Source organism: Trinickia dabaoshanensis, assembly GCF_002879885.1.
GTDB lineage: Bacteria > Pseudomonadota > Gammaproteobacteria > Burkholderiales > Burkholderiaceae > Trinickia > Trinickia dabaoshanensis.
Map to the genome: position 1 here is coordinate 1 of NZ_PNYA01000035.1, position 57671 is coordinate 57671.

General features: G+C 61.8%; 49 protein-coding genes (1 of these 49 running past the window's edge). 22 read left to right on the forward strand and 27 right to left on the reverse strand.

Features of this window, described 5'->3' with window-relative positions; translation table 11 throughout:
• Positions 1–197 precede the first annotated feature (197 nt).
• The 8 genes from C0Z18_RS28365 to C0Z18_RS28400 are packed head-to-tail and all read left to right on the forward strand — an operon-like array spanning position 198 to position 8507.
• On the forward strand, positions 198–2534 hold the full coding sequence (locus C0Z18_RS28365) for a bifunctional salicylyl-CoA 5-hydroxylase/oxidoreductase (RefSeq protein WP_102648768.1): 2337 nt from the start codon (positions 198–200) through the stop codon (positions 2532–2534).
• Complete coding sequence (locus tag C0Z18_RS28370; RefSeq protein ID WP_102648769.1) at positions 2531–3316, forward strand: SDR family NAD(P)-dependent oxidoreductase; 786 nt, start codon at positions 2531–2533, stop codon at positions 3314–3316. Before C0Z18_RS28365 ends, C0Z18_RS28370 begins: the two co-directional genes overlap by 4 nt.
• Positions 3313–3846, forward strand: coding sequence for a MarR family winged helix-turn-helix transcriptional regulator (locus C0Z18_RS28375; protein ID WP_233217530.1), 534 nt, complete (start codon positions 3313–3315; stop codon positions 3844–3846). The genes C0Z18_RS28370 and C0Z18_RS28375 overlap by 4 nt, the downstream gene beginning before the upstream one ends.
• A gap of 37 nt (positions 3847–3883) precedes the next feature.
• A complete protein-coding gene (locus tag C0Z18_RS28380; protein WP_102648770.1) occupies positions 3884–4741 on the forward strand; it encodes an enoyl-CoA hydratase family protein in 858 nt (285 codons plus the stop codon).
• A gap of 2 nt (positions 4742–4743) precedes the next feature.
• On the forward strand, positions 4744–6000 hold the full coding sequence (locus C0Z18_RS28385) for an acyl-CoA dehydrogenase family protein (protein WP_102648771.1): 1257 nt from the start codon (positions 4744–4746) through the stop codon (positions 5998–6000).
• Positions 5997–6464: an acyl-CoA thioesterase gene (locus C0Z18_RS28390; protein WP_102648772.1), complete on the forward strand. Its 468-nt coding sequence runs from the start codon at positions 5997–5999 to the stop codon at positions 6462–6464. The genes C0Z18_RS28385 and C0Z18_RS28390 overlap by 4 nt, the downstream gene beginning before the upstream one ends.
• The gene (locus C0Z18_RS28395; RefSeq protein ID WP_102648773.1) at positions 6461–6856 is read left to right on the forward strand and encodes a RidA family protein; all 396 of its coding nucleotides are present in this window, start codon (positions 6461–6463) and stop codon (positions 6854–6856) included. Before C0Z18_RS28390 ends, C0Z18_RS28395 begins: the two co-directional genes overlap by 4 nt.
• A 13-nt stretch (positions 6857–6869) precedes the next feature.
• Positions 6870–8507: an AMP-binding protein gene (locus C0Z18_RS28400; RefSeq protein ID WP_102648774.1), complete on the forward strand. Its 1638-nt coding sequence runs from the start codon at positions 6870–6872 to the stop codon at positions 8505–8507.
• Between the two features lie 16 nt (positions 8508–8523).
• Here the strand turns inward: C0Z18_RS28400 and C0Z18_RS28405 are convergent, their stop codons facing one another.
• The 7 genes from C0Z18_RS28405 to C0Z18_RS28435 all read right to left on the reverse strand — a co-directional run bounded on the left by C0Z18_RS28405 (position 8524) and on the right by C0Z18_RS28435 (position 16391).
• The gene (locus C0Z18_RS28405; protein WP_102648775.1) at positions 8524–9255 is read right to left on the reverse strand and encodes a LytR/AlgR family response regulator transcription factor; all 732 of its coding nucleotides are present in this window, start codon (positions 9253–9255) and stop codon (positions 8524–8526) included.
• 7 nt (positions 9256–9262) lie between these two features.
• Entirely contained in the window at positions 9263–10369 is a 1107-nt protein-coding gene (locus C0Z18_RS28410; protein ID WP_102648827.1) for a sensor histidine kinase, read from the reverse strand.
• A 166-nt stretch (positions 10370–10535) separates the two neighbouring features.
• The gene (locus tag C0Z18_RS28415; RefSeq protein ID WP_102648776.1) at positions 10536–11714 is read right to left on the reverse strand and encodes an ABC transporter permease; all 1179 of its coding nucleotides are present in this window, start codon (positions 11712–11714) and stop codon (positions 10536–10538) included.
• Positions 11711–12856 carry an ABC transporter permease gene (locus C0Z18_RS28420; protein ID WP_102648777.1) on the reverse strand — a complete coding sequence of 382 codons (1146 nt, stop codon included), beginning with the start codon at positions 12854–12856 and terminating at the stop codon, positions 11711–11713. The genes C0Z18_RS28415 and C0Z18_RS28420 overlap by 4 nt, the downstream gene beginning before the upstream one ends.
• Before the next feature lie 4 nt (positions 12857–12860).
• The gene (locus C0Z18_RS28425) at positions 12861–13556 is read right to left on the reverse strand and encodes an ABC transporter ATP-binding protein (RefSeq protein ID WP_102648778.1); all 696 of its coding nucleotides are present in this window, start codon (positions 13554–13556) and stop codon (positions 12861–12863) included.
• A 62-nt stretch (positions 13557–13618) separates the two neighbouring features.
• Positions 13619–14881, reverse strand: a complete 1263-nt coding sequence (locus tag C0Z18_RS28430) for an efflux RND transporter periplasmic adaptor subunit (RefSeq protein ID WP_102648779.1) — start codon at positions 14879–14881, stop codon at positions 13619–13621.
• Between the two features lie 58 nt (positions 14882–14939).
• The gene (locus tag C0Z18_RS28435; protein ID WP_102648828.1) at positions 14940–16391 is read right to left on the reverse strand and encodes an efflux transporter outer membrane subunit; all 1452 of its coding nucleotides are present in this window, start codon (positions 16389–16391) and stop codon (positions 14940–14942) included.
• A 429-nt stretch (positions 16392–16820) separates the two neighbouring features.
• Here C0Z18_RS28435 and C0Z18_RS28440 point away from each other — a divergent pair, with 429 nt between their 5' ends.
• Positions 16821–17339, forward strand: a complete 519-nt coding sequence (locus tag C0Z18_RS28440) for a DUF6622 family protein (RefSeq protein ID WP_102648829.1) — start codon at positions 16821–16823, stop codon at positions 17337–17339.
• Positions 17340–17536: 197 nt separating this feature from the next.
• Positions 17537–21256, forward strand: a complete 3720-nt coding sequence (locus C0Z18_RS28445) for a CheR family methyltransferase (protein ID WP_102648780.1) — start codon at positions 17537–17539, stop codon at positions 21254–21256.
• A gap of 51 nt (positions 21257–21307) precedes the next feature.
• Here C0Z18_RS28445 and C0Z18_RS28450 read toward each other — a convergent pair whose 3' ends face one another.
• The 17 genes from C0Z18_RS28450 to C0Z18_RS28530 form a co-directional block, all read right to left on the reverse strand.
• Positions 21308–21703 (reverse strand): type II toxin-antitoxin system VapC family toxin, encoded by a 396-nt coding sequence (locus C0Z18_RS28450; RefSeq protein ID WP_102648781.1) that lies wholly within the window; start codon positions 21701–21703, stop codon positions 21308–21310.
• Positions 21700–21936: a type II toxin-antitoxin system Phd/YefM family antitoxin gene (locus C0Z18_RS28455; protein ID WP_102648782.1), complete on the reverse strand. Its 237-nt coding sequence runs from the start codon at positions 21934–21936 to the stop codon at positions 21700–21702. The genes C0Z18_RS28450 and C0Z18_RS28455 overlap by 4 nt, the downstream gene beginning before the upstream one ends.
• A gap of 176 nt (positions 21937–22112) precedes the next feature.
• Positions 22113–22715 (reverse strand): helix-turn-helix domain-containing protein, encoded by a 603-nt coding sequence (locus C0Z18_RS28460; RefSeq protein ID WP_102648830.1) that lies wholly within the window; start codon positions 22713–22715, stop codon positions 22113–22115.
• Positions 22716–22723: 8 nt separating this feature from the next.
• Positions 22724–25888, reverse strand: a complete 3165-nt coding sequence (locus C0Z18_RS28465; RefSeq protein WP_102648831.1) for a multidrug efflux RND transporter permease subunit — start codon at positions 25886–25888, stop codon at positions 22724–22726.
• Between the two features lie 103 nt (positions 25889–25991).
• Complete coding sequence (locus C0Z18_RS28470; RefSeq protein ID WP_102648783.1) at positions 25992–27329, reverse strand: TldD/PmbA family protein; 1338 nt, start codon at positions 27327–27329, stop codon at positions 25992–25994.
• Positions 27326–28762 (reverse strand): TldD/PmbA family protein, encoded by a 1437-nt coding sequence (locus C0Z18_RS28475; RefSeq protein WP_102648784.1) that lies wholly within the window; start codon positions 28760–28762, stop codon positions 27326–27328. Before C0Z18_RS28475 ends, C0Z18_RS28470 begins: the two co-directional genes overlap by 4 nt.
• Positions 28759–30396: an ABC transporter ATP-binding protein gene (locus C0Z18_RS28480; RefSeq protein ID WP_102648785.1), complete on the reverse strand. Its 1638-nt coding sequence runs from the start codon at positions 30394–30396 to the stop codon at positions 28759–28761. The genes C0Z18_RS28475 and C0Z18_RS28480 overlap by 4 nt, the downstream gene beginning before the upstream one ends.
• Positions 30396–31505, reverse strand: a complete 1110-nt coding sequence (locus C0Z18_RS28485) for an ABC transporter permease (protein WP_102648786.1) — start codon at positions 31503–31505, stop codon at positions 30396–30398. Before C0Z18_RS28485 ends, C0Z18_RS28480 begins: the two co-directional genes overlap by 1 nt.
• Positions 31459–32514, reverse strand: coding sequence for a microcin C ABC transporter permease YejB (locus C0Z18_RS28490; protein ID WP_102648787.1), 1056 nt, complete (start codon positions 32512–32514; stop codon positions 31459–31461). Before C0Z18_RS28490 ends, C0Z18_RS28485 begins: the two co-directional genes overlap by 47 nt.
• Before the next feature lie 24 nt (positions 32515–32538).
• A complete protein-coding gene (locus C0Z18_RS28495) occupies positions 32539–34386 on the reverse strand; it encodes an extracellular solute-binding protein (RefSeq protein WP_233217532.1) in 1848 nt (615 codons plus the stop codon).
• Between the two features lie 137 nt (positions 34387–34523).
• A complete protein-coding gene (locus C0Z18_RS28500; protein WP_102648789.1) occupies positions 34524–35729 on the reverse strand; it encodes a tetratricopeptide repeat protein in 1206 nt (401 codons plus the stop codon).
• A gap of 10 nt (positions 35730–35739) precedes the next feature.
• Positions 35740–36171, reverse strand: a complete 432-nt coding sequence (locus C0Z18_RS28505; RefSeq protein ID WP_102648790.1) for an ExbD/TolR family protein — start codon at positions 36169–36171, stop codon at positions 35740–35742.
• 63 nt (positions 36172–36234) lie between these two features.
• A complete protein-coding gene (locus C0Z18_RS28510) occupies positions 36235–36657 on the reverse strand; it encodes an ExbD/TolR family protein (protein WP_102648791.1) in 423 nt (140 codons plus the stop codon).
• Positions 36658–36685: 28 nt separating this feature from the next.
• A complete protein-coding gene (locus C0Z18_RS28515; RefSeq protein WP_102648792.1) occupies positions 36686–37594 on the reverse strand; it encodes a MotA/TolQ/ExbB proton channel family protein in 909 nt (302 codons plus the stop codon).
• A gap of 94 nt (positions 37595–37688) precedes the next feature.
• Positions 37689–38384 carry an energy transducer TonB gene (locus C0Z18_RS28520; RefSeq protein WP_102648793.1) on the reverse strand — a complete coding sequence of 232 codons (696 nt, stop codon included), beginning with the start codon at positions 38382–38384 and terminating at the stop codon, positions 37689–37691.
• 221 nt (positions 38385–38605) lie between these two features.
• Positions 38606–41335 (reverse strand): TonB-dependent receptor, encoded by a 2730-nt coding sequence (locus C0Z18_RS28525; RefSeq protein WP_102648794.1) that lies wholly within the window; start codon positions 41333–41335, stop codon positions 38606–38608.
• 355 nt (positions 41336–41690) lie between these two features.
• On the reverse strand, positions 41691–42266 hold the full coding sequence (locus tag C0Z18_RS28530) for a helix-turn-helix domain-containing protein (protein WP_102648795.1): 576 nt from the start codon (positions 42264–42266) through the stop codon (positions 41691–41693).
• Between the two features lie 630 nt (positions 42267–42896).
• Here C0Z18_RS28530 and C0Z18_RS28535 point away from each other — a divergent pair.
• The 9 genes from C0Z18_RS28535 (at position 42897) to C0Z18_RS28575 (ending at position 50397) form a co-directional block, all read left to right on the forward strand.
• A complete protein-coding gene (locus tag C0Z18_RS28535) occupies positions 42897–43646 on the forward strand; it encodes a DNA/RNA non-specific endonuclease (protein WP_102648796.1) in 750 nt (249 codons plus the stop codon).
• Positions 43639–43905: a hypothetical protein gene (locus C0Z18_RS28540; protein ID WP_102648797.1), complete on the forward strand. Its 267-nt coding sequence runs from the start codon at positions 43639–43641 to the stop codon at positions 43903–43905. The genes C0Z18_RS28535 and C0Z18_RS28540 overlap by 8 nt, the downstream gene beginning before the upstream one ends.
• Positions 43906–44364: 459 nt before the next feature.
• Entirely contained in the window at positions 44365–45732 is a 1368-nt protein-coding gene (locus C0Z18_RS28545; RefSeq protein WP_102648798.1) for an MFS transporter, read from the forward strand.
• A 37-nt stretch (positions 45733–45769) separates the two neighbouring features.
• A complete protein-coding gene (locus tag C0Z18_RS28550) occupies positions 45770–46789 on the forward strand; it encodes a radical SAM protein (RefSeq protein ID WP_102648799.1) in 1020 nt (339 codons plus the stop codon).
• A 185-nt stretch (positions 46790–46974) separates the two neighbouring features.
• A complete protein-coding gene (locus C0Z18_RS28555; protein WP_102648800.1) occupies positions 46975–47160 on the forward strand; it encodes a hypothetical protein in 186 nt (61 codons plus the stop codon).
• Between the two features lie 151 nt (positions 47161–47311).
• Complete coding sequence (locus C0Z18_RS28560; protein WP_146014121.1) at positions 47312–48358, forward strand: M29 family metallopeptidase; 1047 nt, start codon at positions 47312–47314, stop codon at positions 48356–48358.
• A 63-nt stretch (positions 48359–48421) separates the two neighbouring features.
• Complete coding sequence (locus C0Z18_RS28565) at positions 48422–48991, forward strand: flavoprotein (RefSeq protein ID WP_102648802.1); 570 nt, start codon at positions 48422–48424, stop codon at positions 48989–48991.
• Positions 48992–49098: 107 nt separating this feature from the next.
• Positions 49099–49638, forward strand: coding sequence for an Mpo1 family 2-hydroxy fatty acid dioxygenase (locus C0Z18_RS28570; RefSeq protein WP_102648803.1), 540 nt, complete (start codon positions 49099–49101; stop codon positions 49636–49638).
• 150 nt (positions 49639–49788) lie between these two features.
• Positions 49789–50397 (forward strand): TonB-dependent receptor domain-containing protein, encoded by a 609-nt coding sequence (locus C0Z18_RS28575; RefSeq protein WP_102648804.1) that lies wholly within the window; start codon positions 49789–49791, stop codon positions 50395–50397.
• 12 nt (positions 50398–50409) lie between these two features.
• On the opposite strand, the gene rarD is transcribed toward C0Z18_RS28575, so the two are convergent.
• Together rarD and C0Z18_RS28585 are read right to left on the reverse strand one after the other, a co-directional pair.
• Positions 50410–51309 (reverse strand): EamA family transporter RarD, encoded by a 900-nt coding sequence (gene rarD / locus C0Z18_RS28580; RefSeq protein ID WP_102648805.1) that lies wholly within the window; start codon positions 51307–51309, stop codon positions 50410–50412.
• 46 nt (positions 51310–51355) lie between these two features.
• The gene (locus tag C0Z18_RS28585; protein ID WP_102648806.1) at positions 51356–51652 is read right to left on the reverse strand and encodes an acylphosphatase; all 297 of its coding nucleotides are present in this window, start codon (positions 51650–51652) and stop codon (positions 51356–51358) included.
• A gap of 222 nt (positions 51653–51874) precedes the next feature.
• On the opposite strand from C0Z18_RS28585, the gene C0Z18_RS28590 reads away from it, so the two are divergent.
• From C0Z18_RS28590 to C0Z18_RS28600, 3 genes are all read left to right on the forward strand, one after another.
• Positions 51875–54982 carry a sensor domain-containing protein gene (locus tag C0Z18_RS28590; protein WP_158244323.1) on the forward strand — a complete coding sequence of 1036 codons (3108 nt, stop codon included), beginning with the start codon at positions 51875–51877 and terminating at the stop codon, positions 54980–54982.
• Between the two features lie 64 nt (positions 54983–55046).
• Positions 55047–56057 (forward strand): hopanoid-associated sugar epimerase, encoded by a 1011-nt coding sequence (gene hpnA / locus C0Z18_RS28595; protein ID WP_102648808.1) that lies wholly within the window; start codon positions 55047–55049, stop codon positions 56055–56057.
• Positions 56058–56158: 101 nt separating this feature from the next.
• Positions 56159–56656 (forward strand): hypothetical protein, encoded by a 498-nt coding sequence (locus tag C0Z18_RS28600; RefSeq protein WP_102648809.1) that lies wholly within the window; start codon positions 56159–56161, stop codon positions 56654–56656.
• Positions 56657–56666: 10 nt separating this feature from the next.
• On the opposite strand, the gene C0Z18_RS28605 is transcribed toward C0Z18_RS28600, so the two are convergent.
• Positions 56667–57671, reverse strand: the 3' portion of a protein-coding gene (locus C0Z18_RS28605; RefSeq protein WP_102648810.1) for a glycosyltransferase. It continues 177 nt past the right edge of the window; only the last 1005 of its 1182 coding nucleotides appear in the window; its start codon lies off the right edge, out of view; it ends in the stop codon at positions 56667–56669.

Genomic DNA, 57671 nt, shown 5'->3' on the forward strand with positions numbered 1-57671 from the left:
GTCCCTCCCGTCGTCGGCTCCCCGTCCGCAGTGCGACTCGCTCCCCATCTGTCCCTTTGACGGACTTTATTCTTCCATGACTGACTTTATTACACCGGATCACAGATATCACTGCCGTTCGCCCGTCCCGCCCGCCATTACTTGACACCTAAACTATTTACCCCTAAATTTCCCTCATCGACACGCGAGGAGGGAACATGCGCATCGTCTGCATCGGGGGCGGGCCGGCCGGCCTTTACTTCGGCTTATTGATGAAACTGCGCAACCCGGCGCACGAAGTCTCCGTCATCGAGCGCAACCGCCCGTACGACACGTTCGGCTGGGGTGTCGTCTTCTCCGATCAAACGCTCGAAAACCTGCGCGCCGCCGATGGCCCCAGCGCCGAAATGATCCTCGATGCGTTCAATCACTGGGACGACATCGACGTCCACTTCGGCGGCCGCACGATCCGCTCGTCCGGTCACGGCTTTTGTGGTATCGGCCGCAAACGTCTGCTCAATATTCTTCAAGCTCGCTGCGAAGCGCTCGGCGTGAAGCTCGTCTTCGAAACGAACGTCACCAACGACGACGATTACGATGCCGATCTGATCATCGCCTGCGACGGCGCCAACAGCCCCATCCGCCAAAAGTACGCCGCCACCTATCGCCCCGACATCGACACCCGCGATTGCCGTTTCGTTTGGCTCGGCACGCACAAGCTCTTCGACGCATTCACCTTCGCGTTCGAAAAAACCGAGTGGGGCTGGTTCCAAGCGCACGCCTATCGATTCGACGAAGACACGTCCACGTTCATCGTCGAAGCCCCCGAGCGCGTATGGCGCGCCGCCGGGCTCGACGAGATGAGCAAGGAAGACGGCATCGCCTTCTGCGAACGGCTCTTCGCAAAATATCTAGACGGCCACGCCTTGATGTCGAACGCCGCGCACTTGCGCGGCTCGGCGCAATGGATTCGATTCCCGCGTGTGGTCAACCAGGAATGGGTTCATTACAAGCCGCGCGGGAAAGACGGCACCACCCCCGTCGTATTGATGGGCGACGCCGCCCATACAGCGCACTTCTCGATCGGCTCGGGCACGAAGCTAGCGCTCGAAGACGCCATTGCCCTCGCAGACAGCATCGACGCACATCCGAACGACCTACACGCGGCATTGACGCATTACACGCAAACGCGCAGTGTCGATGTGCTTCGCATTCAAAACGCGGCGCGCAATTCAACGGAATGGTTCGAACACGTCGACCGCTACGCTTCGTTCGAGCCCGAGCAATTCGCCTACTCGCTACTTACACGCTCGCAACGGATCTCGCATGAGAACCTGCGTGAACGCGATCCCCGCTATGTCCGTTCGTTCGAGCAATGGCTCGCCGAGAAGGCCGGCGAGCAGCGCGTACTCGACGACGCCCATTCGATCCCTCCGATGTTCACGCCGTTCTCCGTGCGTGATGTCACGCTCAAAAATCGCGTGGTCGTTTCGCCGATGGCCCAATACTCGGCCATCGACGGCACCGTCGGCGACTATCACCTGACGCACCTCGGCGCCCGGGCGATGGGAGGCGCCGGCCTCGTCATGACGGAGATGACCTGTGTATCGCCGCAAGCGCGCATCACACCGGGCTGTCCCGGCATGTACAGCGCCGAGCATCTGCACGCCTGGCGGCGAATCGTCGAATTCGTCCACCTGATGAGCGATGCCAAGATCGGGATGCAACTCGGCCACGCCGGGGCGAAAGCATCGACGCGCGTGGCCTGGGAAGGCATCGACCAACCCTTGCCCGACGGCAATTGGCCAATCGTCTCGGCATCGCCCCAACAATATCTGACCGGCGTCAGCCAATGGTCGAGCGCGGCGACGTGCGATGAATTGCGCGAAATCGAAGCGCAATTCGTACGGGCCACGGAGCTGGCGAACGAAGCCGGTTTCGATTGGCTCGAGCTGCACTGCGCACACGGGTATCTTCTCTCGAGCTTCATCTCCCCGCTCACGAATCACCGCACCGACGAATACGGCGGCAGCCTCGAAAACCGTCTGCGCTATCCGCTCGAAGTATTCGAAGCGATCCGTCATGTGTGGCCGCAAGGCAAGCCGATTTCCGTGCGCATCTCCGCGCACGACTGGGTTGAAGGCGGCACGACGCCCGACGATGCCGTCGAAATCGCCCGTGCCTTCAAAGCGGCGGGGGCCGATATGATCGACGTCTCGTCCGGCCAAGTCAGCAAAGCTGAAAAACCCGTCTACGGCCGCATGTTCCAAACGCCGTTCGCCGATCGCGTTCGAAACGAGGCCGGCATTTCGACGATCGCGGTAGGCGCCATCTCCGAAGCCGATCACGTCAACAGCATCATCGCGGCGGGCCGCGCCGATCTATGCGCCATCGCCAGGCCGCATCTGGCAAACCCGGCCTGGACGCTGACCGAAGCAGCCAAGATCGGCTACTTCGACGTCACGTGGCCGAAGCAATACAAAGCCGCCAAAGGCCAATTGGAACGTAACTTCGAGCGCGAGCGAGCGACACAACCGGCGGGGGCATCCCGATGACCACCCGCACGAATGCGCTAAACGATATGCACGCCGTCGTCACGGGCGGCGGCAGCGGCATCGGCGCCGCGATTGCGCGCGCCCTCGTCGATGCGGGAGCTCGCGTCACGCTCATCGGTCGAGATCCCGCCAAGCTCGAAGCACAACGTCTAGCACTCGGCCCATCGCATGCCGTTCATTGCGTCACGGCCGACATCACGCAACCCGATGCCGTCGAAAACGCGTTTGCCTCGGCGCGCGACGCGCTAGGGCCGGTCGATATCCTCGTCAACAACGCGGGCCAAGCGCAAGCCGCGCCGTTCGGCAAGACCGATCTCGGTCTGTGGCAACGCATGCTCGACGTCAATCTAACGGGCACGTTTCTCTGCACGCAAGCCGCCCTACCCGCGATGATCGAACGCGGCTTCGGCCGCATCGTTAACGTCGCGAGCACGGCCGGGCAAATCGGGTACGCCTACGTCGCGGCCTATTGCGCGGCCAAACACGGCGTCATCGGTTTGACGCGCGCACTGGCGCTCGAAACGGCAACGACCGGCGTCACAGTCAATGCGGTCTGCCCCGGCTATACGGAAACGCCTTTGCTGCAAACATCGCTCGATCAGGTCGTCGCCAAAACCGGCCGCTCGACCGACGATGCCAGAGCGGCACTCCAACGCACCAACCCGCAACGACGATTCATCGAACCCGACGAAGTGGCGCATGCCGTCTTATGGCTCGTGATGCCCGAGTCGGGCTCGATGACGGGCCAATCCATATCGATTTCCGGTGGAGAAGTAATGTGAGCGATACCGTCCAAGCATCGACGAAAAAGCGCGCCGCGTCGCGCGCCGAGAACGTCGTCGATCTAGAAATGAGCACGGGTGCTGAGAGTCATATGAGTCTGCGCCTCTGGCTGCGTCTTTTGACGACGACCAATCTCGTGCAAACCGAATTGCGCCGCAGGCTACGCGCCGAATTCGACACCACATTGCCGCGCTTCGATTTCATGGCGCAACTCGAGCGCCACCCCGAAGGGCTGAAGATGAGCGAGATTTCGCGGCGCCTCATGGTGACGGGCGGCAACGTGACTGGACTGACCGATCAACTCGAAAAAGAAGGGCTTGTCTCGCGCGATGCAGATCCGAACGATCGCCGGGCTTTCACGGTCAAGCTCACCCCCGCGGGTCGCGCGCTCTTCGACAAGATGGCGCAAGCACACGAACGCTGGGTGATCGAGTTGTTCGGCGGCCTGTCGATCGACGATAAATCGAAAATGCATCAACGCCTCGGCAAGCTCAAGGCACATCTGCTCGATAGCATCAAGAGTAGCTAAAGCCGCCCGCGATGCAAACGAATAGGAGAAACGAATCATGACGGACGCCGCATTCACCGCCGACGCGCTGCTGGCCGGCAATCGCACGACGCTCGCCTCGTATTCGGCGCGTCACTTCGGTTGGCGGCTCGAGGATGGCGTCGGCACGATCGTATTGAATCGCCCCGAACGCAAGAACCCGTTGACGTTCGAATCGTATGCGGAATTGCGCGATCTGTTTCGTCAACTCGCTTATGCCACCGACGTCAAAGCAGTCGTGATCCACGGCGCCGGAGAGAACTTCTGCTCGGGTGGCGACGTGCACGAGATCATCGGTCCGCTCATCGGTCTGCCCATGCCGCAATTGCTGATGTTCACGCGGATGACGGGCGACCTCGTCAAGGCGATGCGTCACTGTCCGCAGCCGATCGTTGCCGCCGTGGATGGCGTCTGTGCAGGCGCAGGGGCGATCGTCGCCATGGCCTCCGACATGCGGCTCGGCACGTCGCGCAGCAAACTCGCTTTCCTCTTCACGCGCGTGGGTCTCGCTGGCTGCGACATGGGCGCCTGCTCGATTCTTCCTCGCATCATCGGTCAAGGCCGCGCCTCGGAGTTGTTGTTCACCGGCCGCGCCGCCAGCGGCGACGAAGGCTACGCCTGGGGCTTTTACAACCGCTTATGTGCCCCGGATAGCCTGCTTGCCGATGCCAACGAACTCGCGCGGTCGATCGCGGCCGGGCCGACGTTCGCCCACGGCGTGACGAAGACGATGCTGCATCAAGAGTGGAGCATGAGCGTGGACGAGGCCATCGAATCCGAAGCGCAAGCACAGGCCATTTGCATGGCGACGCGCGACTTCGAACGCGCCTATCAGGCATTTGCCGCTAAAACGCGTCCCACGTTCCAGGGGGACTAAACATGACGAACATCCAACGGCGCGACATGCTCGATTGGCCGTTCTTCGACGAAAGGCATCGCACGCTCGCACGTGAACTCGATGCTTGGTGCGACGCGAATCGAGCCACGCTCGAACATGCCGATCCGGTCACGTCAGGGCCGCAAGGCCACGCGAGCCTCGACGATCAGTGCCGGCGGCTCGTGCGCGCGCTCGGTGACGGCGGTTGGCTACGTTACGGCGTAGGCGGCACCGCATACGGTGGTCACGGCGATGCGATCGACACGCGCGCCGTGTGTCTCCTGCGCGAAACCCTTTCGCAACGCTCCGGCCTCGCCGATTTCGCGCTTGCGATGCAGGGGCTCGGCTCGGGCGCGATCTCGCTGGCGGGCACAGAGCAGCAGAAGCAACGCTATTTGCCGCGTGTCGCAAGCGGGCAAGCCATCGCCGCATTCGCCCTGTCGGAACCCGACGCGGGCTCCGACGTCGCGGCGCTCTCGCTTGCAGCCCGCGAAGACGGCGACGCCTACGTGCTCGACGGCGAAAAAACCTGGATTTCGAACGGCGGCATCGCCGACTTCTACGTCGTTTTTGCTCGCACAGGCGAGGCGTCCGGCGCGCGCGGCATCAGCGCATTCGTCGTCGATGCCGATACACCGGGATTCACGATTGCCGAGCGCATCGATGTCATCGCACCGCATCCCCTCGCACGATTGCGCTTCGAAGGCGCGCGCGTGCCGAAATCGCAGCGGCTCGGCGCCGCGGGCGAGGGATTCAAACTCGCCATGCGCACACTCGATATCTTCCGTACCTCCGTGGCCGCCGCATCGCTCGGCTTCGCGCGCCATGCCATGCAAGAAGCGCTCGAACGTGCTTCGACGCGGCGCATGTTCGGGCAAACGCTCGGCGATTTCCAACTGACGCAAGCCAAACTCGGCGAAATGGCGCTCACGATCGATTCGGCCGCCCTGCTCGTCTATCGCGCCGCTTGGATGCGCGATCAAGGCAAACGCGTCACGCGCGAGGCCGCCATGGCGAAGTGGCATGCGAGCGAAGGCGCGCAACGCGTCATCGATGCGGCAGTTCAACTCTGGGGCGGCCAAGGCGTCTGCAGCGGCACGGCCGTCGAAACGCTCTATCGCGAGATTCGCGCGCTGCGCATCTATGAAGGCGCCACCGAAGTGCAGCAACTCATCGTCGGACGCGACCTACTGAAGGAACATGCCGACAACGCCGGTAAATCGGCAGACGGCCAGCAAACGGCGAAGGGGACTCGATGAGTGAAGACGCTCCGATCCTATTCGAGCGTCCGGTACGCATCCGGTTCGCCCACTGCGACCCGGCGGGCATCGTTTTCTTTCCGCAGTACCTGACGCTCACCAACGGACTCGTCGAAGACTGGTTCACCGACGGGCTCGGCATCGACTACGCGCACATGATCGGCGAGCGCCGGATCGGGTTGCCCATCGTGAAGCTCGAATGCGAGTTCTCGCGACCGAGCCGGATGGGCGAGACGATTTCGCTCGGTTTATCGCTGGCGAAGATCGGAGCTCGCTCCCTGTCCATTCGCACCGTTGGAGAGGGACGCGACGGCGTGCGCTTCGCGGCGACGCAGGTGCTCGTCACGACTTCGCTTGCAACGGGCGAATCGATCGATATCCCCGGCGACATCCGTACGGCGCTCATGCAAGCGGCTGCGGCGGCATCCTCATCCACGATGGCAGACAAGGGCCTCTCGATATGAAACGACCACTTTTACCGGCCGGTTGGCCCAAGCCCCGCGGCTACGCCAACGGTGTAAGCGCCCATGGCACGCAAGTGTTCATCGCCGGCCAAATCGGCTGGGATGAATCGGGGCAGTTCCGTTCGGATCATTTTGCCGATCAAGCACGCCAGGCGCTCTCGAACATCGTCGCCGTGTTGAAGGAAGCGGGCGCCCGCCCGGAGCATCTCGTCCGCATGACGTGGTACGTAACGGATAAGCGCGAATACCTCGCCGCATCGCGAGACATCGGCCAAGCGTTCCGCGAGCTCATCGGCGATTACGACATCGCGATGAGCGCCGTGCAAGTCGCGGCGCTCATCGAAGACCGAGCGAAAGTAGAGATCGAAGCCACCGCCGTCATACCGGACTGACTCGGAGGGAGTCATGCAACCGTCTGCCCATGTCGATACGTTTGCGCGAGACAATCTGCCGCCGCAAGATCAATGGCCCGTCTTGCTGCTAGATTGCCCCGATGTCTCCTATCCCGATCGATTGAACTGCGCGACGGCGTTGCTCGACGATACGATCGCCGCCGGACACGGCAATCGGGTGGCGATCTGGTCGGAGGTGGACGACAAGCCGCAAGGCACGACCTACGACGCGCTGCGCGAGATGGTCGATCGTTGGGCGTACGTGCTGACGCAAGACATGGGGCTCGTGCCCGGCAACCGCATCTTGCTGCGCGGACCCAATACGTTGCAAATGGCTGCCGCCTTTCTTGCGAGTTTGAAGGCAGGTCTCGTCGTCGTGCCGACGATGCCGCTGCTGCGCGCGAAAGAACTGAAGCAAATCATCGATAAGGCAAAGATCGGCGCGGCGCTCTGCGATGCGCGGCTGCTCGATGAGTTGAACCGGTGCCGCGATAAGGACGATTCGTCGTTTTGTGCCGATCTCGCCGACGTGCGCGTGTTTCATAGCGATGCGCCCGACGGCGTCGAAGCCCTCGCCGCGGCGAAGCCCGCCCGGTTCGCCGCCTGCGATACCGCCGCCGATGACGTCTGTCTAATCGCCTTTACGAGCGGCACGACCGGCGCACCCAAGGGGTGTATGCATTTTCATCGCGACGTGTTGGCGATGTGCGATCTATTCCCGCGCCATATCCTGAAGCCGACGCACGCCGATGTCTTCTGCGGCACGCCGCCGCTCGCCTTCACGTTCGGACTCGGCGGGCTGCTTTGCTTCCCGATGCGCGTGGGCGCATCCACCGTGCTCATCGAGAAGTTGACGCCCGAAACGCTCCTGCGCACCGTGGAGCGCTTTCGTGCGACGACGATGTTCACGGCGCCGACGTTCTACCGCCAGATGGCACCGCTTGCGGCGCGTTACGACATCGCGAGTCTGCGCAAAACCGTGTCGGCCGGAGAAGCGCTGCCCGATTCGACGCGCGAGCTATGGCGAAACACGACCGGACTCGAGATGATCGACGGAATCGGCGGCACGGAGATGATCCATATCTTCATTTCGTCGGCGGGAGAGAACGTGCGGCCGCATGCGATCGGCCAGCCCGTGCCCGGGTATGTCGTACAGGTCGTCGACGACGAGATGCGTCCCGTGCCGATCGGCACCGTCGGCAAGCTCGCGGTTCGGGGGCCGACAGGATGCCGCTATCTCGCCGATGAGCGGCAAAAGAAGTTCGTGCGCGAGGGGTGGAATCTGCCGGGAGACGCCGTCTATGTCGATGCGGACGGCTATGTCTTTTATCAAGCGCGCGCCGACGACATGATCGTCTCGGCCGGTTACAACATCTCCGGGCCCGAGGTGGAAAGCACGCTGATGCAGCACGAAGCGGTGGCCGAATGCGGCGTCATCGGCGTGCCCGACGAGGAGCGCGGGCAAGTAGTGAAGGCCTTCGTCGTCGTCAAACCCGGATACGAGGCAAACGAGGCGCTAGCCGAGCAGTTGCAGGCGTTCGTGAAGCAAACCGTCGCGCCTTATAAATACCCACGCATCGTGCAATTCATCGACGCGCTGCCCCGCACGGAAACGGGCAAACTCAAACGCTTCGCGCTACGCAGCATGTAGTCGAACGTCGAGCCGGTTACATCTGCTTGAACAGCGCGGCGTACGCCCGGCTCACGGGCAACACCGCGTCATGGCCGAGCAGATGGATCCGCATGCGGCCAAGCAGGTCTCGCTCCACGCGATCGATCGCCGCGTACGAAACGATCACGCCTCGATGCACCTGGGCGAATCGATCGCTGTCCAAACGCGGCAGCAACTCCTTGAGCGGCGTGCGGATCAAATGACGTTGATCGGCCGTGACCGCCTCGGTGTATTTGTCGGTTGCTTGGAAGAATAGAACGTCGTCGATCGAGACGAGTTTAGTGGCGTCTTTCACGCCCACGGTCAACCAACGGATCGGTGTTGCGTCTCTTTGAATACAGGCGGCCACGGCTGCGGCATCTTCCTGCGTCGGCGCACCCTGCCGCTGCAAGCGCGCGATGCAACGCATCAGGCGATCGTCCGTCACCGGCTTGAGCAAGTAGTCGATCGCCGACGTTTCGAAGGCTTCCACCGCGTGCGCATCGTAGGCGGTGACGAACACCACGCGCACGTCGCTCGCCAATTGAGCGACCTTGAGCCCGTCGATGCCCGGCATGCGAATGTCGAGGAATGCGAAGTCGGGCCGCTTCTCGTTCAACTGCGCTAGCGTCTGCACGCCATCGCGCGGCATGGCCACGATTTGCAACTCGGGCCAAAAGCGCGTGAGCCGCGACGCGAGTTCGGCGGACAGATTCGGTTCGTCGTCGGCGATGAGGGCGGAAGGCATAACGGCTTTAGCAGACAGGAATGGACAAGCGCGCCGTCACGCCCCGCGCGGCACCGGCGTTCGCCATCACGGATACACCGGCGCGCGCGCCGTACATCGAGGCAAGACGCGCGCGGACGTTCGCGAGCCCCACGCCGCCATGCAACTTCGCGGTGTGGCCGAGACCCACACCGGTATCGATTGCTTCGAGCACGAGCATGTCGCCTTCGCGGCGGCCGACGACGCGGATATCTCCGCCTTCGATCGACGGTTCGATGCCGTGCAGCAATGCGTTTTCGACGAGGGGCTGCAACAGCAACGGAGCGAGCGGCAACGCGCGCAGCGGTTCGGGCACGTCGATCGTGAAACGCAAGCGCTCGCCCAGGCGAATGGCGGCAATATTGAGCAGCGCTTCGACGAGTTCGAGTTCGTCGGCCAGCGTGGAGGCGGTGCTTCGAGTACGGGTCAAACTCGCTCGAAGATAGCGATTGAGACTACCGAGCATCGACGCCGCGCGCTTCGGATCGCGCTCGATCAAGCTTTGCACGTTAGCTAACGTGTTGAACAGAAAATGCGGCTCGATTTGCGCTTGCAAGAGCGCGAGACGCGCCGCCGTTTCCGATTGCCGCAATTCGGCCGCCTCGCGGCGCTGCGTCTCGAGCGTGGCACGCATGCGCATCGCTTGTGCCGAGACGGTAAAGAAAGCGCAGGCCACCCCGGTCACCACGAACGAGGTGCCGTAATTGAGCCAGGCACCCATATCGGTATGGCCGATCAGATGCGGCATGCCGCCGATAGTGGCGGCCGTGAATTCCACGCCGACGACGACGCTGGCGGGCGCGATCAGCAGCACCTTCAGGACCGGGCCGAGCCGCGGCGAGCCGAATCGATTCAACAACGTGCTGAAAAGCGCCGCGGCAAGGCCGATCGTGATCCCAACGACCAGGTTCGGCAATAACGGCTGACTACGATGCGCGGCCCAAAATCCCAACCCAACGATGCAACTGAATACGACAACCCAAACGATCGATGCTCGATTCCCAAGGACCGGTGCGTCGGGGCGTGCGCCCGCGCCCGGGCGTAACCGGGAGTCGGTGCCGTTCGATGTAATCGGGGTGTGCTGCTCGCTGTGCATGGTGTGGCCTAAGGGCGGCTCGAACGATTCGCGCCGGCTGTGCACACACTGTATCGCGGCACGTGCGCCGCAGGCAAAGCCCGCGACGAGCGGCATCGGTGGGCGACGAACGGTCGAAAAGCGCTCACGACCCGCATCCCTCGCCTACGCCGCCCGCGCGCGGACGTCAGCTCGCCCGCAACGCTGTAGCGATCGGCTGACGCGCCGCCCGAATCGCCGGCAGCAAACCGCCGAGCATGCCGATGGTACAAGCGACGAAGACGCCCGAGACCAACAGCGATGCGGTGACCGTCAAATGAAACACGACTTGCGAGAACCCCGCACCCAGCGTGTTGACCGTATTGCCGTCGAAAAAAGCCCAGGCCGCAACCGATCCGATCACACTGCCCACGATGGCGAGCAGCAACGATTCGATCAGCACCGAAATCACGATCGGCGTCCCGCCAAATCCGATCGCTCTCAGCGTCGCGATTTCGCGGATGCGCGTGGAAACCGCCGTATACATCGTGTTGAGCGCCCCGAAGCAGGCCCCCAGCGCCATGATCCCGCCAACGAAATAAGCCAGCAGGTTCAACAGCTTCGACAGATTGCGCGACTGCACCGCGTAGTAATCCGCTTCGCGCTGCACGCCGACTTTCAGCGACGGGTCGGTCGTTAAGGCACCCTTGAATCGATCGAACGCGGCGGCCGAATCGAGCATCGCCGTCACGGATTGAAAGCCGTTTCGGCGATAAGCGGATAGCACTGTTTCGACGTCGCCTTGCAGTTCGGATTCATGCGCGTCGCCGCCGCTTTCGAAGATGCCGACCACCGTCCACTCCGAATTGCGGAACGCAATATGGCTCCCCAGCTCGAGCCCCTTGAACTGCGCCAAGGCCGACTTGCCGACGATCAGCTCGCGCACCGCAGGGCGAAACATCCGGCCCGCGATCAAATGCATCTCGGGCCGGAGCTTCATCGCATTCGGGCCGACGCCGCGCAGCGTGACGTTCGCATCGGCGTTGTCCTTCTTTTGCGGCAACGCGACGATCACCACGGCATCGGCCGAAGCGATCGGGCGACCGGCCTCGTCCTTACGCACACCGGGCGCATCCATGATCGTCTGCGCATCTTGGCGGTCGATCGTACTTTCGAGTTCGGCCTGCGAGCCGGCCCGGAGCACGATCGCCCGGTCGGCCCGCGCGGTGCCTTTGAGCGTGCGCTGAAAACCCGCCGCCATCGCCAGCACCGACACCATGACGGCCACCGTCACGGCAATGCCGATCACGATGACCCATGCGGTACTGAGCCGCTGCGGCAAGCTGCGCAGGTTCATCGACGTGACTGCAACGATTTGCTTGATCATGAGCGCAGCGCCTCCACGATAACGAGCCGCTTGGCGCGCCAAGCGGGAACGATGCCGGTTGCCACGGCCAGCAATGCGGACATGAGCACGCCTTCCGCAATCACGGTCACGGGCAGCTTCACCACGCCGAGCGTATTGCGCAGCACCGGGAACAGCAGATCGGCGACCCCGAGCCCGAGCAGCGCCGCCGCTATGCACAGCGTCAGCGATTGCACGAGGACGAGCACGAGCATGCGGGTATCGCTGAAGCCCAGCGTCTTGAGCACGGCCAATTCCGGCACTTGCTCGCGCACGGCTTGCATGACCGTACTGCCAACCGCGAACAGCAAAGCGAAGAACACGGCGAACAAGATGTACGTGACGATGAGGTTGATGTCACCGATTTGCTTCATGAACGACTGCTGAAATTCCTTTTCGGTCTGCGTCTTCGTTTCATCGGACGAATTGGCGAAATGGTCGTCGATCTCCTTGGCCACCTGCGCCGACTGCGACGGGTCTTTCACGACGACGATGTACCAGCCCACCGTCCCCTTCGCGAAGCTGCGCGCTTCGTCGAAATACTTGTAGTTGAAGAACATGGCGTCTTCACGCGAGCTATCGGACGGGTCCTGATAAATACCCACGATCGTGAAGTCCCAATCCGAGTTGCCGTCGGCCGCCTTCACCCAGATCGTCGAATGCAGCGGGATGCGATCGCCGATCTTCCAGCCGTATTTCTTCGCGAGGTTCGCCCCCACGACAGCGCCGTCGCGCGTATGTTCGAGCGCCGCAAGTTGGTCCTTCGGCAATAGATACTCTGGATGCGCCGGAAACTCGCGCTCGGGCTCGACGGGAAACGCCGCGATGAAGTTCTTCGGATCTTGGTAATACGGCCCGAACCACGATTCGTGCGATACGCGCTCTACGCCGGGCAGCGCTTCGATCTGCTGCATGTAGGCGTACGGCAAGCTTTCCGTGATCGAGATTCGGTTCGTGACCACGAGCCGATTGACGTTCGAGCGCTCGATCGTTTCCTTGAACGCCGAATTCACGCCTTGCAGCATGCCGAACAGCAAGAACGCGATCATGATCGACAAGAGCGTGAGCGAGGTGCGCACCTTCTTGCGCCAGAGCATCGCCCATATGAGCGGAATGAATTTCATCGCACTACGCCTCCGTGCTTTGCCGCTCTTCGACAAAGCGGCCCTTGTCGAGATGCAGCGTGTGCGTCGCGTAATCGGCGGCCTTTTGATCGTGCGTCACCATGACGATCGTCTTGCCGTACTCGCGATTGAGCAATTGCAGCAGGTGCAGGATTTCGTCCGCCGTGGCACGGTCGAGGTCGCCCGTCGGCTCGTCGCACACCAGCAGTTTCGGGTCGGACACGAGCGCGCGCGCAATCGCCACGCGCTGCGCCTGCCCGCCCGAGAGCTCGGACGGCTTGTGCTTGGCCCGGTCCTCCAACCCGACGATGCTCAGCGCCGCATGCACGCGCTTGAACCGCTCGCTTTTGCCGAGCGAAGTCAGCAAGAGCGGAAGCTCGACGTTGCGCTCGGCCGTGAGCATCGGCATCAGGTTGTAGAACTGGAAAACGAAGCCGACATTGTTCGAGCGCCAGCGCGCGAGCGCGCCGCCCTTAAGTTGGTCGATCCGCTCTCCCGCGACGATGAGTTCGCCGCTCGTCGGATGATCGATGCCGCCGATCAGATTGAGCACGGTCGTCTTGCCCGAACCCGAGGGACCCATGAGCGCGACGAAATCGCCGTCGGCCACTTGCAAGTCGAGATGGTGCAGCACTTCCACCGTTTGCTTGCCGCGGACGTACGTCTTGACGATGTTCTTGAGGGAAACCATAGCAGTCATTTGCTTCACTCCTCGGTGGCACTCGATGTGGGGCCAAGTGCCTGTGATCGTTTAAAGGTCGATCAGCGATCGACGACCTTGACGTGCGAGCCGTCGGAGAGCTTCGTCAAATCGCCCACGGCGACGTGCTCTCCGGGCGCGACGCCGGCGATGACGGTTTGCGTATCGGCGCTGCGCGCGCCGAGCTTGACCTCGCGCCGCTCCACCGTCTCGTCGTGCAGCACATACACGATGCCGGTGGCCGCACCCGCGGCGGCTTGCACGGCGTCCAGCGGCAGTGCGACGCCGCCGCTGGCCCGCGACCCGTTCGCGCCGTTCGAGCCCCCTTGGGGATGGTTCAAGAACGATACGCGCGCGCCCATTTCGGGCAAGATGCGCGGGTCGCGCGATTTGAAACCCACGCGCACTTTGACGGTCGCCTTGCTGCGATCGGCCGTTGGCACCACCGCGATGACATACGCCGGAATCGCCCAATCAGGATAGGCGTTCAGTTTCAGCGTGGCGGGTGCACCCGCCTGCACGCGGCTGATGAAGTTTTCGCTGACATCCACCTCGACTTCGAGGGAATCCATGTCCACGAGCGTGCAGATACCGGTGCGCGTGAAGCCCCCGCCCGCCGACAGCGGCGAGACGATTTCACCAGGCTGAGCGTTCTTCGTCGTCACGACCCCCGTAAACGGCGCCCGCACGATCGTATCGTCGAGGTCGCGCTGCGCGATTTGGAGCGCCGCGCGCCGCACCGCTAAATTGCCTTGCGCGACGGCCACGTCCGTTTGCTTCTGATCGTAATTGGCCTTGCTTTGCTCCAAAGCGGTCGTGCTGATCACGGAGGCCGCGGCCAGCTTGCGATCGCGTTCGTAGATCGGCGTGATGTCGATTGCGGCCTGCTTGGCTTGCGTCAACGTACTTTCAGCCTGCGTCACCGCAGCCTTCGCTTGCAGCAGCGCGGCCGATGCGTTCGTGTTGTCCAGCGTGGCGATGACGTCGCCCTCCTTCACGTGGACGCCCTCCTCGATGAACAACTGTTCGAGCTTGCCGGTGATCTTCGCGGAAACGGTCGCTTGGCGACGCGCCACCACATAACCCGATGCGTCGAGGATCGACGTCCCGGCTTCCGCACCGGCCCCGGTCGCCAGCGGCTTCGCGACCGCCGTCCGTACGGCCGGCACGGCCGCATGCAGCCAAAAATACGCCCCTGCCGCGAGCGCGATCGCAAGTCCGAGCAGGCCGCCGATCCACCACCAGCGATGGGACGCCGCCGCTTGCGTGGGCCGTTGATCCCGCTCGATCCGCAACTGCCGCAACAATTCCGATTTGTCCGTCATCTAATCGACTTCCGCGGTTTGAATGGGTGAAATTGAGTCAACGTTCCGGTGCGAGTCTTCATGGGGCCGCGGAAACGGCCTGCCCCGCCTGCTTCCAATCGCCGCCCAACGCGAGAAACAGGGCCGCCGTGTCTTGATAGCGAGCGGCGAGCGCCTGCACGTAAGCGACACGCGAGCGTTGATACTGCTGCTGCGCGACGAGCAATTCGAGGTGATTCGCACCGCCCAGGCCGTAGCGCTGCTCGATCAGGTGCAAGCTATCCGCCGCCGCCGTTTGCGCGCGGTATTGGGCGGCGAGCGTTTGCGCATCGGTATCGAGCGCGCGCAACGTATCGGCCACGTTTTTGAACGCGAGCAGCACGGTTTGCCGGTACTGCGCCAGCGATTGATCGTAGGTTGCGATGGCGGCGCGGCGTTTCGCGTTCAATGCGCCCCCTTGAAACAACGGCTGGGTGACGTTGCCGGCCAACGAGAAGACGTTGCTCGTGAAGAGCGACCGGAACGATACGGCCGAATCGCCGAAGTTTCCGGTCAGACCGATATGCGGCAGCATGTTCGCCGTCGCCACGCCGATTTGCGCGCTGGCTTGATGCAGCAGCGCCTGCGCGCGTCTGACGTCGGGCCGCTGACGCACGATTTCCGAGGGCATCATCAGGGGAATATCGAGCGGCAATTGCAGCGACGCCAGATCGAATTGCGCTTCGTCGTACTCGCTCGGCGCCTTGCCCAGATAGACGGCCAGTTGACTGCGCGCCGCCGAGAGCTGCTGCACGAGCGGCGGTAAGGTGGCCTGCACCGAGGCCAAATTCGATTCCGCCGACGACACATCCGAACGCGCCGCACCGCCCAGCTCGAACTCTTGGCGGCTCAAGTCCACTTCGTGTTGCGCCGAAGCGATGAGCTCGCGCGTCGCATCGATTTGCGCACGGAGCGAAGCTTCGAGCACGGCGGCCGTGACGACATTGGCCGCCAGTGTTTGGTACGTCGCCTCCAGCTCTTCGCGCTGCGCTTCGCGCGCCGCTTCTTGCGCTTCGAGACCGCGCCGGACACCGCCGAAGACATCGAAGTCGTATGACAAACTGACCGATGCGTTATACAGCGTAAATAGAAAGCTCCCGGCTTGCGGAAAACCTTGTGCCGCCCCGTTCAACTTTTCTCGTGTAACGCCGGCGCTGCCGCTGATCGTCGGGAACAACGCGCCGCGTTGCACATTCACTTGTTCCTGCGCAATTCTGAGCGCGGCTTGCGCCGATGCGATCGTCGGACTATTGGCGAATGCGTCCGCTACGAGTCGATCGAGTCGATCCGATCCATACGCCGTCCACCACCGCGACGGCAATTGCGCCGCGGGGTCGAAACGCTGAGCCGCGCCGCCCGCCACCGGGGTGGCTTGCGTTTGCGCCGGCAGGGGCGGTTGCGTGATGACCGTGGCGGCCGGCGCGGCGGGGGCCTTGAAATCAGGACCTACGGCACATCCACCGCAGGTCAGCAGGCCCGCGAGCGAGACCATCCCCGCCGCCAAGCCGAAGGGCGACCTTTTCGGTCCGCGCACAAGCATCGATCGGAGCAGTTGGCCACGCTCGTTTTTTTTCATATTCCGAATGGGGGCTGTTTTACAGCTATCGGGCAATCAAATGCGGGACAGAGTATAACGCCCGCTTTCGAGCAACGATAGTCGCATTCGATAATCGATCCGCTCTAATGGATTAACGGTTCACATCGGATTTTTTCGTTTCGGGCCGGCCTTGCTACGAAACTCGGTGGTGCTCGATACGTCCGCCGAGCAAGCAGGAGCGCTCATCGCCATAAAACGCCATCCATCCCGGCGCAATGCCATTCGTCGCATGCCCCGCACGCCCGCCGGCGCATAAATACACTGCGGCATGTCTCTCGCGCATTGCATCGCAAGCGCGTCAATTCATGGATGGAGCGACTCGTCATGTTTCACATTCCGGCTCAGGTCTATATATTGTTTTGCGCGCTCGTCTATCTTGGCGTGCGGCGCTGCTTTGCGCGCACCGTCCGGCCCGAACGTACGCTCGTCTTTCCGCTCGCCTTCGTCGTCCTGGGCGCGGCCAGCCTGCAGCGTCTCTTTCCGGCTCCCCATCCGACCGCTCAAGCGCTGGCCCTCGCTGCGATCGTGCTCAGTGCCGGAATCGGCTGGTTACACGCGAGCCGCTGGCGCCTGCAATTCGAGCACACCGGCGCGCGGCTCCAAGTGAGGTTGCCGGGCGATCCCACGCTGCTCGTCACGTTGCTCCTGTCGTTCTTTATCAAGTTCGCACAGCATTACGCGCTGGCCGTTCACGCGGCTTGGAGCACGACGAACACGTTCGAAATCCTTTCCTTCGCCGCGTGGGGCGCGCTCGCCGGGATGCCGCTCGGGCGTTCCGTGAACGTACTGGTGCGAGCCATGCGTGCGAGACAAAGGGACATGGCAGCGCCGACATGGGAGTGAAAATTGCTTCCCCCGGAGCGAAACTTCACGTGCGATATGCGAGGCCGCGTATGATATGTGCTTGAACCCAATTGAAACCCAAGAAGGCCGCACGCGGCGTCGCCCATGCCGGAGGGCAGGCTAGCCGGTCGCGAATCGAACGGTCGGTCGCGAACGAGCCGGCGTCACGTGCCGAAGCCTCCATCCGACAGATCCCTATGTCCGATCAAAGCTTAGGACGTTCGGCGCCGAACCGGTTCGCATTCCCTACGGTGGGAATCGACGCATCGGCTGGCGATATCGAAGCGCTGAAACAGTTTTTCGACATCATGCCGGCGCAATCCGGCGCGGCTTTCGTCATCGTATTGCGGGCGCCGGCCGAGCCCGTGCAATCGCTCGTCACGGCACTTCAGCCCGCGACGGTCATGCCCGTGGTTCCGGTGCGTCAGACAACGCGCATGGAGCCGAACCACGTTTATCTCGTCGAACCGCCGATGGTCTGCACGATCGTCGAGCACGAATTGCGGACGAGCGGCCCACGCGACGCCGACGAGCGGCGCCACCCGGTCGATCTGTTCTTCGATTCACTCGCCACCGCTTATGGCGAGCGCGCCGTCGGGGTGCTGTTCGCGAGCGTGAGTACCGATAGCGCCTTCGGTTTCACTCGCCTGAAGGAATTCGGCGGTGTGACGTTCGCGCAAAGCAGGAGTGCGGCACGGACCGACAACGCACCGTGGCCGCCGAGCGTCGTCAATTCGATCGACTTCCAACTCGACGCCGCGGAAATGCCGCAGCGCATGCTCGAGTTGTGGGCCAACGCGAAAAAGATTCGACTTGCGCGGGTGCCCGCCGGCCGCGACGAGCTAGAGCAGGAAGCGGGCGAACCCGGCGCCGGGACGGGCAACGTCGAACGCACGCTGCGCGAGATCATGATGATTTTGCGCAACCGGACGGGGCACGATTTCCGCCACTACAAGCGCGCCACTGTCCTGCGCCGGATCGAGCGGCGTTTGCAGGTGAACGGACTGTCCGATCTCCAGCCATATCGCGATTATCTGCAGACGCACCCGGAGGAAACCACGACGCTGCTGCAAGACATGCTGATCAGCGTGACGAACTTTTTCCGCGACAAAGACGCCTACGACATCCTCAAAGATCAGGTCATACCGTCCATCTTCGAGAATCGCCGGCAGGACGAGCCCGTGCGGGTTTGGGTCGTGGGATGCGCGACGGGGGAAGAAGCCTATACGGTGGCGATGCTGCTGCAGGAAGCATCGGCGAGCACGCGCGACCAAGTCCCTTTTCAAGTTTTCGCGACCGATATCAGCGAGCGCGCGATCGCTACGGCGCGGGAAGGTCTTTACCCCGCGTCGATCGCAGCCGACGTCGACGCCAATCGCCTGCGTCAATTCTTCACGAAAGACGGCGAACACTATCGCGTCAAGAAGGACTTGCGCGAACGCGTGCTGTTTGCGTTGCATAACGTATTGAGCGATCCGCCGTTTTCGCGCCTCGATCTGGTCTGCTGCCGCAACCTTCTCATTTACCTCGATCGCGAAGCGCAAATCGATACGCTGCGCACGTTCCATTTCGCGCTGCGGCCGAACGCGCACTTGTTCCTCGGCAGTTCCGAGACGGCGGACAGCGTGGGCGGATTGTTTTCCGTCGTCGATAAGAAGACACGCGTCTACCGGGCGAGCATCGCCGTGCGCGCCGACACGCCGGTGCCGATCGCGCAGCCTGGCGCACTGAACGCGCGTCCGCCGATCGCGCATGTGCAACCCATGGGCAAGCGCAAGTTCTCGTTCGGTGAATTGCACCAACGCGTTGTCGAGCAACATGCGCCGCCTAGTGTGCTCGTGAACCGCGATTCCGACATCGTCCATCTATCCGAGCGAGCCGGACGCTTTCTGCAATACGTCGGCGGCGAGCCGTCCCACAACGTCTTGACGGTCGTTCGGCGTGAGTTGCGGCTCGAATTGCGTTCGGCGATCTACCAGGCGCTTCAATCCGAGGTCAGCGTGGAATCGAGGCGCGTGCGGCTCGATCGCGACGGCCGCTCCTTCTTCGTCAAGATGACGGCGCGTCCCGTGCACGATTCCGATGCCAACGCGGACTTCGTTCTCATCTTGTTCGACGAAGTGGAAGACAGCGTCGGCGACGTGGACGAAGCGCCGCCCGAGCATCAACGCGATCCGATCATCGCCCAACTCGAGCGGGAGCTGCAGCGCACGCGCGAGCAACTGCAAGCGACGATCGAACATTCGGAAACCTCGACGGAGGAGTTGAAAGCCTCCAACGAGGAATTGCAGGCCATCAACGAGGAATTGCGCTCGGCCACCGAAGAGCTCGAAACGAGCAAGGAAGAGTTGCAGGCGATCAACGAGGAACTGACGACCGTCAATGCCGAGTTGAAGGCGAAGGTGGAAGAGACGAGCAAGATCAACGACGACTTGCAAAACCTCGTAATGGCCAACGACATCGGCACGATCTTCGTCGATCGGAATTTGTCGATCAAGCGCTACACGCCGCGCGCCACCGATGTGTTCAGCATCATTGCAACCGATATCGGCCGCTCGTTGCTCGACATCACGCACCGGCTCGAATACGACAAGCTCGCCGACGACGCGGCCGAAGCGTTCGGCTCGCTGCGCCTGATCGAACGCGAGTTGAAGAGCACGGACGGCCGCTGGTATCTCGCGCGAATCTTGCCGTACCGTACGACCGAGAATCGCATTGACGGTGCGGTGCTGTCGTTCATCGATATCACGTCCCGTCGCGCCGCCGAGGAACGGCTGCGTAAAGTCGGGCAAGCGGGCGTCGATGAAATCGAACGGCGGCGCGACGAATTCCTGGCCGTCGTCTCGCACGAGCTGAAGCATCCGCTGAACTTGATCAGCGCGAGCACCGAATTGATCGGACGTTCCGGCGAAGCACGCTCGAATCCCACGATCGCGCGCGCTGCCGATACGATACGGCGTACGGTTCTCGGCCAAGCGCAGATCATCGACGATCTGCTCGATATGTCGCGCATGCGGACGGGGAAGCTGTCGATCACGCGCCGACCCGTCGATCTCAAAGAGGTCGTGCAGCGTATCAGTCATACGATGCAGGACGAGGCGCAGCGCAAGGATATCGATTTCCGGTTGTCCGTACCCGACGGTCCCGTTGCCATCCATGCGGACCTTACGCGTGTCGAGCAGATCGTCTGGAACCTGATCAGCAACGCGCTCAAATTCACGGAAGGCGACGGCAAGATCACGGTGCAGCTTTCGCTCGACGAGCATCATGCGGTGTTGAGCATCAGCGACAACGGCATCGGCATCGACGGCGCCGCGCTGCCGACTATCTTCGAAATGTTCGAGCAAAGCCGCAGCTCCACCTCGGCTGTGCGAGGCGGCCTAGGCATTGGGCTATCGCTCGTCAAAGACCTCGTGGCCGTGCATGGCGGCGAGGTGAATGCGCACTCCGACGGGATCGGCCACGGCGCGACGTTCACCGTTAGGCTGCCGCGCGTCGTCGAGGCCGTGATGCACGACGGCAGCGGCACGTCGCCCACGACGTTCTTGAAGGGCGAGCATGTGATGCTCGTGGACGACGATCACGATACCGTCGAGACCTTCCGGATGTTGCTCGAGATGGAGGGTGCCACGGTTACGGTGGCAACGAGCGGCGAGGAAGCACTGGATATGGTCGGCAAGCAGCAGCCGTCGTTGATTTTGTCGGACCTCGGGATGCCTGGGATGAGCGGCTTGGCGTTTATCGAAGCCGTGCGTCAGCGGCCGGAATTAGGGGCCGTGAAGGCGATCGCTTTAAGCGGATTCGGCAGGCCCTCGGATGTCGAGGAAGCGACGCGGGCGGGGTTCGATGCGCATTTGACGAAGCCGGTCATGTTGGATGCGCTGCTCAGCGCGATCGCACGGGTGCGGGTGAAGTAGGGAGGTCGTGGGGCGGGCATCGAGCCCGCCTCACCGCTACGTACTTCCCGCTCACCAGATGGTCCTGACGTGCGTATAGGCTCGAATCTTCTCGTCCTTGGTCACAAGCGACACGGAAAACTTGCGCGCGGTCGCGACAATCATCCTGTCAGCCGGGTCTTTGTGGAATTCGCCCGGCAGTTCGACCGACTTGATTGCAATTTCCGAATCTACCGGAACGAAGCGTACCGCTTCAATATCCGCAACAGTGGCAAGCCAACTTCCAACATCCATCGAAAGTACAAGCTTTTCTCGCTCGACGAGCATGGCGATCTCCCATGCCGAGATGGAAGAAACTAGAATTTCGCCTCCGGCAAGCTCACGATCGATGGCCGCTTTCGCCTTCTTGCTCAAGGTAGGATCACCCGACACCCACCAAACCAGCGCGTGTGTGTCCAGAACGATCACTGCGCCGCCTCCCAGTCGCCTTCGGCCACCGGGTCGGTCGGATTTTGGTACCGGACCACAGAACCTCGAAGCACGTCGAGCGGGTGGCGTGCGATGCTCCTATAAGGGCGTACTTCCAACGCCGGCTTGCCGTGATCGGTCACGATCACGCTTTCCCCCGACGATTCAACCTGCCGAAAGAATTCGAGCGCCTTCGCCTTGAATTCGGATTTGGAAACTTGATTGGTGTCCATATCTCATAACTGGTCACAATAACTAGTCATAATCATAGCACATCTCTCCATCAAGGCAAGCCGCTTCCCGGCCCGGCGTCTCACCGTCGGATCTTCGGTTTGTTGCGCGGCCGGCACTCGCCGAGTTTTCTTGGTTTTGCCGTTGGCCTTGGCATGCGGCATACGCACCGAGCCTCCTACAACAAACTCGGCGTCCCCACCCACATCAACAGCGCATCGCGCTCCCCGGTGTTGTGCCAATGGTGAGCATCCGTCGAATCGTAATGCGCCGAGTCGCCTTCGCGGAACTCGTATGTCTTCCCTTCCAACGTCAGCGTCACGTTCCCGGACAGCACGTACCAGAACTGTTCCCCTGCGCGCGCCGTGATCTCATCGAGCTTTTGACCCGCCGGAATCCGCACGAGCAGTGCCTCCATCTGCCCGCCTTCGGTCACTTGAGTCAACCGCGCGAAGCGATTGTCCGCATCGGCAAATCCAAAGAACGTCAATCGATCGCCGCGCGCGACATAGCGCTCGTCGCGCGGCGCATCGAGCAAGTATTGGATCTTCACGCCGAGCACGCGCGCGATCGCCATCAACGTCATGACGGAAGGCCGAGCAAGGCCACGTTCCACCTGCGACAGAAACGGCGCGGAGATGCCCGCGCTCGTGGCCACCTCGTCGAGCGTCAACGACAAATGCTGCCGCAGCGAACGAATTTTCGGGCCGAGTACCGTCGAACTCGCCCGCTCGTCGTCGAGCCATGCCCCGCCTTCGTAGCTCTTCCGGTGCCGCCCCATGCCGCCTTTCATGAAGGCTCCGTTTCGGGATCGGGCACGCGCTCGCCAGCCGCATCTCTAGCGCCGCCCTTCGGCGAGACCCCCGATCCGCCGCGGTTACGCATCGCGCTCATGACGAGATAAAACGCGACCGGTGTGAAGACGAGCCCGAGCACCGTCGCCGCGATCACACCCCCGAACACCCCCGTGCCGATCGAATGACGGCTCTCGGCCCCGCCCCCGCTCGAAAACACAAGCGGCACCACACCAAGCAAAAATGCCGCCGACGTCATCACGATCGGCCGAAACCGCATCGCGCACGCCTGCACCACCGAATCGAACAGCGCAACGCCACGCGCCTGCGCATCGCGCGCGAACTGCACGATCAAAATCGCGTTCTTGCCCGCAAGACCGATGACCGTCACGAGCCCGATCTTGAAGTAGATATCGTTCGGCATGCCGCGCAACAACATCGCCGCCACCGCACCGATCATCCCCAGCGGCACGACGATGAGCACCGACATCGGAATCGTCCAGCTTTCGTAAAGCGCCGCGAGCGCCATGAATACGGCAAGCAGCGACAGGCCGATCAGCAACGGCGTCTGCTTGGCCGCCTGCGTTTCCGCCAGCGCCGCATCCGCCCAATCGAACGACGTCCCGGGCGGCAGTTGCGCCGCAAGCCGTTCCATCTCGGCCATCGCCGCTCCGGAGCTATAGCCGTCGGCCGCGCGCCCGGTTACGTCTAGCGACGGGTAGCCGTTATAGCGCGAGAGCATGATCGGTCCGCGCGACCATTTGAGCGAAGCGAACGCCGAGAACGGCACCATTTTGCCGAGCGTGTTGAGCACCGACAGATTCAACAAATCGGCGTCCGTCATTCGCGAAGACGACTCGCCCCCAACCAACACACGCAGCATGCGTCCCGCTGCAGGATAGTCGTCCACGTACAACGTCCCGAACGTGCTGCCGAGCGTCGCTTGAATCGCATCGAACGACAGATCCATCGCATAGGCCTTCGCACGATCGATATCGAGCACCACGCGCGGCGCGTCGGGTAGCGTCTCCGAATGCACGTCGGCTAGCACAGGACTCTTTTTCGCGAGTTCGAGCAGACGTTCACGCGCCGCATCGAAATCCGCGCGGCTCATACCGCCGCGATTCTCGAGGTGGAACGTGAACCCTTCGGCGTGACCCATGCCGGGCACGGAGGGCGGCAACTGCGCGATGACCTCGCCCTCGCGAATCTTTTCAAACGACGCGTTCAACGTATCGCGCAGCGCCAACGCGCCGACATCGCGATGCGACCAATCCTTCAGATCGATGAACGCCATGCCCACGTTCTGGCCGCTACCGGAAAAGCTCCACCCGATGACGGTCGTCACGTTCGCGATCGACGACTGCCGCTTCAGGATGTCCTCCACCTGCTTGATCACCGCATACGTGCGCTGCTGCGAGGCGCCGGGCGGCAACTGGACCATGACCTGCAACTGCCCCTGGTCCTCGGTGGGCAAAAAGCCGCTAGGCAGCGACGCATACATCAGCGCGCCGGCGCCGATCAGCGCGAGATGCACGGCGAACAAGCGCTTAGGCGTGCGCAAAATTCGCGCGATGAAACGGCGATAGCCCTCCGATGCGCGCTCGAACTTCTCCAGGAATTTCCCCGACAACCCCGATCCTTCATATTCGTCGCCGGCGGGTGGCCTGAGCAAGTTCGCACATAACGCAGGCGCCAGGGAGAGCGCCATGAACGCCGACACCAAAATCGCCGCGATCATCGCGATCGAGAACTGCCGATAGATTCCGCCCACGCCGCCCGAGAAGAACGCCATCGGCACGAATACGGCGGTCAACACCGCCGTGACGCCGACGATGGCTCCGCCGATTTGCGCCATGGCCTTACGCGTGGCCTCGCGCGGCGCCAGCCCCTCGTCGCGCATGATCCGTTCGATGTTTTCCACGACGACGATCGCATCGTCGACCAGAATACCGATCGCGAGCACCAGCCCGAACAACGTAAAGACGTTGATCGACAGCCCAAACACATGCATCGCCGCGAACGAGCCCATCAACGCGACGGGAATCACCACGGTCGGCACGAGCGTGTAGCGCAAGTCGCGCAAAAACAGCCACATCACGCAAAACACGAGCACGATCGCTTCGACCAACGTCAACAACACCTCGCTAATCGCGATCTTCACGAAATGCGCGCCGTCATAGGGGATTTCGATGGCAATGCCGGGCGGCAGCGTCTTCGACAGCTCGGCCACGCGCTTATGAATCGCATTCGAGGTCTCGAGTGCGTTGCCGAGCGGTCCGAGTTGGATGCCCACCGTCGCGGCCGTTCTTCCGTTCAAGCGCGACCAGAACGTATAACTGTCCGCCCCGAGCTCGACGCGCGCCACATCGCCGATACGCACCACGGAGCCGTCCGGCCGCGCCTTGAGCACGATGGCGCCGAACTCCTCGGGCGAGTGCAACTGACCGCGCACGCTGACCGATGCGGTGATCGCTTGACCACCCACCGCGGGCGCATCGCCGATCGCCCCAGCCGTCACCGTCGCATTCTGCGCTTGAATCGCCGCGGTCACTTCCGCCGGAGACAAGCCGTATTCGCGCAGCTTCATCGGATCGAGCCAAATGCGCATGGCCCGATCGGCATCCCAAAGCTGCGCCGATCCCACGCCAGGGGTGCGCTTGAGCTCGCGCAGCAAGAACCGGTTCAGATAATCGCTGAGCGCCGTCGAATCGCGCGTGCCGTCGGTCGAGACGAGCGTCACGAGCATGAGGAACGTATTGGCAGCCTTGAATACACTGATCCCCTGCTGCACGACCGGCTGCGGCAAACGCGGCTCGATCTGCTTCATGCGGTTTTGCACGTCCACCATCGCCAGATCGGGGTTCGTGCCCGGGGCGAAAGTCACGTCGATCTCGAGTTCGCCGAGCGCATCGCTCGTCGTCTCGTAGTACTGAAGACCGTCGGCGCCGTCCAGGCTCTGCTCGATCAAGCTGGCGACATTGCTGTCCACTTCCTCGGCCGCCGCGCCGGGATACTGCGCTGAAATGATGATGCGCGGCGGTGCGAGCCGCGGATACTGCGCCACGGGCAGCATCGGCAACGCGAGCACGCCCGCAAGAATGATCGCGAGCGCGACGATCCAGGCGAAGACGGGGCGATCGATAAAAAATGACGGCACGGGGCTACTCCCGCGGCGCGCGGCTTGCCGCCGCGCACCGTGCCGTCCCACTAGTCTCGATGGTTGTTATTGTTTTCGTTCTATGCATGCGTTAGGTGATCGATCAGAGCGTCAGTTGAAACGACTTCGCAAGCGCTCCCGGCAGTTTTATTCCGCCGGTGGCACGCTCGCCCCATGTGGAATCGTTGAGTTGCAATTCGGGCTCCGCATCGAGCCTTTCGAGTTGATCGCCGAGCAAGCCGTAAAGGCTGTCGTCGAATCGCATCGCTTCGACGGGCGCCACGATCCGCCCGTTCTCCACCCAAAAGGTGGCGAAGCGTGTCATGCCGGTCATGCGGCAATGCATGCGGTCGGAGAAGTTCACGTACCAAAGATTGCCGACGTATAGGCCGGTGTCGAGCGCGGACAGTACGTCGTCCGCATGCAGATCGCCGCCTTCCATCGCGAGCGACGAAGGCGCTTCGTCGGCCGTCGCGCCGTTCGGGGTCAGGCCGTACTCGCGCGCGCTACGCGCATCCGTCAGTCGATCCACGCCCCGGCCGTTCGCCACGAGGGACACACTCTCGCGCAGGTAGCCGTCGTTATTGAAGCCCGGCGTAATCGCGAGGCCGATCTCTTCGGTCAACGTCACGCGCGGATCGAACTGTGCCTCGCCCGTATGAAGCTTGTACAAGGGACTGCGCGACGTCGCTTGCTGACGCGCCGAAAAACCCTCGTACGCCATCATTTCCACGAGCGAACTCATCGCCGCCGGCGTGAAATACGTGCGATATCGTCCCGGCGTCAGCACACGGGGCGTGCCACTCAAGATCGGCAACCTCGACGCAGCCTGCTCGAGCTTATGCGCAAAGACGGCGTCGTCCCACGCGTCGCCCGCGTATTCCGTCTTGATCGCCCGCCCGCTGCGATCGAACAGCGACCAACTGAAATTGAAGTTGTCGACTTCATACCAGCCGCGGCTGCCGAGCGACGACGCGAAGCCCCGCGCGATCGTGCCGCCCGCATAGAACCCCACGAAGTCGAGCCCATGCGCGCACTCTGCCACGGTGCGCACGAGCACCTGCGGGTCGGGCAGACGCCCCGTGCGCTGCGTGGACTGCGACCATTGCGAGCGATCGAACAATAGGTGAGGATCTTCGGGAGCATCGCGCAGGCTCGAGCGCAACATCGCGAGCGCCTGTGCGGCGTCGTCGAGATCGGCGTCCAATTGTCCGCCCATCGTCATCGTCGAATACGCTTGCCGCGCGCCGTCGATCAGGCGCAGCGTGAGCTTGCCTTGCGAGACGGTGCCGATCTGACGCACCTTGCCCTGGTTGAAGCGAATGAACTCGGAGTTCTCGGCGGTCAGCGAAAGCAGCGTGACTTCGCTGCCTTCGCGCAGCCGTTCGATGCCTTCGGCAAGCGCGCCGAAATGGCGCTTCCAATCGAAGTTCGCCATCATGCGCCTCCAAATACGTCGATGTCGGCAAACACGCAAGCCGGCGATGCATGGCCCACGTGAATGATCTGCGCGGGCTCGCCCTTCCCGCATAGCGGCGTGCCGTACGTTTCGCGCGTCGTCTCGTTGCCAACGGCTTTCAGGCTTCGCCAGAAGCTTGCCGACACCCCGCGATAATTCGGCCGCTTGACCACTTGGGTCAGCTTGCCGTTCTCGATCAATTGGCCGAACTCGCAGCCGAATTGGAATTTGTTGCGTCGGTCGTCGATCGACCACGACGTATTTGTGCGCATGAGGATGCCGCGCTCGATGTCCGCGATCATGTCCTCGAACGTGCTCTCGCCCGCTTCGATGTTCAAGTTCGCCATCCGGTCGATCGGCGCGCGATTCCAATTCGATGCCCGCGAATTCGCCACGCCCGGAAGCTGCGCGCGCTGCTGCGAAAGGGTGCCGCCGAGCGGCCGTTCGAGCACGCCGTCGCGAATCAAATACTGCTTGCGAGCCTGCGCGCCTTCATCGTCGAAACCATACGACGCCGCCTCCTCGCGCTCCGAAGGATCGAACGTCACGTTGAGTAGCGAGGACCCATAACGGTAGCTGCCGAACATATCGGGCGTCACGAAGCTCGAGCCCGCGAAGTTGCGCTCGTCGCCCAAGATCCGATCGAGCTCGAGCGGATGACCGATCGATTCGTGGATCTGCAGCATCATTTGATCGGGCATCAGCAGCAAATCGCGCAAACCCGACGGGCAATTCGGCGCCGCCAGCAATTGCAACGCTTCATCCGCAAGTCGAGCCCCGGAGCCGGCATAGCCGTAGCGTGCCAAGATTTCCATTCCGCCCTGCGCGAGCAGCGATTCGTACCCGCCGAGCCTACGCACTTGCGTGTCGCCGTCCGCATGCGCCACGACCGTCATTTGCGGCAACAGGTAGCGAAAGCGTTGCTCGATACGCACGCCGTCGCTCGTCAGGTAAAGCTGATCGCTATGCGTGATCCGGATCGCCGCCGTGCGCTCGACGATGCGCGCATCGACCGCGGCCGCCGCGCATTCGACTGCAAGGCGATCGATCCATTCGCCTCGCTCCGGCAAAACGGTATCGGCGTTCGGCGAGACGTAACTACCGCTCACCCCGGGCCGCGGCGCGTGGCGGTGATCGATCAACGACACGGCCGCCGCCGCACGCGCACGCGCGCTCGCCAGATCGAGCGCCGCTTGCAAGCCCGCCTCGGATAGATCGGCCGTCGCCGCGTAGCCGGCGCCTGCCCCGCACCATGCCGTCAACAATGCACCGCGGTCGCGGACCGTCGCAAACGGCTGTGCCACATCGTTACGCACGGTGTGGTCCTCGGAGCGGTCGTCCGCGATACGCAGCGACCAGAACTCGGCGCTGCTTTTCAAGTTGGCTGCCGAGCGCGACCAGCGTTCGTCGATCATGCGATTGCCTCGTTTGCGTCCGCTTCGGGCACTTGCATCGATGCCGCGAGCAGCGATTGGGTATAAGGGTGCGTGGGGGCGCGCAAAACATCGAGCGTATCGCCCGATTCGACGATCCGCCCGGACTTCATGACGACGACGCGGTGCGCCATCGCTCGCATCACCGCCAGATCGTGCGTAATGAACAGATAGCTGAGACCGTACTTCTTTTGCAGCCGTGTAAGCAACGCCAAAACTTGCTGCTGTACTGAGACATCGAGCGCGCTCGTCGGTTCGTCGAGTACGAGAAGTTCCGGTTCTACCGCAAGTGCGCGTGCAATGGCAATACGCTGACGCTGTCCCCCCGAGAATTCGTGGGGATAGCGCGAAGATGCATCGGCCGGCAATCCGACTTCCTCGAGCAGTTCGCGCACGCGCTCGCCGCGTTCTTGCGCGGTGGACTTCGGTTTATGTACGCGTAGGCCCTCGCCGATGATCTGTTCGATCGTCATGCGCGGCGAAAGCGAGCCGAACGGATCTTGGAACACCACTTGCATCCGCGCGCACAGCGCGCACCATTCGGCGCTCGACGAACGATAACTGGCGAGCGGCCGTCCGCCCACGCGGATCTGCCCCGCCGCGGCGCGCTGCAAACCGAGCACGGTGGAGGCGAGCGTCGATTTGCCCGAGCCCGACTCGCCGACGATGCCCACCGTCTCTCCGCGCCGCAATGTCAAATCCACGTCCTGCAACGCGCGAAACTTCGCGCTGCCGAACAGCGAGCGCAGACCCTTCGCACTCGTCCTGTAGTCGACGGCCAGGCCCTCGATCTCCAGCACGTTCTCCGATTCGGCGACCACGGGATCGACGCATCGAACCGGCTCGCTATTGAGCAAGCGCCTCGTGTACGGATGCTGCGGGTTGGCGAACAGCGCTTCGGTCGTGTTCGTTTCCACGAGCACGCCCTTCTCCATCACCGCTACGCGCTGCGCGAAGCGTCGCACGAGGTTCAGATCGTGCGTGATCAGGAGCACCGCCATGCCGCGATCGGCAGCCTCTTGTTCCTGTAGCTCGATCAGCAAATCGACGATCTGCTGACGCACCGTCACGTCGAGCGCCGTCGTCGGCTCGTCGGCCAGCAACAAGCGCGGACGGCACGCGAGCGCCATGGCGATCATCGCGCGCTGACGTTGCCCGCCCGACAACTGGTGCGGGAAGCTGTCGATGCGCCGCTCCGGCTCCGGAATGCCCGTGCGACGCAGCATTTCGATGCCGCGCGCACGCGCCGCGTTCGGCCGCAGGCCCTCGTGCAGCCGCAGGCTTTCGGCAATCTGCTTACCGACCGTATAAAGCGGGTTGAGCGCCGTCATCGGCTCTTGAAACACCATCGCGATGTCGGCGCCGCGAATGCCGCGCATCTGCTGCTCCGACTTCGACAGCAAATCCTCGCCTTCGAAGCAAATGCGGCCCGACAGCGTCGCATGATCCACCAGGCGCAAGATCGACAGCGCCGTCAGGCTCTTACCCGAGCCCGATTCGCCGACGAGGGCCACGCGCTCGCCGCGTGCAATGGCCAAATTCAATTCGTGCACGCACTTTTTCGCGCCGAAGCTGATCGAAAGATTTTCGATGCTGAGCAAAGGACTGCCGTTCATCACTTCGCCCCTCCGAATGCCGAACCGCGATTGCGGGTATCGAGCGCGTTACGCAGCGCGTCGCCCATGAATGTCAGTAAGAGTAGCGTCACGACGAGCGCCGCGAACGCCGACACCGAAATCCACCATGCGTCCAGGTTGTTCTTACCCTCTTGCAGCAATTCGCCCAGGCTCGGAGTGGGCGGCGGCACACCCAAGCCGAGAAAGTCGAGACTCGTCAGCGACAAGATCGCCGCGCTCATGCGAAACGGCAGGAACGTGATGACGGGCGTCAGGCTATTGGGCAGCACATGGCGCCAAATGATCTGCCAGTTCGAGAGCCCCATCGTGCGCGCAGCCTTCACGTAGTCGAGCGAACGGTTGCGCAGGAATTCCGCGCGCACGTAATCGGACAGCACGAGCCAGCCGAACATCGAGAGCAAGACGAACAGCAGCCACAGTGTGGGCTCGAAGATAGACGCGAAAATGATCAGCAAGTACAGATCGGGCATCGAGCTCCAGATCTCGATGAGCCGCTGGCCGATCAAATCGGTACGGCCGCCGTAAAAGCCCTGCAAGGCACCCGTCAGTACGCCGAAGAACACGCCCGATATCGTCAGCGCCAGCGCCATCAGCACCGACACGCGGAAGCCGTAGAGCAGACGCGCGAGCACATCGCGTCCGAATTGATCCGTCCCGAGCCAGTTGGACGACGACGGCCGGGCCGGAAACGGCCGCTCGGCGAAGTAGTCGATCGTGTCGTAGTAGTTGTGGTTCGGCGGATAGATCGCGAAGTTGCCGTTCGACTGGATACGAGACCGGATATACGGATCGAGATAGTTCGTCTTGGCGGGGAAATCGCCGCCGAATTGGGTCTCCGGATACGTCTTCACGATCGGAAAGTAATAGTGACCTTGGTAGCGCACGACGAGCGGTTTGTCGTTGCACAGCAATTCGCCGACCATACTGATCGCGAACAGCGATACGAAGATCACGAGGCTCCAGTAGCCGAGCCGCTGGCTTTTGAAGCGCAGCCACGTGCGCCGCCACGGCGAGATCGACGCTACCGGCGCGAGGACCGGCTTAGCGGTCCATGCGGTCGAATTGGATGCGGGGGTCGACGAGGACATAGCAGACGTCAGCAATGAGTTTGGTTACGAGGCCGATCAGGGTGAACAAGAACAGCGAGCCGAGCACTACGGGGTAGTCGCGGCGTATCACCGAGTCGTACGAGAGTTGCCCCATGCCGTCGAGCGAGAACAATGTCTCGATCAGCAAGTTACCGTTCAGGAAGGCACCGACGAAGGCAGCGGGCAAACCCGTGAGCAGCGGAATCGCCGCGTTGCGCAGCACGTGCTTCCACAGCACGTCGCGCTCGGGTGCTCCCTTCGCGCGGGCCGTCAGAACGTACTGCCGGCCGATCTCCTCGAGGAACGTGTTCTTCGTGAGAATCGTGACGATCGCGAAATTGCCGACGACCGATGCCGTGACGGGCAGCACCATGTGCCACAGATAATCGAGCACCTTGCCGATCGTGCTGAGATCGTCGAAGTTATCGGACGTGAGGCCGCGCATCGGGAAAACGTCCCAGAACGTCCCGCCGCCGAACAGCATCAAGAGCAGCACGCCCAAAACGAAGCCGGGAATCGCATAACCGATCAGCACGAGCACGCTCGTGACCGTATCGAAGCGCGAGCCGTTACGCACCGCCTTGGCAATCCCGAGCGGCACCGAGACGGCGTAGGTGAGGATGATCGTCCATAGCCCGAGCGATATGGAGACCGGCAGCTTCTCCTTGATCACGCCCCAGACGCTTTCGTGCTGGAAGTACGATTGGCCGAGATCGAACGTGGCGTAGCTCTTGAGCATCATGAAGTAGCGCGTGAGCGGCGGCTTGTCGAAGCCGAACTGCTTCTTGATTTGCTCGATCTGCTGCGGATCGACGCCTTGGCTCGCGTGATAACCGCCGCCACCGCCGCCGCCGTCGCCGCCGTGGTTCGAGCGGCCGTGACGCAACTGGGTGACCATTTGCTCAACCGGCCCGCCGGGGACGAACTGAGTGACGACGAACGTCACCGTGACGACCCCGATCACCGTCGGAATCATCAATAGCAGACGTCTGAGGATGTAGGCAAACATAGGACTCCTTGATACCTCGATGTCTCAGTGCGCCGCGGCCGGAGCCGAGGTCTTGACCGCCGCCGCGCCCTGCGGTCGCTGAAACCAGTAATCGATGACCAAATCCTCGGATTGGAACGTATCCGGGGTTACGCTTGGATGCCCGATCGTCGCTTTATGGGCAATCCGGGCGTTGCGCTCGTAGTACATCGGGACCTCGTAATACTCGTTGATCAAGACCCGGTCGAGCGCGTGGGTGGCCGTCTCGAGATCGTCGAGATTCGTCGCGGAGACCGTCGCATGCACGAGCGCGTCGACTGCTTTGGAACGAACGCCCGGATAGTTCTCCGAGCCCACTTCCGATGCCGCCTTACTCGTGAAGCGGCGCTCGAGTTCGATGCCCGGGATGGTCACCAGCGGGTAGATGTACGTCGTCATGTCGAACTGGAAATTATCGAGCCGCTTTTGATAAAGCGCGCTGTCGATCTCCCGGATATGCGCATCGATACCGAGCGTTTGCAGGGCCTGCGTATAAGGGATGATCAAGCGATCCATGCCCGGCTCGTCGTCCATGATCTCGATCTTCATCGGCTCGCCGGCCGCGTTGCGCAGCGCGCCGTCGCGATAGTGCCAGCCGGCTTCGCTCAGTAGCTGGCGCGCTTTGACCAGATTGGCGCGCAGCGAACCCGGCGGCTTCGTGCCCGGTTGCTTCACCATCGGTCCGAACACTTCGGGCGGCAGTTGCGCGCGGAACGGCTCGAGCAGCTTCAGCTCTTTCTCGCTCGGCATACCGGTCGCACCGAAGGGACTTGCGTCCCAGTAGCTGTTCAGGCGCGTATAGATGCCGTAGAACATCATCCGGTTCATCCAGTCGTAATCGAACGCGAGCGCCAGCGCGTGGCGTACGCGCCGATCCTGGAATTCGGGCTTGCGCGTGTTGATCATGAAGCTTTGCATCTGCGCCGGCCCGTAGGGGAACGTCTCTTTCTTCAGCAAACCATTGTCGAAGTTCTTGCCGACGTACTTGCGCGCCCATTGCGTCGAGCTGTACTCGCGATCGACGTCGTCGTTACCGGCCTTGAACGCTTCGAGCTTCGTGTACTGGTCCAGATACAGCTTGAACACGATGCGATCGAAGTGAAACATGCCACGGCGCGACGGCAAATCGGCCGCCCAATAGTTCGGATTGCGCCGATAGATGATCTCTTTGCTGTTCTTGCGCTGCTCGACGAGATACGCGCCGCTTGCGATCGGTGGATCGACGGCGATCTGATCGAACGGCAAGCGCTTGCCGTTCGGCTGCACGCCCCATTTAGGCGAGAAAATCGGCAAATCGCCGGCGATCAACGGCGCGGCGCGCGAATTGTCGACGAAGTCGAAGCGAACCGTCGACCGATCGATCACGGTCGCACGCTTCAATTCGGAGAACTGCGAAGAGACCGTCGGCGAGGCTAGCGGGCTTTTCAGCGTATCGAACGAGTACTTGACGTCGGCTGCCGTGATCGGATCGCCGTTAGAGAAACGCGCCTTCGGATTGATATGGAACGTCGCCGACAAACCGTCGGGCGCCACTTCCACATCGTCCGCGATCAGCGGATATTCCGATGCCAGTTCATCCCAGCTACGCTGCATGAGCGTATCGAACATGAGGTTTCTGACGTCGGGTGCCGGCTGGCCGCGCACGACGAACGGATTGAGCGAATCGTAGCTTTGCGACTGATCGTAATTTTGAAATTTGAGCGTTCCCGTATTGGGCGCATCGGGATCCGCATAATCGAAATGCGTGAAATTCGGCGGATATTTTAAATTGCCGAATTGCGCGATCGCGGGTTGGGCCTGCGCGCCGATCGCGAACGCCAGCCCGAACGCCGTCGCGAACGCCAGGCGAAACATTGAAGGTCTCATCTTCCCAGTACGGGTGGACGCACGCCGGAACGCACCGGCGCGCCATTCATCGGAGCGGTAGGGCTGAAAACGCGGGCCGTCGCGGGCAACGCCTGCCGCACGACGGCCGCACCCCTAGCGCCGCCTCACTTCGACGCTACCAGCAACCAGAGCTGAGCCAAATCGCTCGACCCGTCGGTGCCCTTTACCACGCGCAATGCCTGTACGGCGCGCGCCTTTTGTCCGGCTATGTAATAAGCGATGCCTAAATGCAATTGCGCTTGATCGGCATGATCGAGCCCGCCCTTTGCAATCGCCGCTTCCATCGTTGAAATGCCTTCCTTGGCTTTACCTGCGAAGACGAGATTGAAACCCTGGTCCACGGGAGCCACCGGATTGTCTTTATCGACGCCCGCCGCCGCACGCTTGGCGGCCAGCGCTTGCAGGCGCTTCTCACGCTCGGCTTGCGCATCATGGCCGAGCACGCCGGACGAAAACCCTTGGTCGATGACTTGCTTGGCTTCGGCCGGCGTGCCGGCGACGAGCGCAAGCTGCGTCATCTCCATGTAATCGTCCACGCTCGTGAGCGAACCGGTGGCACGACGCAGGCGATAAGTATCGATGTCGAGACGCGACGAATAGCCGGGCTTGTTGCGAATCGCCGTGAACAGGTCGTCCCAATACGATTGCTTCGGGTGATACGCCACGAGCTTTTCGAGCGCGCCGCGATACGAGGCATCGTCCTTCACGCGTTGCGCGCAGGTACCGAGCAATTGCAGTTGCGATTCGTCGGGCGTGCGGCCCGCGCGCACATCGCCGTCGACGGACGGCTTGAGCAGCTTGACGACGTTGCCGCAATCGTTCGAGAGGTAATACGACTGCACGAGCAGCGTGCGCATTTGCGGATCGGTGCCGCCCGCTTTCAAATAGCGCTGAGCAACCGAAACGGCGCGGGCATAGTTATGCTGCTGAAAATACACGCCGGCCAGCGTGGCCGTCACGCGCTGTTCGTCTTCGCCCTTCAACTGTCCGCCGGACAGCAGTCCCTCGTAGGCTTGCGCCGCCGTACCGGTGTCGCCGGCCGCCATAGCCGCGGCGCCACGCATTTCCTCGACCATGTACGTTTCGTACGGCGTCTTGTTCGGCACGGCCGCGGCTTGCGCGATCTTGCCGAGCGCGTCCTTGTACTTGTGCGCGCGATAGAGCGTTTGCGCGTCGTTCAAAGGCTTACCCACTTCGGGGCGCAGCGTGTCGGCCGCGAAGGTGGCATTGGGGGCCGCCGCCAGCATGAAAAACGCGCAGCCGGCCGCCGCGAGTGCGGCGTGCTTGAACCGTCGATGGATCGTTCGCATTGCCACTTCCTTATTGCATGTATTGCTCATTGCCGATCAAACCGATCTTCGTCGCGCCCACGCGTTGCGCCGCGGCCATGACTTCCGCCACGTCCTTGTAAGGTACGAGCTTGTTAGGCCGGACGTGAATCTCGTCTTGCACGGGTTCGGCCGCCACTTGGGCGAGCTTCGATTCGAGCGTGGCCTTGTCCGGAATCGGCGCGCCGTTCCAGGTCATGGTTCCGTCGAAATCGATGTCGATCTGCACGACGGTCGGCTGAACCGTTTGCGGCGGCGGATTGCCGACCGGCAAATTCATCTTCACGGCGTGCATCTGAATCGGAATCGTGATGATCAGCATGATCAGCAACACGAGCATCACGTCGATCAACGGCGTCGTGTTGATGTCGACCATCACTTCCGGTTCGCCGCCGCCGCCACCCGAGGGTACATTCATTCCCATAATTCGTTCCCCTGTCGACCTGAACGAGTGCGCGAGCGCCCCGTTCAAGTCCGATGCAAAGCCCTAGCCGCCGCGCGCGGGCGGTTCGGTGATAAACGACACCTTGGCGATGCCGGCGCGTTCGCAATCGGTGATCACGCGCCCGATGAACTCATAGCGCGTGTTCTGATCGCCGCGCACGTGGATCTCGGGCTGCGGCTGCATCGCCGACACCGTCTTGAGCTTCGTGAGCAGCGTCGGACCATCGACGTGCGATTCGTTCCAGAAGAAGTCGCCGTCCTTGTTGACTGCGATTTCGATGCTCTTCGGCGTCGTTTGCAGCGGATGCACCGTTTCCTTGGGCAACTGCAACGGCACCGTGTGCGTGACGACCGGGATGGTGATCAAGAAGATGATCAACAGCACGAGCATCACGTCGACGAGCGGCGTAGTGTTAATGGCGGCGATGACTTCGTCGTCGTCCTCGCCCCCAACGCTCATGGCCATGGTGGACCTCGCTTAACGGGAACGGAGATTACTGAACGAGCGACGCGGCGCGATTTGCCGCACGCGCTTGACGCTTGCCGCCGGCGAGCAGAACCGTGTGGAGCTGGGCGCCGAAGGCACGCACGCGCTCCATCACCGACTTGTTGCGGCGAACGAGGAAGTTGTAGCCGAGCACGGCCGGAACTGCCACCGCCAGACCGATCGCCGTCATGATCAGCGCTTCGCCCACGGGGCCCGCCACCTTGTCGATCGATGCTTGGCCGGCGATACCGATCGCCGTCAGCGCGTGATAGATACCCCAGACCGTACCGAACAGACCGACGAACGGCGCGGTGGAGCCGACGGTCGCGAGGAAGGCGAGGCCGTCTTGCAGGCGGTTCGACACGTTCGTGATCGCGCGTTCGACGGAAACGTCGATCCACGTGTTGCGATCCACGGCTTCGAGCAGCGCTTCGTCATGGTGCTCGCCGGCTTCGATCGCCGTTTCGGCGATGAAGCGGAACGGCGACGATTCGTCGAGTTGCTTGGCGCCGTCGGCCAGCGAGGGCGCGGTCCACAGTTGCTCGTCGGCCGCCTTGGCGCGGCGGTTGGCACGGAATTGCTCGAAGAACTTCGTGATCATGATGTACCAGCTACCCATCGACATGATCACGAGCAAGATCAGCACGAAACGCGCGACGAAGTCGCCGTTCTTCCACAAAGCGCCGAGGCCGTACGGGTTGTTGACCGTCTCGGTTGCGGCCGGAGCCGGCGGCGGCACCGGTTGATCGGCTGCGGGTGCGGCGGCTTGCGGTGCGGCGGCCGTAGCCGTCGTGGCCGATGCGGTGGCTGCCGTGTCGCTCGCTTGCGCGTAGGCGAATTGCGGCAGGACGGTGCTGGTTGCGGCCAGGGCGATCAGCGTGGTGGTAGCCAGTGCGGCGAGGGAACGCTTATTCATAATCTGCTCCAGTTCAGTTCAATCGTTGAACTTGTGAAACCTGTTGTACTTGTGTCGCTCGTTTGCGTAGGTCCGTCGATGCCCAACACTCAATTTAGTTGAGGTTGAACGAAAACGGCACTTGCACTCGAACGGCTTGACCTTGTGAGATGCAGCTGAATCGCTTGACCGCTTTGAACGCCGCGTTATCGAGGCTGTCGTGATCCGACGACTTCGCCACGCGTTCGTTCGTGATGTGGCCCTGCGGGTCGACCGTGAATTCGATGAGCACGTCACCCGTATCGCCGTTTTCCTGCGCTTCCTGCGGATACGCGATCGATCCTCGAACTTGATCCGAATTCGGACACACTACGCCGACTTCCGTATGCACGACGGGTTTCGGCGGTGCCGGCGGTGCCGGAGCCAATACCGGCGCCGACTGCACGGGCGTCGCTTGATGCGCGATGGTGGCTTGCGGCGGCGCTTGCACCGGCACTTCGGGCGGCGGCACGAACGGCGGAGGCGGCGGCGCGAACTTCGGCGGCGGCAGTTGCACGGGCGGCAACGGCGGCGGCGGAGGCGGTTTCACCGGCTCGATGATCTTCGTTTCGATCGGATGTTGGATAACGTGCACGACCTTCGTTGCGAGGCCGTTCAGCAGTGCGTACACGAGCACGATGTGCAGCGCGATGACGACTGCGATCCCGCCGAAGCGGCGGACGGGATTTTGCTGCTTTCGCCCGAACTCGCGTGGGCGACCTGACCATGCCATCCCGGATGCTGCACCGGGCGATTGTCCTTCCACTTTCATACCCACCTTCGATCCTCCCGGCGTGAATCGCCTTGTTCCGTGATTGCGGCGCTCGTCGTGCAACGAACCGCGGAGATGAGGCCGATCACAAGGGACTTCTTGCGACAGCTTTAAAACAGGTCCGCCGCCGTCACGCTTGGCGCGTTGCCTTTCTTACGCGAAACGTTGCGCTTCGCGTGAAGACGGCGGACCGACTGGCTAGCTCGAGATGCCTTGTTTTTTTAGAACCGGTACGTCGCACCGACCTGGAAGAAGCGGCCCAGATCCGTGTACAGCGATTGGTCGTAGCCCGTGATGTCAGGCGTGGACTGCCACTCGACGTCGAACGGCGGCTTCTTGTCGAACAGGTTCGTCACACCGCCGTAGATCGTCCAGTGCTTGAAGCCGCGATAGGTGGCCATCAAGTCGAACTGGCTATACGACGCAACCGAACCCGTGCCGCCATCGCCGAACTCGGCCGCGACCGCGTTCGTGTACGGACCCGTATAGCGCCACGTCAGCGTCGTGGTCAGCTTGCGGTAATCCCAGGTCAAGCTCGTATTGCCCTTCCAGCGCGGGTTGCTGGCGCCGAACGGTTGCAGCAGTGCAAGGTTGTTGCCGGCGAAGTCTTGCGGCGCGGCACCGGGGCTGCGCAACTTGAAGTGCCACACGTAGGCCCAGTCGCCCGACAGAGTGAACTGACCGTACGGCGTACGCACGCCCTTGCGGAAGTTCATGTCGAAACCGTCGGTATCGAGCGAACCCAAGTTGACGAACGGCTGCACGATGTAGCGAATCGTGCCGTCCGGGTTACGCACGACCGTTGCCGGATCGTTCGCTTGGAGCACCGCATTCGGATCTGCCGTACCGATCACGCCGTCGATGTGCACTTTATAGAACGCCGCGCCGAAGTCCGTCAGCGGATCGGGCGAGAGCTCGAAGCCGATGTTGTAGTTCTTCGTGTGCTCCGGCTGCAGATCCTTGTTACCCGTGGTCTGCTCGGTCGTGAAGTGCTTCGTCGGCGTGCCGCTCGGATCGTTCGGGTCGACCAGGTTTTGGTGGCCCAGGTAGACCGACTGTGCATTCTCGACCGGCGTCGGTGCGCGGAAGCCGCGGCTATACGAAGCGTATGCCGTCAGCATACGAATGGGCTGGAACCGCAACGCGAAGCTCGGCGAGAACGCGCCGCCGAAGTCGCTGTAGTGGTCGTACCGGCCTGCCGTCGTGAACTTCAGGTTACGCAGGATGGGAATATCGAACTGATAGAACGCAGCCGCGATGTTGCGCGACGAGGCCACCGTCTGGATGTTCGCCGGCGCGATAAGGCCTTGCGAGGCGAGCGTCTGCGGATTGATCGTCATCGACTCGTGACGGAATTCCGTACCGATACCGAAGCCGACACCGCCCGTGGGCAACGTGAACAGGTTCTGCGTCGAGGCCTTGGCCGCGACGTTGTCGACCTTGTTGATGGCTTGCGTATAGTCGTCGCTGAAGACGCCGTTCAAGCCATTCGGAGTAGCGCCGGGATTCGAGAAGTTGTACGTCCCGTTCGCCAGCATGTTTTCGAGGCCCGCCACATTCAAGCGGTTCGAGATCGTGCTGTCCACCGTGCTTTGGGAATGACCGTAGTCCAAGGACCAATCCCAGCTACCGAGCTTCGAGGTATCGAACGACCCCTTGACCCCCGTCGACGCCATCCAGAACGTCGACACCGTATCGGTCACGCCGATGTTGTTCGGGAACGTCAGGTTGATCAGCGTCGGCACGCCGAACGGGTTGTACGGGTTTGCGGCGCTTACCGTGCGCGGGACCGGTGCAACGGAGCCCGTCGCCGGATTGAAGAAGTTCGAGGTGCTCGAGAGCGCGATCGGGCCGTTCGCCTGCACCGTTTCGTCGCGGCTCACCCAGAAGCCCGCGTAAGCTTCGGTGTTGTCGTCGATCTTGAAGGTGCCACGAACTTTGGCGTTCAAACGCGTCGTGGACGGAATCAGGGACGTTCCGCTTGCGACGTTATACGTACAAGACGCACCGGCGTTCGCAGTCGGAGTGCTACCCGGGGGGCAAGGCGCGAAGGCTTGCGTCGCGCCGGGGCCCGTCTGCCAATACGATTGCTGGTTCGGGCCGAGCGGAGCGGCATTGCCGCCCGAGTAGCCCGTGAAGTCTTGATGCTTCGTCATATCGCGATCGGCCAGCGTCGAGCCGCTGTCGCGATAGTAGCTCGCGGCGGCGGTAACGTTGAAGCGATCGGCATTCAGGTCGCCGAAGCCGCCCAAGACGCTGAAGCTGCCTTGGCCGTCGCCCGGATGCTGAGCCTTACCGAGTTGCCCGTCGATCTCGAGCCCACGGAAATTCTTCTTCGTGATGATGTTGACGACACCCGCGATAGCGTCCGAACCGTAGACGGAGACCGCGCCGGTCTTCACGATCTCGATCCGATCGATCATGTTCAGCGGGATCGTATTGATATCGAAGAACGTGTCGGTGAAATTGACGGCCTGCGCATAGTTCGCTACACGCTGACCGTCGACGAGAACCAGGGTGTACTTCTCGCTCAGGCCACGCAGCGCCATACCCGCGCCGCCCGGCGCCGAACTCGACGCCGTGGACTGCGACCAGCTGCTCGCGGAGTTCGCCGCCGTGCTGCGCAAGTAATCGGCAACGGTCGTGTAACCGCTCTGCTCGATATCCTTCGCGGTGATCGTCTGAACTTCGATGTGACTTTGCTTATCCGCGCTTCGGATCAGCGAACCGGTCACTTCGAACTTCTTCAGTTTCGCGACCTTACCGGTGCCGCCGGTTGCGTCCGTCGAGTCCGCAGCCGTAGCCTGCACCGGCTGTGCCGCCGGCGTCGTGGCCGTATTCGCCGCTGCCGGCTGCGATTGCGCGAAAGCCGGCGTGCCCAGCGCTGCGGTCAGCGCCAACTCAGCCCAGAAAATCTTTCTTATGGCTGATCCCAAAGCCGTTTGTTTCATTTTTCCCCTTCTCGTCTCAAAAACGCCAGATTGTTTTGCGCGAAGACCTGGCTCGTCTTCTCGCTTGCGGCAAATTGCACCGCCCCCTGTTGACTGCCCCGTTCCCGCCCTGCGCTTCAAATTCGCAATCACGCACACGCCCGGCCGAGCCGGCCCGGCGCTTCCGTTAGTAGTCCTAACTTCTAGCTTTCGCATTCCGCTTGCGAACCGACCATGGGCGTGCAAGCGCGCGGCCCCGGCCGCAATCATGCGGCGAGACTCGTTCGGCTACCGATCGAGTTCCCGCACGGAAGAAGTTAGGATTCCTAACCGTTATGCGAGGACCGGCACCCGAGAAAAAATCAACAACGGCTAATCAAAACAACTTTGGCGTTCCGACCCAAACCAGCACGGTTTCGTCGCCGGCCGTATTGGCCCAAGCGTGCGGGACCGTCGATTCGTAGTGCGCACTGTCACCGGCGTGCAATACGAAGGTCGTACCTTCTAGGTTCAGCGATATTTCACCGCGCAGCACATACAAAAACTCTTCTCCTGCATGCGTCGTCACTTCCGACGGCGGCTGGCCCGCCGGCAACCTAACGAGAATAGCGTCGAGCTGCCTATCGCCCGACACGTTCGTCAGCCGTGCGAAAAGGTTCGCCGAATCGGCAAAACTAAAGAACTGCAATTCGTCTGCGCGCCGAACCGACTTACCTTCTGTCGGCGTTTCGACGAAGTACTGCACCGTTACCCCTAGCGCCCTCGCAATGCCCGCCAACGACGTAATGGACGGCGTGGCCAGCCCTCGCTCGACTTGTGAAAGGAACGGTTTAGATATACCCGCCGCCGTTGCCGTTTCATCGAGTGTGCGTTGGAGCCTCTTGCGAAGCGCTCTAATTTTGCTGCCCAGCACAAGAGCAGCGCTCGTCTTATCTTCAGTGTGCGGAACCATATCAGGACACAAACCGGCCGTCAAAAATTGTTTGATAGAAGCAAATTACATTTACCCAAGGTAAACCCGAAGCCGATTCTTGGTTCAATGCACCGATACGGTGCCGAGTCCGGCGCGCGGCGCATACGCTACCGCGAGAAGTGGCGTGCCCGTCGATACGGGTTACCCCTGGTGCAACCTTTTGCTCGATTATTTGGATACTCGAAAATGCTTAAGACATATGGCATTTCGGATAGTAGTGTTGTCTTGATAGCCTCCTCGAATTCGCCCGTATTGCAACCCGTTGCAACCTGCACCAATACGTTGCAACCTCAAGTCGCTTGCCCATCGCAGTGCGCATCAAGACGATAGCAGGATGAATTCCGCAACCGGAGCGATCTTCTTTAGAGGATTCAATCTAACTTTGTTAACCTCAATTATTTCTATAAGCTTTCATTTGTATTTCTAAAAACATTCAGATGAGGCTTTCTGCCGGCCGGCCCCAGGGCATACGGATTGCTCTGTCGCATTGCACCGCAGCATTTACCGACCCAACGGTCGGCCACCGTAAGCGACTCTCGTCACCCGGCCGAGGCGCGCCCGGCTGCCAGCTATACTCGGCGCCCCCTCACGAATTCAATCGTCGCGCCGATGAAAAAGCTGTTCGCTGTTTTGCTCATCGCCGTCAGTGCGCAAGCACTAGCGGCTCCCGCTTGTTCTCAATTCGTCCCGAACGCTCAGTTTCCGGTGCTCGCCAACGCAAAATTGGAGCCGAAGACGCGCCTGCTTTGTTATTCGGACTTCGCGGTTCTTCACTCGGGACTTACGCACGGGCCGCTGTGGTCGGCCGAATACCTCACCCGCGCGCATCTCGCCGAAGCCAAGCGGCAGACCCGCACCAACAAGTTCTTCGAAGAACCGGCTCTGCCGCCGAGCGAGGGTGCGACCTTAGCCGATTACAAGCGCAGCGGCTACGACCGCGGACACATGAGCCCGGCTGGCGACCGTTGGACCGGCGAAGCGATGGCGCAGTCGTTCACGCTCGCGAACGTCGTGCCGCAAGATAAAGACAACAACGAGCATTTGTGGGCGCGGATCGAATCGACGGTACGCAAGATCGCCAAGCGTTACGGCGAGGCCTATGTCATAACGGGCCCGTTGTTCTCGGGGCAAACGTTGCGCACCATCGGCGCAACGCGCGTGTTCGTGCCTACCCAGCTTTTCAAGGTGGTCTATGTACCCGGGGCCGGCAAGGCGTTCGCCGTCGTCGTCGATAACGTTGCCACCGACCGGTACGAGGTCAAGACGGTGCATGAACTCGAAACCATGAGTGGTATACGCTTTCCCGGTATTCCCGAGGCATTGAAAGATCAACGGATCGGAGGGCTCAAAGGTGTCTGAATTCAACGCATATGCGAACGACGACGAGGTGCTCAACATTGCGGGCGACGCGCTGACCGTCTCCAACGGCACGACGTGCGTCACGGTGTCCGGCAAACTCGAAATCACAAAAGACAAGCGCGGACTGGCGGCGGCGCTGGCACTGAAACAGGCGCTCGACAGCATCGTTGCACAGTTGCAGCGCCACCGCGATCTACCCGAACTCGCCAACACGGAGCCGCCCACCGCCACCGGCAGTGTCGATAATCCGTTCAACTGAGCGACAACCGGGATGCATCCGTGATGCGACGGACTGGTTTCATCCTTGTGGCAATCGATGTATGCGCAAGGAGCACAAACCAGTCCATAGTATCGCACCACCGGATTACATGATTTACGTTATCAAATATATACAGGATATTCTGTCCCGAAAGTAAATAGAGGATATGCTCTAATATCGAAACGGCACTTGACTGGCATTTTTTTAGGCTGTGAAATCATTCATAAGACTTAATCGCTCAATTTCTTTCTTCTGAATTACAAACGCAGTCGTTCACCGGAGCCTCTTTTCTAAAATGCGAATCGCATATGCATTGGCAAGCGCAAATTTGCGATCCACCGGATAAAGCTCATCGTCATTTTTAGTCGATTACATGAACGGCGAATTTGCACTTCTGCAAAACCCGAAAATCGGGTTCGTAGACGTGCGCCCGATACGATATTTTCCGCGATTGGGCTAATGGTCACGAGCAAAGGCTTTTCGATGTCATCTCGAGGTGGCGAGCTTTTCAACAAGGCACGGAACGGGACGCACTCTATTCTTCGTTGGCAGATCGGCAATCTCGCGCTCTCTTCTTTACATCAAGGCATACCGGCAATAGCGGCATGGAGCATGGTGGGACAAGGATCCGATTCCGTATTGCTCGGTTCGTTTATCGGCATGCTGACCGCCGGTGAAATGCTCGGAACGTTTACGATTGCGCGTGCCCTTCGAATCATGAACGAACGCACCGCCTTATTCGTTTGCTCGCTCACATTCATTCTCTGCGCGGTGTTGAGCCTAGCGTGGTCCTCGGCAACCGGACTCGCTTACGGCCGAATTTATCTCTACATCGCAGCTATTTTCTTTGGATGTTCGAACGGGTGGCGCAGCTCGATTTTCGAAATCTTTATTGCGCGTCACTGCAGCGACACGATGGCAGCGCTCGAGCTTAGACGACTCATTCGATACTCGATGATTTCGGCGGTCATTGGACCTTCGTTAGCCGGCATCTTTTTGACTTGGCGGAACACCCATTTTGCGATGGCGCTCGCTTTCTGCGCCGCGGCAGCGCCGGTACTGCTCCTCGTGCCCTGGAATCATTCGGAAATAGACAAGAACGCCATTAGCGATTTGGAAACAGCCCGCTCATCCGGCGGAACGCTCTTGCGCGGCGGCGCCCTTCTCGCTCGGCTTCGCCCGATGTGGACGTTATTGGCAATCAGTTTTTCCGCTCAAGCTTGTCTATCGGTGTTTTTCTCATTCGTCTTGCCGGCGTTCACGTCGCGAGCCGGGCTCCCTCCATGGGCCATGACCTCCTTCGAAAACGTCTTTTCGATCTTCGGTTTCGTGATGGGCGGTTTGATCATTCGAAGGGCCTGCAAAGGCGACAAGCGAAAACCCATCGTTCTTTTGGGCGCTAGTATCGCCGTTTGCGTAATGGCTTTCTCCCAGCTGTTCGGCGCTCGACTCACGACCTTTGAACTGACGTTTGCCGCCGGCGCGCTGGCGGCCGTGATGGGCTCGGCCGCGGTGGCACTCGATAGCATCGTGAACCCGCTGATCTATTTGACGGTTCCCAAAACCCATCAAGCCGAATTCGTCCAGTTCACTGCGATCGTCCATCGATTCGTGCTTCTTTCCGCTGCGTGGTTCGCGGGCTACCTAACGGGGCATGTCGGCTTCGCCGTGGTTTGTTTCGCAGCCGGAGCACTGCTAGCCATCGTCATGCTGGCCGGCGGACTAGGGCGAATCATCGCGCCGCTGCTGAAATTGGAAGACCACGAAATACCGGGAGCGTACGGTCGCTTGTTTCCGTTCCTCTTTGGGCAGGACGTCGAGAAATGACAACCGATCGTCGGCCTTGTGCCGGCAGGAGACGGGCATGACAAGTATCAAGACGATGGTGACCGACCTAATCAGCGCGGATGCGCTCGATCTCATCTTGTACCCGACCGAGCAGTGCAATTTTCGCTGCACCTACTGCTACGAGGACTTCTCGATCGGCCGCATGACCGAGGACGTGCAACTGGCCGTGAAGCGGCTGATAAGCCAGCAAGCCCGGAATGTGAAGCTGTTGACGTTGGCGTGGTTTGGCGGCGAGCCCATGGTCGCGCGCGACATCATGCTCGACGTGGCGCGTCATGCGGCCGCGTGCGCATCGCAAAGCGGAACGAAGCTGAAAGGCATCGTGACGACCAATGGCTACTTCTTGACACCCAAGATAATGGCCGATTTCGTCGCGCTCGGGCACGACCACTTCCAAGTGTCGCTCGATGGATTCGGCGAGGATCACGACAATACACGCAAACTCATTTCCGGGGGCGGTACGTTCGCAAGAATTTGGCGCAATCTGCTGGATCTGCGCAGTACGGATTTGCAGTTCAAAGTCACGCTCCGGCTTCACCTCACGCGCACGAATCTAGCGTCTATCGAGCTACTTTTATCGAAGCTGGCCGAGGCATCGTTTCGATCGGACAAGCGCTTTGTCGTGCTCTTCAAGATCGTGAACCAGTTGGCCGACGCCCCGGCGGCCGATACGGCAGTGCTTTCGCGCAGCGAGGCACCCGCGGTGCTCGAGCAGATGCGAGCGCTCGCCTCGGGCCTCGATCTCGACGTAGCCGAACCGGATCAGATCAAGGTTTGCTATGCATCGCGCCCCAACTCGGTCGCAATCCGTGCCACCGGGAAACTTCAAAAATGCACCGTGATGCTCAACGATTCCGCAAACGATGTGGGGGAATTGATGCCTGACGGAACGCTTCGCCTCGAGCCGAAAAAAATGCTGCCGTGGATGGAAGGGATCTTGACCGAGGATCCGAGTTCGCTCGCTTGTCCGGCTGGAGCGATTTCGAAAGCGCGCGTGGCGTCGAAGCATCGGACCATACCGATCGAAGTGGTGTAGGCCGCGCGTTTTGTTGCGGCCCCACATTCACTGCAACGCCAACTCCGCGAAGGTCCGATCGTAGTAGCTGTAGCCGTAGTGGCAGTAACGCTGTGCCTGAAGTTGTCTCGCAACATCCGTTGTTTCTTTATTCCCGGCACCTTTGCCAGGGGCCAGGATTTTCAATCCGCAACTGGAGAATCAGCATGGATAGTCTCGGACTGCAAAACGTAATGGCGTCTCAACCCGCGGTCACCGGCTCGCTCTTGAGCCAGGAAATCGTCAATAACCTATCAGCGGACGAAGAGGCGAAAATCCGCGCCATAGAGCGTCGCATGCTGGATGCTGTCGATACGGGCGATCTCGATTGGATATGCAACTTCGGTTGCTGAGCGACGTCCGCTGACTGGGCACTCCGCTAGCGGGAACGTTTGACGATCACTGGAACCGAGATTGCCACGTTCCATTGAACACGCTCAGGGAACGGCATCGTCATTTGCCGTTCCCGCCCCTCGTACGCCAAACCCTATGGAAGTGCGATCCATGGACTCTCGAATTTCCCTGGACCCGGTTGCCGCCGGTGTCTGCACGCTGCTGACGAGCTACCTGCGCTTGAGCGCCGGCAACAGATTACTGGTCCGTGTGACGTCGAAAGAAGGCGGCGAAAGCCGCATCCCGCCACAATTGCGTCAGGTTGCATTGGAGCTTGGGATCGCGCTTACGGTGGAGGTACTCGCCGACAACGCGCCGTTCGACGGCGCCGAGCTTCCCGCATTCGACGCGCTGCTCTATGCGGGCATCAATAAAAGCAAGCATCGGAACGAGCTGAAAGAAGCGTTGAAGGATGGGCTCGAGACGCCTTGCTATCGATTGTTCGATTTATCGCCCGAAGTCTTCGCTCTGTGCTTCAACATGCAGCAGAGCCACATGGCCGAGTTGAATCTCAAGATCATCGAAGCAGCCCGATCGGCCAAGATCATCAAGATCCGCAGCCGCAACGGCACGGATCTCAGCATTCGCCCGGATGCGCAAGCCGATTGGACGAGCAGCTATGGCTGGTTCGACGGCACCTATCCCGGCGTCTTGCCTCCGGGCGAAGTCAATTCGTATTCCGAAGCGATCGACGGGACGCTGGTGGTCGACGGCGCGATCAACACGAATTTCGCGTTCGACGCCGATCCCTGCTTACACGGCCCGCAGGTGCGTCTGCATATCGGCAACGGTCGGGTAACGGGGATCGAATCGTCGAATGCGACTGTCATGGCGATATGCGAAACGCTTTTCTCGATGGAAAACGGCAACCGAATCGGCGAGATCGGGTTCGGCACAAACGAGGGTATCGGCCAACTCGTCGACTTCCGCTCGCACATCAATGAACGCCTAGCGGGATTTCATATCGGCGTGGGCTCGCCCATTCAGAAGAATCCGTATATCACCTGGACTTGCCCGCTGCACATCGATTTCATCCTGGCCAGCGCCTCGATATGGTTCGACGACAGATTGGTCTTCTCCAATCAGCGCTGGATTAGAACCGCGTTACCCGCGGATACGCATGGCGTAGTACCCGATCTTTACGCCGATACCGTCTAATGCACAGTCCGCCGGGAACTTCGGCTAAATGTTTTAACAGGGGCGGGTCATCCCGATCGAGATATGCCTAGCTTAATCTTCGCGGCCGGCGGGGGCATCGAGACCTCGTTGCTGCCTTTTTATCTACTGCGCATGCGAGCACAGTATGAGAACCTGTCAATTAGGGTCGCACTGTCGCCAGGGGCGCAGCAATTCGTCACGACCACGGCCATTCGCGGCGCCACGCGCGGCGAGCCGTACACCGAAAACGTCTTGTTCGATGACGTTAATCGTCTGCCCATGCACCTCTCGGTGGCGACCGCAGACCTTCTTGTCATTTACCCCGCCACGCCACGCATCTTAGCCGAGTGCGCGATCGGCTCCATCACGTGCCCAGTGACGCGAACGTTCGCGTTCTTTAAAAAGCAGAACGTGATCGTGACGCCGTTTTTGCATCCCGACTTGGATCACAGGCTCTATGTTCGGCATCTGGATACCCTGACAGAATTGGGCTGCACGGTCCTCAGGCCAACCGAGGGTAGCCTCTCTTGGGAGTCGGGCAATGCCTGGTCAAGCACCGAGCGCGCGATTTGCACGAGCTTGAATCTGGAACGCCTGGCGCAGTCCCGTACGTTCCAAGCCTCGAGAAATTGACCCGCCCACCCACTTTTATGCGAATGACACATTCAATCGCTTGAAGAAAGTGCACGCCCGTGCGATGGTTCGAAGATTCGTAGCGGCAGATCTCGTGGACGGCCTCGATGAAAAACCTTACCGACCAACTCGCACAATACGCGTCCTACCACCGCGACCGGCGCAACATCGCCACGCATTTCGCCGGCATTCCCATGATCGTGCTCGCGCTGGCGATTTTACTGAGCCGGCCGCAGTGGCACTTCGCTTCGTTGCCGATCGCCGTTTCTCCCGGACTCGTGCTGTTCGCCTGCGCTACCGTCTATTACATCGCGCTCGATGTCGTGCTCGGTGTCGTCATGGCCGTGTTTTCGGCAGCGTGCCTCACGCTCGGCGCCTGGCTTGCTCGCGAACCGGCGACGATCTGGGCGGCCAGCGGCGCCGCGCTTTTCATCGTCGGATGGATCTTCCAATTCGTGGGACATGTCGCCTACGAGCATCGTAAACCCGCTTTCGCCGATGACCTTATCGGCCTAGTCATCGGCCCGCTGTTCGTCCTCGCCGAACTCTTCTTCGGATTCGGCTGGCGCAGCACGCTGCGCGACGCCGTCGATCGCAGAGCCCACTCTCTTCGAGAAAGCCAGCAAAACCGGCATCAGCCGGTCTGATCGCGTTTCCGATCGAGGGAAACAGGCCAGATCAAACAATTGCGCCCGTGTATCCGATCGACGACGAAATGGCTTTTCATCGATTAGGACTACGAATCAAACTCGCCATTCCGCAAACGCAATACGCACCAAGTCTTCTCGTAAAACAGCTTGACCATTTCGCAGGTCGTACGGGCCCCGAACGGTGCGATTTCATACGTCAACCTCCCGTACCAGAACCTCGGCTTCCTCGATACGGACGGGTTCGAAAGCACGTTCCGCCAAGCCCTGCCGACTTCGATCGGCACCTTCACGCTCTCGGGCGATTGGGCATGGGTCCATCACTTCAAGATGCCGGTCACGGGCCTCGGTACGCAGGACTTCGCGGGCAACGACGGCGCCATGCTGCAACCGTTCGGCGCGAGCTTCCCGCGCTGGAAGGGCAATACTCAGTTGTCGTGGAATTATCACAAGTGGGACGCGTCGCTCTCGTGGGTCTACACCGGTCCGTACAAGATCTCGCCGAACGTCTTGCCTCCCGGCACATTCCCGGGGCAACCCGAAGGCGTCGCGTCGTATAGCGTCTTCAATTTCTTCATGACCTATACGGGCTTCAAGCACTGGACGCTCTATGCCGGCGTGGACAACATCTTCGATCGCGCCCCTCCGTTCGATCCGTTCTGGCAAAACGTGACGGGGATTCAATCGACGGGCTACGACCAATCGCTCTACATGTACTACGGGCGTTTCGCTCAGATCGGTGCGACCTACAAGTTCTGACGCTGGGCGGGTCTAATCGCGTCGCTGCTCCCGCAAGAGCAGCACGCTGTGCACGGCCGTGATCGCCACGGCCATCCAGATCGGTGCGTACGTACCGATCTGGCGCACGGATAAGGTCTCGCCGAGCAACGTGACCGAGAACAGCACGAGCAGTACCGGCTCGACATAGCCGAGAATGCCGAACAACGCCATCGGCAATAAACGGCTTGCCGCCAGATAGCTCGCGAGCGCGACGGTGCTCAGCGCACCAAGACCGGGCAACAACACCGCCCACAAGAGCGGCCGATCGAATGCGGCCTGAGCACTGGGGCTTAGCGCGATGACCGCCCCGGCGATAGGCAGCATCAGCAGCATCTCGAGCGCGAAGGTCGCAAGCGAATCGCCGCCGAGCTTACGGCGCAACACGAAGTACGGCGGATAGCCCAAGGCGACGACGAGCGTCGGCCACGAAAACGCATGCGTCACCCAAAGCTCGTGCGCAACGCCGAGCGTGGCGAATCCCACGGCCAGCCATTGCAACGGGACGAGCTGCTCGCGATAGTAGACACGCCCGACGAGCACCATCGTGAGCGGAAGCAAGAAATACCCGAGCGACACTTCGAGCAGACGGCCGTGCAACGGCGCCCACATGAATAGCCAAAGCTGCGTACCGAGCAACGCGCTCGCGGCGAGCAGCATGAGCGCTCTGAACGGGTCACGCAGGTAAGCCCAAGCCAGTGCCGTCAGTTCGCCGCCCCGCCCGCGCATCCAAGCGAGCAGCAATGCGCCGGGCACCGTCCAGACGATGCGCCATGCAAAAATGTCCAACCCGCCGAGCGGATGCAAGATCCGGGTATACACGGATAACAACGCGAACAACGTCGTCGCGCCGACGGAAAGCGCGATGCCACGCCCCATTTGTTTTGAATTCATCGTGTGCGCGGCGCGCCGGTATTCTCAGAATGACGGTGGGCGGCGCTCAATGTTGTTCGAAGCGCACGAAGCGCTTTTCCACGTGGCGCTCTTCGCTGATGCAATCGATTACACGGGCGGACGGCGGCCCGCGCCGCATCCACTCCAACATGCGGTCGATTTGATTCGCCGGGCCTTGCAGCATCGCCTCGACCGAGCCGTCCGCCACGTTCGCCACCCAACCCGTAATGCCTAGCGCGTGCGCCTGCCGCAGCGTCGCATGCCTGAAGCCGACGCCCTGCACCACGCCGCGCACCCGCACATAATACGTTTCCACCTTCTTGTCCAAATCCGGACCTTCCATTGCCAATCTCCACAGCAATCGCTTCAATCACCGCATTGTAGTCGCCTGACCGAAATCGTTTTTGCCGGATTCTTGCATCCCGGTCTAAAGAAAATCCGGTCCCTTGTCGTTAAGTATTCTGATTGCGTATGCGCGACGGCTCAATTGGCGAGAGGGGACCTAACAGTGGCGCTACAGAATCGAGCGGCACGATTCGCTCGGAACCGCCTCCTGAAGAACTGGTTGGACGAGCACAGCACCACTATTCTGACCTTGGTCGTTTGCGCGATCGCGGTCGGCATCGTCGCGTTCGGCGCCAGTGAGATTTTCGCGGCGCGCCAGCTCGACGACGCTCAACTGACCCGCGCATTACATATTCGTGACAACGTCGAGCAATTGGAGGCCCTGTACGCGGATGCCGATGCGGATTTTCTGCGCCTCGTCGCCGATCCGGACTCGCATACCGTGCCCTGGCCGGTTGCGCGCATCGAACGCGCGGAGCGAACGCTCGATGCGCTGGGCCAAGCGTTCGGCGAATCGTCGCCGCGCGGGCGCGACATAGAAGCGCTGCGCCTGGCCACGCACGAGTGGCAACGCAGCATCGCGCAAACGGCGCTCGGGGAGCAGCCCGAGGGCTCATACGTCCTGCTCTCGCGGGACACGCTCCTATCGGTCGAAGACAGCCGTCACCGCGTCGCGCTCGGCTTGCACAGCCTCGACGCCGCGCAGGCGCTCTCGGCCGGTGCGCGCGCTAGCGACGTGGCGCGCCGTTACGCGTCCGAGCGCATCGCTTTTGCCGCCGCCGCCGCGGCCGCTTTCGTCTTCCTCGTCTACGGTTTCCTTGCCAATCACCGCATCGGGCTCGAACGCGCTCGCGCGCGCATCTCCGCCGAGGAAGGCGAGGCGCGCTTTCGCGAGTACTTCGAAGAGCATCCGCTGCCGATGCTCATCTACGACATCGAAACGCTGACCATTGCCGCCATCAACGGTGCCGCGGTCAGGCAATACGGATACGAACGCGACGAATTGGAGGGGATGTCGATCGCCGCGCTACGGCCACCCGAGGATAGTGCCGAATTCATCGCGCGCTTCGTCGAGCTCGCCACCGTCCTGGGCGAAACCGGCGGGTCGACGAGCGGCGCGTCCGATGTGCGCACGCATGTGCGCAAAGACGGCTCGCGATTGTTCGTCGAACCGTCGTACCACTTTCTGACCTATGCGAATCGACGGGCCTGTTTCGTCGTCGCCATCGACGTCACCGAGAAAGAAAACGCGAAGGAAGCGCTGCAACAATCGAAGCAAATGCTCGAGGCCGTCATCGATAGCGTGCCTCAACGCATCTTCTGGAAGGATGTCGAATCGCGTTACCTCGGATGCAACCGCGCGTTCGCGCAGGACGTGGGCATGAGCGACGCTTCGCAGATCGTCGGACTCACCGATGACGACTTGCCCTGGCGTTCGGCCGCGCCCGACGCACGCATGCGCGATCGCGAAGTGATTCAAAGCGGAGAACCGCTGGCGAACTACGAGGAGTTCTCCCCGGCGGCCAGCGGCGCGTGGCGATGGCTGCGCAAAACGAAGGTGCCGCTGCGCAACACCCACGGCGAGGTAATGGGCCTGCTCGCCACCTACGAAGACATCACGGAACGAAAAAGCGTGGACCTCGCGCTGCGCTTGCGCAGCCGCGCGCTGGACGCCATCGTCAACGCCGTATTGATCACGCGCGTCACCGAAGACGGCGACTTGATCGAGTACACGAATCCGGCGTTCGAACGTATCACCGGTTACTCGGTCAACGACGTCAAAGGATTGGATTTCCGCATCCTGCACGGCGACGACAAGAATCAAGAGGGAATCGAAACGATCCGCCGCGCGCTTGCGGAGGAAAGCGAGGCCACCACGCTGCTGCGTAGTTACCGGCGCGACGGCACCCTCGTTTGGAACCAGGTCTACATCGCCCCGGTGCGCGACGACCACGGCAAGGTGACCCACCACATCAGCGTCGTGAACGACGTCACCGAACTGGTCCAGTCGCGCGACTTGCTGGCGAAGCAAGCCAATTTCGATTCGCTGACGGCACTGCCGAACCGCTATCGCCTGGGCGAGCGGCTGATCCAAGCCATCGACGATGCAAAACGCGACGACACGCGCGTCGCTGTCGTGTTCATGGACATCGACCACTTCAAGGATGTCAACGACAGCCTCGGACACGGTGTCGGCGACCGCTTGCTGCAGGAAATCGGCGCGCGACTGGCTTCGTGCGTCACCAGCACAGATACGGTCGCGCGCTACGGCGGCGACGAATTCGTCATCGTGCTTTGCGAAGGCGGCCATGAAGATCGGCTGACCGAAGTGCTCGCACGCATGTCGCAGGCGTTCGCACGCCCGGTCTGGATCGACGATACTGAGTTCTATGTCGAAACCAGTATCGGCGTAGCCTGCTACCCGACCGACGGCACGGACCCGGAAACACTGCTGCGCCGCGCGGATCTCGCGATGTACCGCGCCAAATCCAACGGGCGCAACGCGCTGCAGCGCTTTACCCCGGATTTGGGCAAGCGTGCGGACGAGCGGTTGGCGCTGTCGCGCCGGATGCGCGCCGCTCTGGCCAACGGCGAATTCCGCCTCGTTTATCAACCCCAGGTCGACTTGCAGACGAACCGCGTCACCGGCGTCGAGGCGCTCCTGCGATGGACCGATACGGAACTCGGCCCGGTCAGCCCCGCAACGTTCATCCCCATCGCCGAGGAAAACGGCCTGATCGTGCCGATCGGCGAATGGGTCATGCAGCAGGCCTGCTTCCAAGCGCGCGTTTGGCAGGACACGTTGCCCGGGCTACGCATGTCGGTGAACCTCTCGCCGCGGCAATTCGCGCGCGGCGATATCCTGCGCGTCGTGCAACGAGCCTTGGCCCGCGCTCGACTCTCGCCGCGCCTGCTCGAAATCGAAATCACGGAAGGGGCCTTGATGACGTTAGGGGCGCTCGACGTTTTGCGGGCCCTGCGCGCCATGGATATCGATCTCGCCATCGACGATTTCGGCACCGGCTACTCGAGCTTGTCCTACATTCGTAATTTCCGCGCGGAGCGTCTGAAGCTCGACATGTCGTTCGTATCGGGCATCGGCCGCCATCGCGAAGACGAGGTCATTACGCGCGCGATTCTCTCGCTCGGCCGGGCGCTCGGTTTCAAGGTCGTCGCCGAAGGCGTCGAGACCGAAACGCAACTCGCGTTCTTGCGGCGCCACGGGTGCAGCGTCGTGCAAGGCTACCGCTTCGCGCGCCCCATGCCCGCGGCGGATGCGCACGCCTTCATTCGCGATTTCAACGAAGGCGCGATCGTCTACGGATAAGTGCGGCCGACAAGCAAGTACAATCTCGCCGCATCTCCGTAACGAACGCATCCCGCGTGACATCATGACCGAATCATCAGGCGATCTCGTGCTCGTCACGGGCGCATCGGGCTTCGTCGGCTCGGCCGTCGCCCGCGCGGCGCTTGCGCGCGGCATGCGCGTGCGCGTGCTCGTGCGCGCGACGAGTCCGCGCACGAACGTCGAATCGCTCGACGCCGAAATCGTCGTCGGCGATATGCGCGACGAGCCGTCGATGCGCGCCGCCCTGCGCGGCGTGCGGTATCTCTTTCACGTGGCTGCCGATTACCGTCTCTGGGCACCGGATCCCTCGGCGATCGAGCGGGCCAACTTGGAAGGCACGGAAGCGACGATGCGAGCCGCCCTCGCCGAAGGCGTCGAGCGCATCGTGTACACGAGCAGCGTCGCCACGCTGAAGGTCACGAGCGAAGGCCGCGTCGCCGACGAAACCGTGCCGCTGACCGCCGAGCAGGCCATCGGCGTCTACAAGCGCAGCAAGGTGCTGGCCGAGCGCGCCGTCGAACGCATGATCGAGCAAGATGGACTGCCTGCCGTCATCGTCAATCCGTCCACGCCGATCGGACCGCGCGACGTACGCCCCACGCCCACCGGGCGCATCATCGTCGAGGCCGCGCTCGGCAAGATTCCCGCGTTCGTCGATACGGGCTTGAACCTCGTGCACGTCGACGACGTCGCACAAGGCCACCTGCTCGCGCTCGAGCGCGGCCAGATCGGCCAGCGCTACATTTTGGGCGGCGAGAACTTGCCCTTGCAGCGCATGCTCGCGGATATCGCCCACGAAACGGGCCGCAAGCCGCCGACCATTAGTTTGCCGCGCTGGCCGCTTTATCCGCTCGCCGTGGGCGCCGAATGCGTGGCCAAGCTCACGAAGCGCGAGCCGTTCGTCACCGTCGACGGACTGAAAATGTCGAAGAACAAGATGTATTTCACGTCGGCCAAAGCCGAGCGCGAAATCGGCTACCGGGCAAGGCCCTATCTGGAAGGCCTGCGCGATGCGCTGCACTGGTTCCGCGAAGCCGGTTACCTGAAGGGCTGACACGCGTCGCGTGCATTTTGTTACAACTCGCCGGCACCGCGCCCGGATGCGGGCGGCGCGCAGCCGGTAGAATCGCGTCTCTTTGGTAGAGATAGTCGGGCATGAACCTGGAAGAACAGATCGGTGCGATCGACGCGCAAGTCGATCGGCTCAGCGAACTCGTCCGGCTCGCGCAGGCCGCCGTCGAGCGCGCCGGGGCCGAGCGCGCCGAGGCGCAGGAAGCGGCGCGCGCGGCCAGCGAGGCCGCCGTGGATACAGTGCAAGCGAGCGAGGCGAAGCCCACGCTGCGCGTGGCGCGTCCGTCGCACAACGAAGTCACCCTCTCCGTCGGCACGCAATCCGTGACGCTGCACCCGGAGCAGATCGGACAACTGATCGAGGAACTGGCCAACGCACGCGCCTCGATGACACCGGAGCCGCCCATGCAAGTGCCGAGCGGCTGGCGTTTCGCCTCGACGAAGAATCCCGTCATCGGCATGCAAAAGCAGCCCAACGGCGATCGTTTGCTGATTGCGCGGCATACGGGCCACGGCTGGGTGCCGTTCACGTTCTCGCCCGAAGCCGCCGTTCAGCTTTATATGATGTTGACCCAGCGCTGACGCGCCGGGCTCAGCCCCCTTGCGCGGGCGCTTGCACGCGCGCCTTCCATTGGCCGCCTTTGCCGCGCCAGTAACGCACCGCGGATGCGAGCGTCGCGCCGACGTAAAACAGCGCGACGAGCGGCAAGGCCGGCGCCCAAAGCGGCGAGCGGCCGTAATAGCGCAGCATCGGCGCATAGGCGCAGCACATCGCCCCCCAAGCGAGCCATGCCGGCCAGCCGAGCGGACCCAACACGAGCGCGACGATGGGCGGCGCGAGATAAATCACCGTCATTCCGATCAACGTGCCGATCAACAGCCACGGCGAATAGCGCAATTGCGTGAACGCGGTGCGCGCGATCATGTTCCAGATCTCGCCGGGACCGTCGTACGGGCGCAGCGAACGGCTGCGCGCGGCGACGTCGAGACTGATCGGATGACCGCCTTGCCCGCGATGCTTGATGCGCGCCGCCAGCGAGCAATCGTCGATCAACGCGGCACGAATCGACTCCATCCCGCCCGCCTCTTCGAGCGCGTCCCGCCTAACGAGCATGCAACCGCCCGCCGCTGCCGCCGTCTTGTTGCGCGGGTCGTTGACCCAAGCGAACGGATATAGCTTCGCGAAAAAGAAGACGAAAGCCGGAATCAGCGCCTTTTCCCAAATCGAATCGCAACGCAAGCGCACCATCAGTGAGACGAGGTCGCGGCGCTCGCTCGTTGCGCGCGCCACGAGTTGCGTGACCGCGTCGGCGGGATGGCCGATGTCGGCATCCGTCAGCAGCAGAAAGTCGGAGGGCAATCCGCGTGAGGCGATCGCGGCCACGCCCTGAGATTGCGCCCACACCTTGCCGGACCAGCCGGAGGGCAGCGCTTCGGCCTGAATCACCGTCAACCGCTCGGGCCGCCCCAGCGCGAGAGACGCCGCGCGGGCGCAATCGGCGGTGCCGTCGGTGCTGTGATCGTCCACGACGATCACATGGAACGCGCCCGCATAGTCCTGCTCGAGCAGCGACGTCACGGCCGGGCCGATGACGTC

Bases quoted from the DNA above. Each gene is read 5' to 3' on its own strand.
- C0Z18_RS28520 (WP_102648793.1), bottom strand. From the start codon at position 38,384: ATGAAAGTGGAAGGACAATCGCCCGGTGCAGCATCCGGGATGGCATGG.
- C0Z18_RS28510 (WP_102648791.1), bottom strand. From the start codon at position 36,657: ATGGCCATGAGCGTTGGGGGCGAGGACGACGACGAAGTCATCGCCGCC.
- C0Z18_RS28415 (WP_102648776.1), bottom strand. From the start codon at position 11,714: ATGATCAAGCAAATCGTTGCAGTCACGTCGATGAACCTGCGCAGCTTG.
- C0Z18_RS28545 (WP_102648798.1), top strand. From the start codon at position 44,365: ATGGTCACGAGCAAAGGCTTTTCGATGTCATCTCGAGGTGGCGAGCTT.
- C0Z18_RS28455 (WP_102648782.1), bottom strand. From the start codon at position 21,936: ATGGACACCAATCAAGTTTCCAAATCCGAATTCAAGGCGAAGGCGCTC.
- C0Z18_RS28600 (WP_102648809.1), top strand. From the start codon at position 56,159: ATGAACCTGGAAGAACAGATCGGTGCGATCGACGCGCAAGTCGATCGG.
- C0Z18_RS28365 (WP_102648768.1), top strand. From the start codon at position 198: ATGCGCATCGTCTGCATCGGGGGCGGGCCGGCCGGCCTTTACTTCGGC.
- C0Z18_RS28505 (WP_102648790.1), bottom strand. From the start codon at position 36,171: ATGGGAATGAATGTACCCTCGGGTGGCGGCGGCGGCGAACCGGAAGTG.
- C0Z18_RS28550 (WP_102648799.1), top strand. From the start codon at position 45,770: ATGACAAGTATCAAGACGATGGTGACCGACCTAATCAGCGCGGATGCG.
- C0Z18_RS28440 (WP_102648829.1), top strand. From the start codon at position 16,821: ATGTTTCACATTCCGGCTCAGGTCTATATATTGTTTTGCGCGCTCGTC.
- C0Z18_RS28385 (WP_102648771.1), top strand. From the start codon at position 4,744: ATGACGAACATCCAACGGCGCGACATGCTCGATTGGCCGTTCTTCGAC.
- C0Z18_RS28425 (WP_102648778.1), bottom strand. From the start codon at position 13,556: ATGACTGCTATGGTTTCCCTCAAGAACATCGTCAAGACGTACGTCCGC.
- rarD (WP_102648805.1), bottom strand. From the start codon at position 51,309: ATGAATTCAAAACAAATGGGGCGTGGCATCGCGCTTTCCGTCGGCGCG.
- C0Z18_RS28410 (WP_102648827.1), bottom strand. From the start codon at position 10,369: ATGCACAGCGAGCAGCACACCCCGATTACATCGAACGGCACCGACTCC.
- C0Z18_RS28435 (WP_102648828.1), bottom strand. From the start codon at position 16,391: ATGGTCTCGCTCGCGGGCCTGCTGACCTGCGGTGGATGTGCCGTAGGT.
- C0Z18_RS28380 (WP_102648770.1), top strand. From the start codon at position 3,884: ATGACGGACGCCGCATTCACCGCCGACGCGCTGCTGGCCGGCAATCGC.
- C0Z18_RS28405 (WP_102648775.1), bottom strand. From the start codon at position 9,255: ATGCCTTCCGCCCTCATCGCCGACGACGAACCGAATCTGTCCGCCGAA.
- hpnA (WP_102648808.1), top strand. From the start codon at position 55,047: ATGACCGAATCATCAGGCGATCTCGTGCTCGTCACGGGCGCATCGGGC.
- C0Z18_RS28395 (WP_102648773.1), top strand. From the start codon at position 6,461: ATGAAACGACCACTTTTACCGGCCGGTTGGCCCAAGCCCCGCGGCTAC.
- C0Z18_RS28460 (WP_102648830.1), bottom strand. From the start codon at position 22,715: ATGGGGCGGCACCGGAAGAGCTACGAAGGCGGGGCATGGCTCGACGAC.
- C0Z18_RS28560 (WP_146014121.1), top strand. From the start codon at position 47,312: ATGGACTCTCGAATTTCCCTGGACCCGGTTGCCGCCGGTGTCTGCACG.
- C0Z18_RS28525 (WP_102648794.1), bottom strand. From the start codon at position 41,335: ATGAAACAAACGGCTTTGGGATCAGCCATAAGAAAGATTTTCTGGGCT.
- C0Z18_RS28470 (WP_102648783.1), bottom strand. From the start codon at position 27,329: ATGATGGCGAACTTCGATTGGAAGCGCCATTTCGGCGCGCTTGCCGAA.
- C0Z18_RS28515 (WP_102648792.1), bottom strand. From the start codon at position 37,594: ATGAATAAGCGTTCCCTCGCCGCACTGGCTACCACCACGCTGATCGCC.
- C0Z18_RS28500 (WP_102648789.1), bottom strand. From the start codon at position 35,729: ATGCGAACGATCCATCGACGGTTCAAGCACGCCGCACTCGCGGCGGCC.
- C0Z18_RS28420 (WP_102648777.1), bottom strand. From the start codon at position 12,856: ATGAAATTCATTCCGCTCATATGGGCGATGCTCTGGCGCAAGAAGGTG.
- C0Z18_RS28390 (WP_102648772.1), top strand. From the start codon at position 5,997: ATGAGTGAAGACGCTCCGATCCTATTCGAGCGTCCGGTACGCATCCGG.
- C0Z18_RS28400 (WP_102648774.1), top strand. From the start codon at position 6,870: ATGCAACCGTCTGCCCATGTCGATACGTTTGCGCGAGACAATCTGCCG.
- C0Z18_RS28475 (WP_102648784.1), bottom strand. From the start codon at position 28,762: ATGATCGACGAACGCTGGTCGCGCTCGGCAGCCAACTTGAAAAGCAGC.
- C0Z18_RS28530 (WP_102648795.1), bottom strand. From the start codon at position 42,266: ATGGTTCCGCACACTGAAGATAAGACGAGCGCTGCTCTTGTGCTGGGC.
- C0Z18_RS28535 (WP_102648796.1), top strand. From the start codon at position 42,897: ATGAAAAAGCTGTTCGCTGTTTTGCTCATCGCCGTCAGTGCGCAAGCA.
- C0Z18_RS28585 (WP_102648806.1), bottom strand. From the start codon at position 51,652: ATGGAAGGTCCGGATTTGGACAAGAAGGTGGAAACGTATTATGTGCGG.
- C0Z18_RS28555 (WP_102648800.1), top strand. From the start codon at position 46,975: ATGGATAGTCTCGGACTGCAAAACGTAATGGCGTCTCAACCCGCGGTC.
- C0Z18_RS28480 (WP_102648785.1), bottom strand. From the start codon at position 30,396: ATGAACGGCAGTCCTTTGCTCAGCATCGAAAATCTTTCGATCAGCTTC.
- C0Z18_RS28445 (WP_102648780.1), top strand. From the start codon at position 17,537: ATGTCCGATCAAAGCTTAGGACGTTCGGCGCCGAACCGGTTCGCATTC.
- C0Z18_RS28495 (WP_233217532.1), bottom strand. From the start codon at position 34,386: ATGTTTCGCCTGGCGTTCGCGACGGCGTTCGGGCTGGCGTTCGCGATC.
- C0Z18_RS28370 (WP_102648769.1), top strand. From the start codon at position 2,531: ATGACCACCCGCACGAATGCGCTAAACGATATGCACGCCGTCGTCACG.
- C0Z18_RS28430 (WP_102648779.1), bottom strand. From the start codon at position 14,881: ATGACGGACAAATCGGAATTGTTGCGGCAGTTGCGGATCGAGCGGGAT.
- C0Z18_RS28565 (WP_102648802.1), top strand. From the start codon at position 48,422: ATGCCTAGCTTAATCTTCGCGGCCGGCGGGGGCATCGAGACCTCGTTG.
- C0Z18_RS28490 (WP_102648787.1), bottom strand. From the start codon at position 32,514: ATGTTTGCCTACATCCTCAGACGTCTGCTATTGATGATTCCGACGGTG.
- C0Z18_RS28570 (WP_102648803.1), top strand. From the start codon at position 49,099: ATGAAAAACCTTACCGACCAACTCGCACAATACGCGTCCTACCACCGC.
- C0Z18_RS28485 (WP_102648786.1), bottom strand. From the start codon at position 31,505: ATGTCCTCGTCGACCCCCGCATCCAATTCGACCGCATGGACCGCTAAG.